This window comes from Cellvibrio sp. UBA7671 (assembly GCA_002483145.1).
GTDB lineage: Bacteria > Pseudomonadota > Gammaproteobacteria > Pseudomonadales > Cellvibrionaceae > Cellvibrio > Cellvibrio fibrivorans.
Genome location: DLHJ01000012.1, coordinates 1 through 57,671 on the forward strand (window position 1 = coordinate 1; position 57,671 = coordinate 57,671).

Genomic DNA, 57,671 nt, shown 5'->3' on the forward strand with positions numbered 1-57,671 from the left:
CTGAACAAACTTAACCGCTAGGTGGAATTGTTTATCTAAATAACCTATTGATGAGTCGTTAGTGATGAAAAATAATAGTGTCAAAAAAGTCGTAATAGCGGGTGGCGGCACCGCAGGTTGGGTTGCCGCGGCGGCCCTTTCCAAACAACTTGGAAAATTACTGGACGTCGTGTTGGTTGAGTCCGAGCAAATTGGAACTGTTGGTGTAGGCGAGGCCACTATCCCGCCGATGAGGACCTTCCACTCCCTGTTGGGAATTGATGAACAAGAGTTTATGCGTGCCACCAATGCCGTGTTCAAACTAGGCATTTCATTTAAAAACTGGGGCCAAATCGGTGACGAATACATTCACCCTTTTGGCTCTACCGGGCAAGGCAGTTACCTCGCCGATTTCCAACACTTTTGGCTGCACGGAAAAAGCAAAGGTATCCATGCGGCATTTGGTGAATACAGCCTGGAAGTGCAAGCCGCTAAAGCGAATAAATTCGCCATATCAAAAAAAGGCAATATTAATTATGCCTATCACCTTGATGCCACCCGTTACGCCCAATATCTGCGGCAGTTTAGCGAAAAATTAGGGACCACACGGATTGAGGGAAAAATCCAACAGGTCCAACAACATCCTGATGGCGATATCAAAGCACTGCTATTGGAATCAGGGGAAGTGGTTGATGGTGATTTATTTATCGATTGCACGGGCTTTACTGGCCTATTGATTGATAAAACATTAAAGACACCTTACGAAGATTGGTCGCACTGGCTGCCGTGTAATAGTGCTATCGCAATACAGACGGAATCCGTTGAACCGGCTAAACCCTATGTAACCTGCACTGCCCATCACGCCGGCTGGCAATGGCATATCCCCTTACAACATAGAGTCGGTAACGGCAATGTTTTTTGTAATGATTTCATGTCCGATGACCAGGCAAAGCAGCATCTGTTGAATAACGTTAAAGGCAAGGTGTTAACCGAGCCCAGAGTCATTAAATATAAAACGGGTCGGCGCAAAGCGTTTTGGAATAGAAATTGTGTTGCATTAGGATTGTCGAGCGGATTTGTTGAGCCGCTAGAGTCAACCAGTATTTATATGTTTATGATTGGGATCGTCCGGCTAATGAAGATGTTTCCATTTCACGGTGTCACTCAATCATCTATCGATGAATACAATCAGCAATCTATTGCAGAACTGGAAAATATCCGCGACTTTATCATCTTGCATTATCACGCTACGGCGCGTGAAGACAGCGAGTTCTGGCGTTACTGTAAGAATATGAGTGTCCCGGACTCCTTATCGCATCGCCTTGAGCTGTTCAAAGAAAACGGCTTTGCTTTTCCGCGTGAGCCGGAATTGTTCCGGCTTGATTCGTGGTTGCACGTTATGCTGGGGCAAGGCCTTATGCCCCGCAATCATCACTCGATATTCAAGACGATGTCGGATGAAGAGTTGGTGCGCCACCTGACCAATACCCGCAATACAATTGCGGATGCGGTGAGCAAGCTACCAAACCACCAGGAGTTTGTTAATCAGTATTGCAAAGCGGATATGTAATTATTTTCTGCCAGCAAATAAAAATCCCCGCCAGCTTACACTGGCGGGGATTTTTATTTTAACGTCACAGCAATTTTCTTATGGACAAGCAACATCTTTACCCGCACCTTTCACCACACTGACTTTGGCGAACGTAATATCCAAAGTGCCGCTGGTGATGAGCGAGAATGGTTGCAGGATTTGCGTCCAGTATTCTTCTGGTGGTTGGCCAATACCAAAATTAGCACCGGACGTTGGGTAGCATTTGAAAGGCACTGTGACAGTTTGCCAGCCTTGACCGGCGAAGCCTTTGAGTTTTTCACTCAGGTCGATATCTGATGCGCAGTAAGAGCCGCAACCCAAACGCAAGTAAGTGGTTGCACTGGGTGCTGCATCAACTTTGATATCAAATACCAATGCGGAATCGCTGCTGTAGTAATTGATAAAGTCCTGGCGGTTAGCGACTGACAATGCCACTTGACCACTGCCTGAACCATTCCATTGCACGCGGCGTGCATCTTCTTGCACATCGCGGTCAACCGCTTGGATCATCAGCGATGAAGCTTTAACTGTGTTGCTGTTCATTGGCACTACATCGTTTTGGTAACCAATAATTTCCAATTGCCAGGGTTCCATTGGACGGCGGTTGAAAATTTCCAACACATCCAAGGCTTCTGCTGCTTTTAATCCGTCTTCAGGCAGATTGTCTGCAAGTGTATCTTTGTCGGCATAACTTAAGCCGAAACCGTAAGCAAAGAGTGGATCGTAATTTTTATCGCCACGGTTAAGTGGAGTTTGGTCGGGGTGCTTGGGCCAGGAGAAACTCAAACGGCCTTTCATATCGTAATTAATTTCACCGGCTGCATTTTTGAAAATCACATCTGCCACACCAGCACCTTCCGTACCCGGTTGCCAAATGGCGACAAATGCATCTGATGCATTTAATTCGCGATTGACCCACAGTGGGCGCCCGGTGATAAACAAAGACACAACGGGGATATTTTGCGCGCGCAATTTTTTCAGCAATTCCAGATCGCTTGGGTTGCGTGGCTTATAAGCAAGCATGCCCACATCGCCCTGCATTTCTGCGTAGGGATCTTCACCAAACACAACAATCGCAACATCGGGTTTTTCGCTGAATGAACCATCGACACTGAGTGTGGCTTTGCCGCCTGCTGCGCTCACGACTTCATTGATACCTGCGTAGACAGAAGTTGCGCCGGGGAAATCAGAATTCACGTTGCCGGTACCTTGCCAGGTTACTGACCAGCCGCCCGCTTGTTTGCCGATATTATCTGCGCCATCACCTGCAACCAGAACTTTTTGGTTACGCGCGAGTGGCAACAGATTGTTTTTGTTTTTCAACAGCACCAGCGATTCGCGCACAGCTTGACGCGCAACGGCGCGATGTTCTGGCGCGCCCAACAATTCTTTTTTGCCGGCAAGTGGGCGAGTAGATGGAGCGCCTTTTTCAAATAATCCGGCGCGGATTTTTACGCGCAAAATTCTACGTACGGCATCATCCAAACGTTCAGCGGTCACTTCGCCGGATTTGGCCTGCGCCAACAAATTGTTATACAGGTCCTTCCAGTTGGGTTCGGGCACCATGTAAATATCCAAACCGGCCATAAGTGATTCAGGGCAATCTACGGCGGTGCAACCGGGAATAAAACTGTGGCCGCTCCAGTCGCCGACGACCAAACCATCAAAACCCATTTGGCCTTTGAGTACATCGGTGAGCAAATATTTGTGGCCGTGCATACGTGTGCCATCCCAGCTGGTGAACGAGGCCATTACCGCCTGCACACCGGATTCCAATGCGCTGAAATAACCGGCGCCGTGAATATCGCGCAGATGCTGTTCATCTCCCTGGGTCGGCCCGCGATCCACACCGTTTAAGGTGCCGCCATCGCCAATAAAATGTTTGGCGGTGGAGATCACGTGTTCATTGGATAAAAATTTCTCGGAACCACCTTCACCTTGCAGGCCTTCCACCATTTTTCCAGCGAAGGCGCCGACGATTTGTGGGTCTTCCGACCAGCTTTCATAGGCGCGGCCCCAGCGGTCATCGCGCGCTACGGCAACAGTGGGGGAGAAATCCCAATCCAGACCGGTGACAGCGATTTCACGAGCAGTCGCCCAACCGATTTGTTTTAGCAGTTCGGGGTTGTTGGTTGCACCCAGGGCGATATTGTGAGGAAAGAGGGTGGCGCCGACGACGTTACCCAAGCCATGCACCGCGTCAGTGCCCCACATAATCGGGATGCCAATACGGCCGTTGGATTTATCGATGGAGGCGTTGTAGAAGCTGTCGGCCAGTTTTACCCAGTCTTCCATGGTCGCGTATTTGTTGCTGCCAGGGGTGCTGCCGCCGCCGTTGAGCACGGAACCCACGTGATACTGCTTGATATCTTCAGGGGTCAGGAATTTGATTTCTGGTTGGATCAGCTGACCGATTTTCTCTTCCAACGTCATTTTTGCCAGCAGCTCCTCAATGCGAGTTTCCACTGCCGGGTCTTTTTTAACCGCGCTGGTAATCGCCGGCCACTCCACTTTGGCCGCCGTGGTTGTGCTCGCAGGAGGCGTAGTTGCTACTGGAGCCTCCGTTTTTTGGGCATCACACCCGGCAAGCAGCGAAAGTAGAACGGCGCCTGATACCAGTGACCGAAGCTGTACTTTATTGTTCATAGTGGATGACCTGTTATTCAAATAAAGAGTTGAAACAAAGAAATGCCAATTCGATTAATCGCAACAATTAATTCAACTGCATCAATGGGGCGCAGGATGATAATCAATATTGGTTATATGCAGTAGTCAAAACGACAGCTGCGCAAGTATTCGCATATAAAAGGTAGCAGTTGGTGACCATCCTGCGAATAAACTTTACCTTTTATGATGCAAATATCAGGTTTGGAGGGATGAACCATATAAGGAAATATGAATAATCGAGCCGTTTTTTTATCAATAAAAGATGTATGCATTTTTAAAGTGCATATCCGCATATGCTCATATGCGAAAAGATTGCAATGAACTCCTTGTGTTACAGATCACAAATTCTTGATCATCTTCTACACTAAAAAAGCTAACTCCCTCTCAGGTTAATTTCTGAACTATTCATTAAACGGCTCGAAAAATCATGCGGTTGTAGTTTTGGAGGCATCATGTTCAAAAAAAAAGAGCTCACGCGCTTAGGCGACATCCTAGTCAGTAAAGGACTTATAACACCCGCACAACTTGATCTTGCGATCAAAGAACAATCACGACGCAAACGTTTGTTAGACCCCGCTGATACTACTGCCGTAGTGACACCGATCGGTGAAATATTGATTGAACTGGGTTTTATTGACCAGTTGCAACTAAAACGCGGTTTGAATTGGCAGCAGCGTTTGCGCCATGCCTCCATCGCTATGGCACTCTGCGCTCCATTTATGATTTTTGCACCCAGTGCAGCCGCCAATGTGGTGCGAACAGCCCCCACCACGATTGAAGCGGAAAACTACACTGCGATGCAGGGTGTAATTGCTGAAAATACCACTGATATCGGTGCTGGAAAAAATATTGGCGGTATAAGCACCGGTGATTGGATGTCCTACAGTGTCGATCTACCGGCGGCAGGTACCTACAAAATTACCTACAGGGTCGCATCGCCTAACACGACGGGTAGTTTGATTTTGCGCTCTGCAAATGATGCTGATTTGGCAACACTCAAGGTGCCTAAAACTGGCGGGTGGCAAGTGTGGACCAGTGTGGACCAAATGGTCACTCTACCAAAAGGCGTGCAGACCTTAAAAATCTTCGCCAAAACGGGTGGCTTTAATCTCAATTGGTTTCAATTGGAAAAAATTACGTCAATTAACGCAGCGATAGAAGCAGAAAACTATTCTGCTATGAGCGGCGTTATTACTGAGGCCACAACAGATATCGGCGGTGGGCAGAATGTAGGCGGGATTAGTACTGGCGATTGGATGAATTATGCCGGGGTGGATATACCCGCAGATGGCACTTACAAAATTACCTATCGCGTCGCCAGCCCTTATAGCACAGCCAAAATCACCCTGAAATCCGGTGCGGACGTAGAAATAGGCACAGTATCGGTTCCCAAAACCGGAGGATTTCAAGTCTGGAGTGATGTTGTGCAAACAGTCACTCTGCAAAAAGGTGTGCAGGATTTAAAAGTATTCGCCAAAGCCGGTGGATTTAATATCAATTCATTCAAAATTGAGGCAGATACCGCAGCGGGGATTACACCACCTGTGGTCATCGCTACCGCCCCAGCACCTATTGCAGCTGCAGCAACACCCACCGCAGCAGTGCTGCCCGGCGCACCCTTGACCCTTCAGGCGGAAAGTTATTCGTCGATGAGTGGAATTATTTCTGAGACCACTACCGATGTTGGCGGCGGCAAAAGTGTAGGTGGAATTGGCACTAATGATTGGCTGCTCTACGACGGTATTAATATTCCCATCACTGGTGAATATAAAATCACATACCGTGTAGCCAGCCCTTACACCACCGCAAAAATGATGCTCAAGTCAGGCACCAACGTTGATTTGGGTTTATTGGCTATTCCCAAAACCGGTGGCTGGCAAATCTGGACTGATATCAGTCATACCTTGACCCTGCAACAGGGAGTACAAAGTTTAAAAGTGTTTGCGCAGACCGGTGGATTTAATTTCAATTGGCTGAAAATTGAAAGCCTGGTTCCGGTCAGCCAGACTATTGAAGCAGAAAGTTATTCATCCATGTTTGGTGTTTTTAACCAAACTACAACCGATGTTGGCGGCGGTCAAAATGTCGCCGGCATAGCGACAGGTGAATGGATGACTTACAGCGGCATCAACGTGCCAGCAGATGGTAATTACAAAATCACCTATCGCGTTGCCAGCACCGTCAGCACTGGCAAAATTGCACTGCACTCAGCGGCTAATGTTGAGTTAGGGCGTGTATCAGTGCCATCTACGGGCGGCTTCCAAATCTGGAAGGAGGTTGAGCATACAGTGGCACTGAAAAAAGGTGTGCAGGATTTAAAAATAGTTGCAGCAACCGGCGGTTTTAATCTCAACTGGTTCAAAATGGAGTTTGCCGGGGCAGCAAATGCTTCCAGTGCAGCCAGTTCGTCGGCACCAGCAGTATCTTCTTCCAGCTCATCCAGTTCCGCACCTGCAGTGAGTTCATCAAGCTCTTCAACATCGTCTACACCGGCGATGAGTTCGTCGAGCTGGTCAAGTTCATCAGTAGCAGCTCATGTGGCGGGGCCTGTTGCCATTACCTGGATGGCGCCGGATAAACGCGAAAACGGAGCGCAACTCTATATTGATGAACTGGGTGGTTATGAAATTCGTTATAAAAAAACGGCGGACACAAAATACACCTACGTCTCTATTAATGACCCCTGGACGCAGTCGTACAAATTTGATTGGCTCGAAGGCGATTATATTTTCCAAATCGCCGCGTTTGATAAAAACGGTGTCTACAGTCCCTTTGTAGATATCCAGCGGCAGTAAAATTTTTAAACTGTGCAATAAAAAAATGGCAGATTTTCTGCCATTTTTTTATTGGGAAATTGTTGTGTAAGGGATTATCGCCCACCACTTACATCCAGCAAACTGCCGGTGATGTAAGAAGCTTCATCAGACGCGAGCCATAAAATCGCGTTGGCAACCTCATCAGCCTCACCTGCGCGCTGCATAGGAATGGTTGGTGCGATACGATCAATCCGTCCTGGCTCGCCACCTTTTGCGTGCAATTCCGTATTGATAATGCCGGGACGCACAGCGTTAACTCGAATACCGTCGGCAACCAATTCTTTGGCAAGCCCCATCGTAAAGGTATCAATTGCGCCTTTGCTCGCGGCGTAGTCGATATATTCAAACGGCGAACCAAAACGCGCGGCAATAGATGAAACATTGACAATCGCACCGCCATTTCCTCCCTCAAGTTTACTCATGCGTTTAATCGCTTCACGCGCGCAGATAAAACTGCCAATCACATTTACCGCAAATAATTTTTCCAGCTCGGCAACCTGGGTATCGCGAAATAATTTTTGGCGCAAAATGGCGGCGTTGTTCACCAGTACATCCAAGCGGCCAAACGTATTATCGATTTGCGAAAAGAGATTTAACACATCGCTCTCAATTCCCACATCCGCTTGTACGCATAAAGCGTTGCGTCCGAGCGCAATAATTTTTTGTGCAACAGCTTCAGCTTGCGTGCGATTCGTTAAATAAGTGATGACGAGATCGTAACCGCGTTCGGCTGCGAGTAGTGCGGTGGCTGCGCCTATGCCACTGCTGGCGCCGGTGATTAGCATGACGGGGTTCGACATCTCAGCTCCTTGCACCAAGCCGGTTAATTTTTTTGCGCCACAGCCAAGCGTTTCAGCGCTTTATCCATTTCATCCAACAGCGCAACATAAAGTGCATCGGCACTCGCCACATAGCCTTCGGGGCTCATATGAACCAGATCCGGACGCATAAACGGCGTTTTTTGTTTGAGCCAGAATTGCGCGCCGCAATTGCCGCCCATCATCGCGCTCCAATCCCAATAGAGTGTGCCTTCCTGTCGGGCGATGCGCCGTTGGCTGTTCTGCACTTTGATCAAACTCGGCGGCAGCGGTACACGGCAGCCAACGTTGATGTGCGGTGGGCGGGATTTTGCGGAACTGGGTGCTCCTACTAACAAGATAGCTGCTTCCGGAGCGGCGCCGCGCAGAGATCTAATCGCCTGGCGCAATTCGGCCTCGTAGGTCTCCGGCACCAGATCTTTGCCAAAGGCTTCATTCGTCCCGTAAGCGAGGATGATCAACTGCGGGTTGCGCCATTGCAGTTGGTTGCGCAGAGTAGAGGAATCCCAGCGGTTGATAACGTTGGCGACCGAGCCGTTATTGCCCAGTGCATCCAGCGTAATTCCGGGCGCCATGCGATCCAAAATAACGCCGCCCAGTTTTCCACCCGAAGGCGCGAGTAGTTTCAGTCCGCTCACCTTGTTTGCATCCAGCTCTTGGGTACTCAACCGCCATGGTGCTTTGGCATCACCTTGCCCCGGTAACTTGTGCACTTTGCCGCCGGGCAGCGCGAGGCTCCAGGGCGTTTGGCGGGAGTTCTGCCAGATGTTCAAACGCCATTGCCCGGTAGCAGGCACTTCTTTGACTTTGATTTCGAGGATCGAGTTACCAGCCGAGGTATTGATAAATCCGCCGACCGGAAACACACCCGAATGTTTGTGCTGTTTAGCGTCGCTGAGTTTCCAGCTGCCGGTGCTGCGCAGCAATACCTGGCTGGAGCGCTGGTTGATGATGTAACCCGGTGTAAGCCAGCCGATACCGGCGTTGCCAAACTGATTTTGCAGGCGCTGGCGCAATTGGCCGGTAAAGTAGTCGCCTGCGGTATGGGAGTCCCCCAATTGGATAATCCGGATCGGCTCCTGCCGCTTTTTATCTTCCAGATCGCGCAAGCTTTGCCAGAGCGCCGGGGCTTTGCGGTCGCCATAATCGAGCAGCGGTGTGGTTTTGTTGGCCGCTACGGCTGGCATCGCCTTGGCTAAAACCAGCAGCCATAAGCAGAGGGTTAAATACTTCATCGTTGGGTGATCTTGTTGTTGGTGGCGGTATTGCCGGTATCGGTACCGTCAGTTGCGTTGGCAGCGTCTTCCACCGGTTTTTCTGCAGGTGGTGCAGCACCAAATTGGGTGAGCGTCAGGTTCGCCAGCAGGCGATGGCCTTGGGTAGTGAAGTGCACGCCATCGTCAGTGCGCACCATAACACTGCCGCGCTCGGGCAGTTCGAGAAATTTGGTAAAGCTACTGCCATCGGCGGTGAGGGTTGGGTCAGTGGCGACAAAACGGGCAAACAGCGGCATCTTGCTCGCTTCCTCGGCGTAGATGGCATTGAGTGTCGGCGCTTTGCCGAGCAAATCTTCGCGCCCTAAGGGCGGCACGCCCAACCAGACAAGACGGGCACGATGTGTAGCGGCGGTATTGATAATACGCGCTACCCGCTCGCGATAAACCGCCGCCCAAGGCTCCGAACCAAAACGGATATAGCGCCCCTGAATGGTCATATCCCATGGGTCATTAGCGCCGAGAAAGACGATAACGACAGTGTAATCCTCCAGCTCAAATGCATCTTCCACTGTGGCTGGCCAATCAAAAAATGCTGGATAGGTTAGCCCCGTGCTGTGCTTGCTCAAGTCCATGGATTCGACTTTGTATTTGCGCTTGAGATTGGTGATCAAATGCGGCGCCAGGCCCTGCATCAAAGAATCGCCCACCAGCAAAATGCGGTCATTGGCACCCAACAGGATTGGCCCTTGCGCGGCGGTAATAGCTTCAGGAGTTGCTTCGGGCAGTGGTTCACCCGGTTGCGATTCGTCCGGCGTATCGATTGATTCGGTAGTTGTGTTCGCGGCCACGGTATCGATTGCGATGCTGGTTTGCGCGCTGGCAACTGTAAGCGTCTCGGCCATCGCTGCTGCTGGTGTCTCGTAAGCGACCGGCTTTGGCGGAGCGACAGGTTCGGGGCAAGCCTGGGTAATCACTTCCTGTTTTGGGCACACAGGTGCAACGACGACCGGCAACTCTGGCTCGGGTAGTGCCTCATCTCCCAAAAGTAACAGTTGGCCAGCAAGCAGCATTCGGCTTTCACTTTGATCGATGATCCCGGACCAATACTGCTGGGTGTTATCCCACTGGCGTTTCCATTCTTTGATTAAGCGTGTATCGGGCAGATAACTACTGGCACTGGGCAGACTGCCGAATTCCAGCAAAATATGGTGCGTCTGCTGCCAATATTGCAACAAAGCGCTGCCCTTCAACGCCACTAGCAATAAGCTGGCGAAGGTGATGCCGAGTAAGGCTTTGGTGTGTTGGGATTCCATATCCTGTGTGCTACTCATAACGTCGTGGTCCTGAAAACGTTAAAAACCGAAATAGATAAAACCCGGCATACCCGCCGGTGCCAATTCCATAATCAACAAGGCGCTGGCGACTAATGCTAATGCCTGGCCCCACCAGGGCAACACGCGCAGGGCAGCGGCTGATTTTTCCATCATAGGTTCAGCACGGCGCGCGAGCATAAAGAACACTACCATGGCTGCCAGCAAGCCCATCCAATTCAAACTGGGCAAAGTATCCCAACGGCTAAAACCGGCGACGTAAGTGGTTACCGATTCCCAATCTTCCGCGCGAAATAGCAGCCAGCCAAAACACACAAATGCAAAGGTCAGCCACTGCGTGATCGCATCGGGCAAGGTGAATGAAGTAATTTTTTGCCAGCAATTTTGCGCGATCAAACCCAGCCCGTGCCATAAACCCCAAACTATAAAGGTAGCGCTCGCGCCGTGCCAAAAACCCGAGAGAACCATCGCGATCAATAAATTCATCTGCGTACGCCCCCAGCTCGCGCGGTTACCGCCGAGGCTGATGTACACATAATCGCGAATCCAGCGCGACAGAGTGATATGCCAGCGCCGCCAAAAATCGCTCAAGCTGGTAGCGAGGTAAGGCTGGCGGAAATTTACTGGCAGACTAAATCCGAGCAGCAGCGCGAGCGCAGTGACCACATCGGTGTAGCCGGAAAAATCAAAAAACAATTGCCAGGCATAGGCCATTAAACCGCACAGCAATTCCAAGGAGTGGTAAGCATCCGGGTTGGCAAACACCGGGTTAACCCACTCCTCTGCCAGCCAAGCTGAGAGCCAGACTTTTTTTATCAGCGCGGAGATGATCAATAAAATCGCCACCTCCGGCGCGGCGATTTTGCGTTCATCCGGCGATTGGATTTGCGTCAACAATTCGTTCGGCCGGCAAATCGGCCCCGCTAACAGGGTCGGAAAAAACGAGAGGTGCAACAAACCATCAAACAACTTCGCCGGTTTACATTCCCCGCGCCCGACACTGATCAAATAGGCCAAACCCTGGAAGGTGTAAAACGAAATCCCCACCGGCAAGACAAATTCCAGCACCGGCAAACTCGCGCCGTTAAACAAGGGTGTTAGCAGCGCTAAAGACTCTTCGCGGAAAAAATTGTAGTACTTGAAGATGCCAAGGTTAACCAGCGCGAGCACCACGCCCGCAATCACCGGCCAGCGCCGCCGGTTGCCATTGTGCCCCTGTACCGCCTGCGCCAAGGCCAAAATCACCAGCGAAAAATTCAGCAGCAGAAACGCAAAGCGCCAATCAAAGCTGCAATAAAAAAGGTAGCTCGCCACCAACAGCAACAAGTTCTGCGCCCGCACCCCACGCGCCGAACCCAACCACCAGTAGAGCCACAAAAAGCCAACAAAAACGAGTCCGAATTCCGGCGAGAGGTAATGCATGTACAACATCCATATAAACGTTTAACGGGAACACAGTTAAGCAGGTGGCCATCATAGCCAAACTGGCGCGTAAAATCTGTGAGGGGGATGACGGACGGATTATGTTTTGATAATTGCTTTGCGGGTAATGCGCGCATGCATGAATGCGCCGGCATACATCATGCAGAGTTCAGACGCGTGACTGAAGTGGCCAGCGCCCCAGAATTTCATAGCGACTCTGTCCGATCAGACTACGCACAAGCACGAACTCCCTTGCCGTCCAGCTGATGGGCACAACATGCTCCTCCACCACTGGGCCGTCGTCATATAACAAAGTGAGGTGCGCAGTGAAGCCCGAGGGACTCGCAGGTTTCAGCCCTTGATAACGCATGGCGGTAACCAAGCTGCGTTGAAACTCGTTCACCGCAGTGGCGACCTCTCCTCCCCGCAAGACGACGGCACGTTTGTCGTGACCAAACTTCTGCACACGATCAAACGTCACGTCGAACGGTGTGCCCTCGAAGCGCTCGCCCGCGACGACGGCATTCGAAACAACGGTCTTTGGCAGACCGGCAAAAGAGCCAATGAAAGCCAGCGTCACGTGCAGTCTCTCGCTGGGTATCACCGCGCCCTTAAGGCGGTGATCAGCGCGCAGCCGCCGCGCCAAATCGACAATCTGCCCTGCGCTCTCTACATCGGGCAGCAGCGCATAGAACAGACTATCCGTAAGTACGGGAGAGTCGAAACCGTCTAGAGAAAGCTGAGCGCTCATTTTTAATACTCACCATTTATACGCTGCACCACAAAATGCAAAATAACTTTCGAGCTCTCCAACGCAAACAACACATGGACATATAAACATTAGAGAGCTAAAACATTTTTACTTCGCCCCAACCTCCACCCAATACCCCTTACTCTTCGCATGCACTTTTTCATTGTACATAGCGCTGGTATGCCAGCCGGGTAAATAGAATTTACCTGCATAACTCGCGTTTAAAATAATGCGCAGACTAACGCTGGTTTGATTATTTTCTTGATACCGGTAGTACCAATAGTAGTCGCGCCACAAACTGAAGTAGGCGAGTACGCGGTCGTCGCGGATATCCATGTAGTCGATGCCTTTGGGCATTTGCGCGCCCTCAAGGCGTTCGTTGCGGATTTGCCAACCGCTCGGGACTACGGCAGTGAGTGCAATGTTTTCGATATTGCTGGTGAGCAATTTATCGAACTCACCGGAGATAGTAACTTCCGCAACAAAATCCTGACCCTGTGGTAATTGTTCAACACTGAGCGGTTTGTTATCCAGCGTTAAAAAATCCACCTTCATTGCCAAGCCATCGTTACTTGGTTCTTCAAGCAAGTTGGCAGGAATGCCGCGATTGCTTACTAATACACGGATGGGTTTGTCGTGATCGTTGCGTACACTCACTTGCGGATTATTAATGGCAGTGCGGAAAAATGCATTGTTGCTGGCCTGTGTAAGCCAACTGCTTTCGCCCGCTTGTTGATAGGCGAATTTCACGCCGTTGCTGCTAACATTGGCCGCTGAAAATTCGCTCATGGCCAATAATGCCCAAGCGATACTTTGCGTGGAATACCAGCCCTCGCCAGATAAATCTTTTGCAACTTGTTCGGCGACTTGCCAAGTGAGATCTTTATCCGCGTTCAAGCTAACTAAAGTTGCGAGCAACAAACCACGGTCGCGCATATCCGAGCCGTAGGTGTAACCTGCATCTTTATAAATGGGTACGTTGTTGGAGAGCGGGCCCATTACATCTTGCGCGGCATCTTTTAATCCCACATGTTGATACGCCATAGCAAGCAACCAGCGCGCGGGCATGCGGTAATCTTGTTGGTTGCTATTCACGTTGGTTTTAAATGTTTCGCGCAAACGGTTCATCGCTGGCAATTCGGCTTTGTCGGCTAACGCAAGTGTGTAGAGGCGATAAGACAACACCACCTCATCGTAATAATTGCCATTAATTTGCGGATTGCGCGCAGCGCTCGCTTGGTATTTCACCCAATTATCGAGCAAGGTTTTTGGAACAGAATAACCAGCGCGTTTCGCTTCTAATAAAAAATGCCCCGCATAGCTGGATGCCCATTCATTTACATAACCATCGCCCGGCCAGTAAGAGAAGCCGCCACTCGCATGTTGGAAACTGCTGAGGCGTTTGATGCCGGCGTTAATGTTGCTTTCTATTTCTGCTTTTTGCGCATCGGTTAAATTCACCAACTTTGCCAAACGCAATTGCGGAAATACTGCCGAGGTTGTTTGTTCAATGCAGCCGTGTGGATAGCCGATCAAATATTCCAAACGTTGTTCAAGGTTAAGCGGTGGCAGCGTGCTGACTTCAAGGCTGGCTTGGTTAGTGCCGATCATGCCATTTTCTTGCAGCGGCGATTTCCAGGTCTCGCCTGGTTGCAATAATTTGGATTCCCATACTGTGGTCGGTGGATTGGCAGCGCGTGAGTCGATATAAATTTCTTGCGTGGCCGATTCTTCGCCAGAGCGGGCAGTAATTTTGACATGACCTTTGCCGATGCGATCATTCACTTTGAGTTTTAAACTCGCAATCGCATCGCCCGGTTCGCTAAAGCTCAGTGTTGCTGACCCTTTTTCTACGGTGAAAATTTCATTGGCTTCAACTGAAATTTCGACATCGCGAATATTGGCTTCACTCACAAACACATTCACCGGCAAATTTACCGACTCACCCGGGCCAAGCACGCGTGGCAAGGTAGCAAAGAGCGTGACTGGTTGGGTAACCGTTACGGTTTTTTCAATGCTGCCGTAGGCCGTAATGGCTTCGGTTTTCTTTTTATCGTTGGCCGTGTCACCACTCACCAACATTACGCGCACTGCACCCATATAAGGTGGCAGGGTAATTTTATGTTCGCGGGTTTCACCGGCTTTCAATTCAAACGCACCGAGGAATTTTACGACGGGAGGGAAGCGGCGCTCGCGGCGTTTGCGTTCGGCTTCCAACGCGGCATCGGAACCACCGACGGCCAATACACGCTCCAGTGATGCACCGTACCCGCCGACCACTTGATCAAATAAATCCCAGGTGCGCACGCCCAATGCTTCGCGTTTGTAAAAATAATCGTGCGCATCGGGTGCGTGGAAATTGGTGAGGCCGAGCAAACCTTCATCCACCATCGCTAATGTGTAAGTCATCGCACGTTGATTTTGCTCGCTGACTTTTATGACAAATTCAGATTCCGGGCGCACTTTTTCCGGCACATCCAATTGCGGAATTAAACGCGTGGCAGGGTCTTCTACCAAGAGTGGCACTATGCCGTACAAACGCATAGGAGCTTCGGCAACGCGTTCCTGATGCGGCAATAACAAGGCGACGTTTGCATACACATTGGGTGCCATGGCCTGGGTGACAGGAATTTCAATTTCAGTTTGGCCCGGTTGCAAATCCAACCAACGCGATTCCAATACCTGGCTGCCATTTTCAATGCTGAGCAAGATGCGGCCTTCACGCGCTTTGGGTAAACGCACCTTGGCAACATCGCCAACGTTGTATTTTTCTTTATCGGTCGAGAGCATTAATTGCGTTGCTGAGTCGGCGCTTGCCGATGAATCGTAACTCCAGCCCAAATAAACAACCTCGCCAGAGCAGTGGCCATTGTCGCCGGCGTCGCTATCGCACACGCGAATAATATGGCGGCCCCAGTCGTATTTATTTTTTTCCAGTTTCCAATTAATGCGGCCATTGTCATCGCTCACCAATGTTTCAGTCGCCACTGCGCGATGGGAGGAATTATTAAAATACTCAGCGAGATTTTCGCTCTCTTCATCCCACCACCAGCGCCAGCCGATTTCATACACATTCACTTCAACGGTGCGTTGCGCTTCTGCTTTTCCTTCTGCATTTAATGTTTGGATCAGAATCGGGTGATCTTCATCGCGGCCAATCGCATCCATATAGCCGCTGCCTTTGGGGATATTAATACCGACCCAACTATCAAACGGCAGCAATTCGTAAGGGCGCAAAATAGTGCTGAAGTTGCCACTCTCTTCAAATACGCGGGTCATAAATGAGGCGGTGAGTTTGCCTGGTGGTGGCGACGACAGGCTGACATTGACGGGGAAGCTGGCGTTGCCCGTCTCATCCAATTTTCCATCAAATACTTTTTGCGCGCTGCCGGAAAAGGTTCGCACCGGATCATCAAAATTAAATTGCTCAAAACCGGCAAATACGGATTTGCGCGAACTGAGTTTTAATTCGGAATCGGCTTTTAGATTTTTCGCGGTTGCACCTTGCAACCATTGTGCAAACACGGTGACTTGTGTGGGCATATTGCCAATGCGCAGCGGGGTTTCTGCCGGTGTTAAATCCACTTTGATGCGATTAGGTACAACCATTTCGATTTTTAAAATCTGGTCAAAGTAGCGATTGCCTACATGCACTACCGCGCGATAATTTCCGGTCGGTGCGGTTTCTTCGGTTTTCAAATTAAAGGTATAAAAATCCTTAACCGGTTGGACATTAGTTTGACTCAACACTTTTTTTCCGCTGGGATCAAACAAATCCAAAGTGACCGGGTGATTCGCCGGTAGCTGTTGGGTTTTATCTTCAAGGATAAACGTCAGGAAAATATCGTCACCCGGACGCCAGACATCGCGCTCGCCGTAGAGGAAACCTTTTAAGCCACCTTTGATATGTTCACCGCTCACATCAAATTGGTTGGTGGGTAAAGCTTCACTGGTGCGCACGCGCAAATAACCAATTTGTTTGCCATTGCGCGCTTCAAGATAAAACGGCACACCATCAGTGGTCATCTGTAACATGCCGTAACTATCGGTAGTGCCTTGGCCTATTGGTTGGCGTTGATAGTTGTAAGCGGTGATGTCGGTACCGCTCATAGGTTTAGCGCTGCCGAGTTCAGTGCTGATCACATGCAATTGATTGCCATCGCCGCGCTTGGCCATTAAACCAATATTGGACACGATAAAATTGCGCGCTGATGCAATTTCATCGCCGTAGTAATAATAAGTATCGTCGCAGGGATTGTTGCGCTCGCTGTAATTGTAATAACCGCTCGATTGATAATATTGTTGATACCAGGCCGGTTCTTCAACGCGGTCATAATAATTTTCGCCCTCGGAATCTTCAGGCATTTTTGCGACGGGTTCGGTGGGGCGTGTTTGCTCGCAGCTATAAACCGAATTACTGCGGTCGATGCGCAATTCCAAACGAATCAATCCATCGGGATGCTGCGCCATTAATTCACTCAGATCCAGATTAAAACGCTCGACACCTGCGCGTGGAATTTCCGGTAGGCGATAGGTTTTACGCCAGAGATAGCGGCCAGTATCGGTAGCTGCTGTAGCGGCGGTGAGCTGGTAATCTTGCAAGTATTGACCAACATTATTGGCGAAAACTTTAAACGCAATGACTTGTACTGAATCGACACCTGCCGCTTCAAAGGGCACGGAAATTTGGCTGGCCGGTGGCAGGATGGATGTTTTGCCGACAAAACGCACCAGCGGCTTCACTAAATTTAATACGATTTTTTGTTGGTAGTCGCTGCCGAGACTTTTGGAGTTCTTGCTATTGACGCTGCCGCTCACCACTAAATCCAATTCGCCCGAATCCAGATTTTCCGGTGTGTAACGCAACACGCTGCCGTCGATCACGGCATTGACTGTTTTACCGGCGAGTGTCACTAAACCACTGAGATTTTGTGTGCTGTCGAGTTCTTCGGAAAATTGTATTTCAACGGCGGTATTGGGTTCGCGAATCACCTGTACGCCGGTAATTTGAAAGGTTTTTTGCGCGGGAATTTCCAGATCGCGCGAACCCTTGTCTTTCGAGCCGATGGCTGCACCATCCCACTCCAAATGGATGTTGCCGGTGGTTTCACCACGCATAATGCCGGTAATTAAAAACGAATGGGTTTTATTGTCCAGCTCCTGAGTCCAAATCGTATCGGTAATGAGTTGGTCATTAACTTGAACGCGCAGAATTTTTTTCACTTCATCCAACGCAACGGTATCAGCAGTGGTAATTACACCGCTAAGCCGCATCAGCTCATCATCGTCTTCATCCGCGCTTAGGCTGTTCACGCGCAGATCAAAATCCTGTTTGATGGTGCGCACTGTAAATTCAAAATCATCGAGCGACTGCTCAATACCTTCAAGGTCATTGGCACTCAAGCGGATGCGAATTTCGGTATCGTTGGGCAAACGCTCAACGGGTTGGATGCGCAATTCGGTGGTAGAGGTAAATGTGAGGTTCACTGGCGTTTTGGTGTCCAGTGACAATTGTTTGGGGTTGAACGCGGTGTTCACTTCCGCTTCGCTAATCACTGGGTGGGTGAAGCGAATGTACATGGGTGCTTCAGCGGCAATCCAGCGCTTGGGGTAATCCGCAATATGCGCTTCCCAACTCGGCGAAATCGCCTCAGCGGCCGCTGCCGCATCGGTTGCCGGTTTGTTTTGCTCGGGGGTGGATTTATCGCAAGCGCCGAGCACTAAACTCAACAAAGCAACAGCACACCATGAAGACCAATGAACACGCATAATATTTCCCTGTTTGGTTGTGATTTTTTTGGCTTTCTGAAAGCCTACAAAAAAGCCACCCCACTTGCGCGGGATGGCCTCTCTATTTATAGCATCGAGTTGATGAACCCGGGCTTTATTGTTTTACGCAGTCAACAAAATAATCGCGTTTGCCATCCACTTCACGTTTTACCAAGCCGTGGACATCTGTCTCAAAGCCGGGGAAGCGTTCGTTGAAATCGCGCGCGAATTTTAAATAATCGACGATGGTTTTGTTAAAGCGCTCGCCTGGAATCAACAGCGGGATTCCCGGTGGATAGGGCGTTAACAAAATCGAGGTGATGCGGCCTTCCAATTCATTGATAGGTACGCGCTCGATTTCGCGGTGCGCCATTTTTGCAAAGGCATCCGACGGTTTCATCGCCGGTTGCATATCGGACAAATACATTTCGGTCGTCAAGCGTGCAACGTCGTAGGCTTTGTAGAAATCATGGATTTGTTGGCAGAGATCGCGCAGGCCCATACGCTCGTAGCGTGGATTGGCTTGGGCAAATTCCGGCATGATTCGCCACATCGGCTGGTTCTTGTCGTAGTCATCTTTAAATTGTTGTAGCGCGGCTACCAATGTATTCCAACGGCCTTTGGTGATGCCGATGGTGAACATGATGAAGAAGGAATAGAGGCCGCACTTCTCGATGATTACACCGTTTTCTGCCAGATATTTAGTGACAATCGATGCAGGGATACCGGTATCGCTGAATTGGCCATTTACCGACAAGCCCGGGTTAACGATGGTGGCTTTGATCGGGTCGAGCATATTGAAATTCGGCGCGAGTTTGCCGAAGCCATGCCAGTTGTCATCGCTGCGCAGTACCCAATCTTCGCGGGTGCCAATGCCTTCTTCAGCAAACTCTTCCGGCCCCCACACCTGGAACCACCAATCCTGGCCCCATTCCTCGTCGACTTTTTTCATCGCGCGACGGAAATCCAGTGCTTCAAAAATCGATTCTTCTACCAGTGCGTGACCACCGGGTGCTTCCATCATTGCGGCGGCGATATCGCATGACGCGATGATCGAGTATTGCGGCGAGGTGGAGGTGTGCATCAAATAGGCTTCATTAAATGCATCTTGATCGAGTTTTACTTTCTCGGATTCACGCACTAACACTTGCGATGCTTGCGATAAACCGGCGAGCAATTTGTGCGTGGATTGGGTAGAGAAAATCATCGACTCTTTTGCGCGCGGGCGATCTTTGCCAATCGCGTGCATGTCTTTGTAGAACTCATGGAAAGTGGCGTGCGGCAACCAGGCTTCGTCGAAATGCAGCGTATCGATTTTACCGTCGAGCATATTTTTCAGCGTCTCTACGTTGTAGAGCACACCGTCGTAAGTCGATTGGGTAATAGTGAGGATGCGCGGTTTTTTGTTCACGGCTTCGCGCGCAAAGGGGTTTGCTTCGATCTTGCGGGCGATGCTTTCAGGCGTGAATTCTTCCAGCGGAATCGGGCCGATAATGCCGAGGTTGTTGCGCGTCGGCATCAGGAACACGGGGATCGCGCCGCACATAATGATGGAGTGCAGGATCGACTTGTGGCAGTTGCGGTCAACGACAACGATATCGCCCGGTGCAACGGTTGAGTGCCACACCATTTTGTTCGATGTGGAAGTACCGTTAGTCACAAAGTAGCAGTGGTCGGCATTAAAGATGCGTGCGGCATTGCGTTCGGACGCGGCGATTGGGCCGGTGTGGTCGAGCAATTGGCCGAGTTCTTCCACCGCGTTACACACGTCGGCGCGCAGCATATTTTCACCAAAGAACTGGTGGAACATTTGGCCGATAGGTGATTTCAAAAAGGCCACGCCGCCGGAGTGGCCGGGGCAGTGCCAGGAATAGGAACCGTCTTGCGCGTAGTGCACCAGTGCGCGGAAAAACGGCGGTGCCAAACCATCGAGGTAGGATTTGGCTTCGCGGATAATGTGGCGCGCCACAAATTCCGGCGTGTCTTCAAACATATGAATGAAGCCGTGCAGCTCACGCAAAATATCGTTGGGGATATGGCGTGAAGTGCGGGTTTCGCCGTACAGATAAATCGGGATGTCGGCGTTTTTGTAGCGAATCTCTTCCACAAACGCACGCAGGGATTTGAGCGCGTGGTCGGTTTCTTCGAGTGAGCCGCTGCCAAATTCTTCGTCGTCGATCGATAAAATAAACGCAGAGGCGCGCGATTGTTGCTGCGCGAATTGCGACAGGTCACCGTAGCTGGTAACACCAACTACCTCCCAGCTTTCTTTTTCAATGGCGTCCGCGAGAGCGCGTATGCCTAAACCCGAGGTATTCTCGGAGCGAAAGTCTTCGTCGATGATGACGATGGGAAAGCGAAATTTCATGGAGTCTCCATAAAAGTATAAGGCTGGAATTTCACTTGCTGGCGAGACGCCTCTGGGTGGTGCTTGTTAGGTACTGCAAAGACTGGTTGCGTGGCGCATCGTCCGGCCGGCGCACCTGAGGGGCAAACCGAGGAAAACCGGACGCGATTTGGAGCCATTTGGCCGCGCATTGCCCGGTAGTGAGTCTAGTCCCAAACCGGTGCAACTGCGGCGGCGATTGTAATCCACTTGGGCAAATTCAAACACCCATTTATTACAATCAAAAGTCGATCAGAGTAGATTAGTTATCCCCGGCGCCACCCTTTTCGGTTGCTACGTTAGCCGGATGTTTGATCGCATCATCTGCAATCACCTGCAAGGCAGCGGGCATGGCCTGGTCGATCTGTGCCTGCTCCTCCGCTGTAGGTACTTTATAGCCGCGCGGCCAAAGACCGTCGAAATAGTCCCAGCCGTAACCCCAGCGGTAATGGTTCATCCAATAAGGGCTGCCGCCCCAGCGCACATTGTTGTAAATGTAGTTGGCCATGCCCGGGCCTTGTGCTGCTTTGACGCAGGCCTGGATGCGCTCGTCGGATTCTTTGCGCGCCTCCTCACTACCGCCTTTCCAATAATCCAGGTCGTGGGCAACACAGCAGTGGCGCCAAAGGTTGGGCTTTTCCGGTGTACCGTCAATCCAGAGTGAGCAACCATCGGTAGTGAAGGGTTTGAGTTCGTTGGCCTGGCTGGTGCTGGCGATGAGCAGTGCGATGGGGAGTGAGATGATAAATCCGAGGGCGCACATAGGCTGTTCCTTCCTCCGCTGTCGTATAAGTGATGACCAGGGGATATGAATCGATAGTGGCGGGGATTTTACGCAATGAGCATTGAAAAACTATCAAAATTTTCCTTCTGACGCTTTAATCCGGCACTTGTTCCTGCCAAATCACAACCCAAGTGCCGCTGTGCAATGTCCACCCAATGCCAGTACAATGCCGCCACCCTGCCCGCTTGGGTTGCCTGCCTTTGGATTCCACTATGAACGATAAAAAAACCACCCACTTTGGCTTTCAGGAAGTGCCTGTTGAAGAGAAAGCCGAACGTGTCGCCGAGGTCTTTCACTCAGTCGCCGCCAAATACGATGTGATGAATGATTTGATGTCGGCAGGCATTCATCGCCTGTGGAAGCGTTTCACCATTGAAGCTTCGGGCGTGCGCGCCGGGCATAAAGTATTGGATATCGCGGGTGGCACGGGTGATTTAAGTTATCAATTCGCCAAGCTCGTCGGCAGCAATGGGCAAGTCGTGCTCGCCGATATCAACGCGTCCATGCTCGGCGTGGGGCGCGACCGCCTGACCGATCGCGGCATTGCCGGCAATATCAATTTCGCCCAGTGCGATGCACAATTTCTGCCCTTTCCCGATAACACCTTCGATTGCATTACCATCGCTTTCGGTTTGCGCAACGTGACCGATAAAGATATGGCGCTGCGTTCCATGTTGCGTGTGTTGAAACCGGGCGGCCGTTTGTTGGTGCTCGAGTTCTCCAAACCGCAAAGCGAAATACTCAGCAAAATTTACGATACCTATTCCTTCAAAGTGCTGCCGTTTATGGGCAAGCTGGTGACCAACGATGCCGAGAGCTATCGCTACCTCGCCGAATCGATCCGTATGCATCCGGATCAGCAAACCTTGAAAGAGATGATGGATAACGCCGGTTTTGTGCGCACTGAATTTCACAATATGACCGGCGGCATAGTCGCGCTGCACAAAGGCATCAAACCCTAATGGCCAACACCTTAACCATCGCTGCACTCGCCAGCGCCGAAAAAATGCTGAACGCCGCGCTGCGTTACGACCCGGCCACGCGCATCGGCCTTGCGCAATTGGAAGGAAAAATTCTCGCCGTGCAAATTACGGCACCCGCGCTGCAGTTTTTTATCATGCCGATGGATGACGAATTGCGCCTGATGGGCAATTGGGATGGCGATGTGGATACGCGCATCACTGGATCACTGCTCGCGCTGGCGCAATTGTCGCAAACCGAAATCCACAATTTAAAAGGCAGCGGCGTCACGGTGATGGGCGATTTGAGTTTGCTCGCCAACCTGCAACGCCTGGTGAAAAATCTCGATATCGACTGGGAGGAAATGCTCAGCCAATTCACGGGCGATATTGTTGGTCATCAAGCTGCACAACTGATTCGCGCAAAGTTAGGTTGGGCAAAAGATAGTGCTAAAAATGCACAGCGTCTCACCGGCGAATTCCTCACCGAGGAATTAAAAATTTTACCGGGCAAACACGAATTGGAAGATTTTTATCGCCAGGTCGATGACTTGCGTTTGGCGGTTGATCGCGCAGCGGCGCGTGTTGAAACGATCATTAATAAAAAAAACCATTAAAGAGAAATCAAATCCGTGATTGTTTTTTTCCGCTTATTAAAAATCCTGCGCGTATTTGCACGTTATCGCCTTGATCAATTGCTGCCCGCCAATTTACCGATGGCAGCGCGATTCCTGTTATTTTTCTTTGGACTCTTCCCCAAACCACTCTCTGCCAGTGGTGAAAAAATGTCGCGCGGTGAATGCCTGCGTCGCGCCTGTGAAGATTTAGGGCCAATCTTTGTAAAATTCGGCCAGCTGCTGTCTACCCGCCCGGATCTGGTTCCCGACGATATAGTGCGGGAACTCAATCACCTGCAAGACAATGTAGCGCCTTTCCCGAACGAAGAATTCCAACGCATAGTAGAAGCCTCACTGGGTGCAAACGTCAGTGATATTTTTGCCAGCTATGATCATGCGCCACTGGCATCTGCATCAGTCGCACAGGTACATACGGCGGTGCTGAAAGATGGGCGCGAGGTGGTCATCAAAGTTGTGCGTCCCGGCATTGAAAATATTATCGCGCAGGATGTTGAGCTGTTACTGCTGGTGGCGCGCTGGGTTGAAAAAAATACGCTCGATGGTAAGCGCTTGCATCCGGTGGAAATTGTGCAGGATTATCGCACCACGATTTTTGATGAGCTGGATCTACAGCGCGAAGCGGCTAACGCTTCACAACTGCGCCGCAACTTTTTAAATTCTCCGCTGCTGTATGTGCCGGAAATTTACTGGGATTACACGCGCGCTAATGTATTGGTGATGGAGCGCATCTACGGCATTCCGGTGACGGATGTAAATGCATTGGCCGCGCAGAATACCGATATGAAAAAACTCGCCGAGCGCGGCGTGGAAATTTTTTTCACCCAAGTGTTCGAGCACAATTTTTTCCATGCCGATATGCACCCCGGCAATATTTTTGTATCGCGAAAAAATCCGCAGCTGCCGCAGTACATCGCGGTGGATATGGCAATCGTCGGCTCGCTCACGCGTGAAGACCAATATTATTTAGCGCGTAATTTGTTGGCGATGTTTCGCCGCGATTACCGTCAGGTGGCCGAGCTGCACGTACAAAGCGGTTGGGTTCCCAAGACGGTACGGGTAGAAGAATTGGAAGCAGCAGTACGCACCGTTTGCGAGCCTATTTTTGCCAAGCCGCTCAAAGATATTTCCTTCGCCAATGTGCTGCTCAGTTTATTCCGCACCGCGCGCCGTTTTGAAATGGAAGTGCAGCCGCAACTCGTGTTGTTGCAAAAAACCTTGCTCAATATTGAAGGCCTTGGTCGCCAGCTCTACCCGGATCTGGATTTGTGGGCCACTGCCCATCCGTTTTTGGAGCGCTGGTTGAAAAACCGTTTCCATCCCAAATCCCTGTGGGGTGAACTCAAACGCTACGCGCCCGAGTGGATGGAAAAATTCCCGCAAGTGCCTGACCTTATCTTCAACAGCCTGCAGCAAGTGCCGCTCATCGCCCAAAAACTGGATGCGCTGGAAGCGGATGTTGCGCATCGCAACCTTCACCAACATCGCGGGCGGCGCAAGCTAATCGCATTACTGGCTTTTGGTGCCGCCGGTTATTTCTTGTATCAAGACTTGCAAGGTTCTGCCGTGCTGCGCGATTGGATTATCACCGACGTATCCCCCTCGACTATTGTGCTGGCCGCGCTCGGCATGGTGGCGCTCTGGTTTAGAAAATAGCTAAATGGCCGGGGGCTGGAAGTCATCCTCCGCAAGCGCAGTTCAACGTTAAAACAGTGCAGCAGTCGGGCACTGTTTTGGCTCTTAGATCATCAATATCCCTGGTGACGATTTGCCCTAACAAATCTTCATAACCGGCGCGTAGCTATTCCTTTCCCGTCTGCTATTATCCGATGACAACAATAGTTAAGGACTTTATTGTCATGTCGAGTGCGACGCGTATCCTGCTGGTCGATGATACCCCGGAAAATCTGGATGTCCTCAGTGGCATTTTGGAGGATCTGGATTGCCAACTGATTGTCGCCACCTCCGGCGAGCGAGCGCTGGAGCTTGCCGCGCGGCGTCTGCCGGATTTGATCCTGCTCGATGTGATGATGCCGGATATGAACGGCTTTGAAGTCTGTACCCGTCTCAAGGCCGAACTGGCCACCACCGAAATCCCGATTATTTTTGTCACCGCCCGCGCCGACGATATCAGTCAGGGCTTCCGTGTCGGCGGCGCCGACTACATCACCAAACCCATAAATGCCGACGAAGTGCGCTCGCGCGTGCGCCACCAGCTCGAACGGCAAATGATGTTGGCGGAACTCAAATCCTTTAACCGCGAACTGGAAGGCAAGGTGCGCGAACGCACCGCCGAACTTACCATCGCCAACCGCCAGCTGCGCGAGGAGATCAACGAGCGGCGCTATATGCAAGACCGCCTCAACTACCTCGCCACCCACGATTTTGTCACCCGCCTGCACAACCGCAATGCCCTTGAAGCCCATGTATCCGAACTGCTTGCCCGTATCCAGGTACAAGACATCAGCGCCTCTTTTTTATTGATCGATATTGACCGCTTCCGTTTGGTCAATGAGAGTTGTGGTTGTATTGCTGGCGATGAATTATTGCGGCAGTTTTCCGATAGCATCGCCGGGTTATTAACACGCAATGATTTTTTTGCCCGGCTCGGCGGCGATCGGTTTGCAGTAGTGACCTATTGCGATGAAGGTGATAAAGGCTTGGCGCTTGCACAAAGTATTTTAAAACATCTGGAGCAATTTAATTTCCAATGGGAGGACCGCCAATTCAAACTTGCGGCCTCAATCGCCACTGTGCCGCTCACGCGCATTATGGTGAGTTACGATCAAGTGATGCTCGCCGCTGACGAAGTCATTTTTGTCGCCAAGCGCGAAGCGCGCGGTGGCATTTTCAGTTACGAGGAAGCAGCCAAGCGCAGCAATTTGCATAAAGATAATATCAACTGGGCCTCGCGTTTGGTCGATGCGGTGCATAACCAGTTATTCCGCGCCTGGTTCCAGATGATCGAATTTTTACCCGCTAGTGCGGGTAGTGCCAAACCACAATACCGATTGGAAGTGTTAATGCGGTTATGGGATGCAGCTCACCAGCGCATGATTTCACCGGGTGAATTTATCGGCCCGGCTGAGCGTTTGCATTTAATTCCCGAGTTGGATAAATGGATTGTAGGATACACCTTGAATTTATTTGCCCAGCACCCGCAATTGCTGGAGCGGTTGGATATGGTGTCCATTAACCTGTCTGCCATTTCCATTCGCGAACCACAGTTTGCACAATTTATTATCAATAGTTTTACCACCTACAATTTGCCTGCACATAAATTCTGCTTTGAAATTACCGAAACCCAGGCAATCGTCAATCTCGATTCGGCGCGGCAGTTTATGCAAACCCTGCGCGAACTGGGTTGTCATTTTGCGCTGGATGATTTCGGCAGCGGTTTTGCCTCCTATGCCTATTTACATCAACTCGCGTTCGACAAAATAAAAATCGACGGTATTTTTGTGCGCGATATGGACACCGATCCCGCGCACTATGCGATGGTGAAATCCATTGCGGAAATGGCCACATCGCTCGGCAAAGAAGTGATTGCCGAGTTTGTCGAGACCGCAGAAGTCGCCGCGCAGTTGCATAAACTCGGAGTGAGCTGGGGGCAGGGCTATCATCACCATCGCCCGGAAGAAATGAATTATCAGGCGCTGGATAAATGCTTGTCGTAATTAACGACTGACCTTCACAAGGTGTGTGCCGGTGCTAAAGCTCTCCCGTAAATCGCTTTATCTATTCGCTAAATTGCCACTGCTGAACCTGGGTTTTGCGGTGGTTTATTTTTTATTGGTTCAATTCGGGATGGCCTGGAGTTCGCTGACCTCCCAGGTCTCGTTGGTTTGGCCAGCAGCAGGCTTGGCATTGTTTGGGTTTTTGTTATTTGGCCTGCGCGTGTTGCCAGGGCTTTTTTTAGGTGCCCTTTTCGCCACACAATTTTTACATTTTGATCCTCTTATCGGACGCAGTTATACAAACTGGGGGGCTGCAGCGCTTATTGCTGGTGGCGATATGTTGCAGGCCATCATTATCGCGCGCATTAACCGTGGTTTATTAAGCCGCAACCTGTTAGTTAATTTGCGTCGCACGCTGATTTTTATCGCCAGCATTTTTTTCTGTGCGCTTATCTCTTCCAGTATTGGTGCTTACACATTGAATGCGCTCGGCATTGTGCCTGCTGGTGAGCTGGGAAAAACCTGGGCATTTTGGTGGATGGGCGATAGCGTCGGCATGTTGATTGTGACTGCATTATTTGCGTGGTTATTAATTCCGCGCATTCGCCAGAATACCCATGCGCAGGCATTTTTATTATTGTGTGCCGGTGTGGGGCTGGTATTTTTTCTGGTCTCGGCACTCGGGTATATCGAACACAGCGAAGCGCAACGCCTTGCTGCCACCGCGCGAGAAATTACGCTCGCTGCACAACTCGATCCGCGCCCCTGGTATCAACCCAGTTGGTTACAATTTTCGGTACTCGCGATAGGTTTGACACTGATAGGTTTGTTAACCGCGTATATTCGCACGCGGCAGGAGCATGATGAACTCTTGCGCGAAAACCAGACACGTCTTGAAGCAGAAGTGTTATCGCACACCCAGGCGCTGCGCAAAGCCAATGACTGGTTACTTAATGAAGTAGTGCAGCGCCAGCAAACCCAGGAGCAATTGCAGGAGTCGCAAACGGCGTTGCGCGCGCGCGAACAACATCTGCGCAGCCTGCTCGATAATATTCCTGATCCGGTGTGGTTTAAAAATCTGGAGGGCGTTTACATCAGCTGCAATAAGGCCTTTGCCAAAATGTTGGGGCAGAGCGAAGACTATATTATCGGCAAAACGGAAGATGAGTTAGTCGGGCGCGACCTTGCGGATTTTTTTCGTCACAATGATCAGCAAGCCCTAAAAAGCAGCGAGTTGCATCGCTACGAACAATCGATAAAGGTCAGCGAACAAGATGAGTACCTGTTAGATACCTTAAAAGTCGCCGTGCGCGACGAGCAGGGCAATGCCGTAGGTATTCTCGGAATAGGGCGCGATATTTCCGCGCAAAAAGAAGCGGAAAAACAATTGTCGCTCGCCAAGGAAGTTGCGGAGGAGGCGACACGTGCAAAAAGCCGCTTCCTTGCCAATATGAGCCATGAAATCCGCACCCCGCTTAATGCGGTATTGGGTTACACCCAACTGCTGATGCGCGACGAAAAATTTACCGGCAACCAGCGCGAACGACTGCAATTAATTCTGGTGTCCAGCCAGCGGCTGCTGGGTTTGATCAACGATGTGTTGGATTTATCCAAAATCGAATCCGGCGTGCTTAACCTGCGTAAAGAATATTTTGATTTGCATCAGGAAGTTGCCGATATACAAACCATTATGGCCGAGCGAGCGCAAAATAAAGGTCTGAATTTAATTACCCAAGTTGATTTACCTGATCCCTACATCGTGAAAGGTGACCGCCAAAAAATCGGCCAGATATTGCTAAATTTATTAGGCAACGCGATTAAATTTACGCCCGAAGGCAGTGTAAGTTTATATGTCGCCCTCCTCGCCGGTGAAGTCGAGTTTGTCATTGGAGATACCGGCCCCGGAATTTCCGAGCAAGAATTAGCGGAATTATTTGCGGCATTTAAACAGGGGCAAGCAGGTGAGGATGCGGGTGGCACTGGCTTGGGCCTCACGCTATCGCGCCATCTCGCGGAAGGCATGGGCGGCAGTTTGCAGCTCTCCAGTATTCTCGGCCAGGGTACGCTCGCGCATTTGCGATTGCCGTTGGTGAGTGAAAATATTGTGTTGGATGAGCGCGATTCCCACCAACAAACACAGCACCTGCAACCCGGCACGCAATGTAAAGTATTGGTCGTGGAAGATGACCAGGCTAGCTGCGAAATTCTGGTCGATCTACTGCAACAAATCGGCTGCGAAACCTACGCTGCACACGATGGTCGCGAAGGCCTTGCAATGTGTCAGGCGCAGCAGTTCGATATTATTTTTACCGACATCCGCATGCCCCATTTAAATGGTTTGGAAATGTTGCGTCGCCTGCGTGTATTACCTGCTTATAGCAATACACCTATGGTGGCAGTATCAGCCTCCAGTTTGGAGCATGAACGTACTTATTATCTCGCGCAGGGATTTCAGGAATTTATCGGTAAACCCTACGCGTTTGAGGATGTGTTTAAAGCCTTGCAACACTATGCCCAGGTTGATTTTGATCATGCGACAGAATCAGAAAACGAAGATGATGTCATAGAAGATGCTAATGTCGATTTAACTATTTTCAAACCGAGATTGCAGGAATTAGCCACAGTCGCGGCAAGTGGTGATATGGCTGCCAGTAAAAAAATTATTGGTGAATTGAATGTAGGACAACTTGGCAAGCAGCGGCATCAACAATTGGTTAATGCGTTGCGCCAGTATGATTTGGAGAAGGTTGAAAAAGTGGTGCGCGGATGGTTGGGCGAGTGATGCTATAGAACATACTTATAAATCATTTCTTCCAGATCACATCACTACGCGTTTGGCAATCGTCTTTTATCATAATCAAAACGGACAATTACTTCGCCCGCATATTTTCTCCCCCGTCACCGGATGATCAAATTCAAGCGTTGTTGCGTGCAACATCAAACGTGGCGCCATCTGAAAAGCGTCTTCACTCGCATATAAATCACACCCCAAAATCGAATGGCCGAGTTCGCGGCTGTGAATCCGCAATTGGTGTGTTCGACCCGATACCGGCGTAAATAACACCCGCGTGGTCGCTGGCGAACTATTGCGTTCGATTACGGCGTAATGCGTTAACGCATTTTTCCCCGAATCAAAACAAATTTTTTGCAGCGGAAAATTGGGTGGATCTTTGGCGATAGGTAATTCAATGTGGCCGCTGTCTTGCTCGACATGGCCGTGCAGAAGCGCGGTATAGGTTTTGGTGATCGTCCCTGACTGAAATTGTTTGCCAATATGCGCGTTCACATATTTATTCAGTGCAACAACCATAATTCCCGAAGTGCCAAAATCAAGCCGATGCACAAGCGTCGCAGTGGGGAAATTTTTCACCAAACGAAAATGCACAGAATCTTTATTGAGCGGATTTTTCCCCGACAAACTCAACAAGCCGCCCGGTTTATTGATCAACAGTAAATGCTCGTCCTGAAATAAGATACTGATTTCATCAAGGCATGGCGGAGCAATGAAGGTGTCTAGTTTTACTTGCATGATCTATCCATACGCAACCTTACAACACCCGCTCATATAAATATGTCGCCACACCATCTTTATGATGTGCTTGCGCACGCTGTGCAGTAGGAAATAACTGTTTGAGTTTTTCGCTCGCATTATCCATCACTATCGGATGAGCAACTGTCTGGAACATCTCCACATCATTAAAACCATCACCGAACGCCATGCTGTTGGCAAGTGGCCGTTGTAGATGTTCCATTAATGTTCTCAGTGCGTGGCCTTTGGAAATAGCCTGCGGCATAGCTTCCAGATAATATTCATCGGAAAACGTCAAATGAATTGGCAGGGTTAGCGCAGCCAGTATTTGCGTCTTGAGTTGTTGCAGCATTGCATTTTCACCGTAAAACAAAATCTTTAATGCCGGTGTGGCGAGCATTTCTTGCAATGCAATTTGGCGATAAAAAAATTGCGATTGTGCGTGGGCATCCAACATGGATTCGCAGGGCGCATTCACCAGCCACTCGGAATCCGTATACATATTCAAATGCACACCACATTTTTCACCCAGCGGCAGCAAGATCTCATTCACCGCAAGCGGCAAACAGGCGCGCTGAATTAACTCACCCGCGCCGTTATGAATCATCGCACCGTTACAGGTAATCGTCGCAATTCCACCACCCAACTGTTTCAGGTAAGCGCGGATATCCATAAAGTGCCTGCCAGTCGCGATAACCAGATGATGACCGCGCTCGCGCAGTTCATTTAATGCGCGAATCGTCAGCGGCGAAAGTTCGTGGTGTTCATTTAGCAGGGTGCCATCCATATCAAACACAAAGGTGCTGGGCGTTTGTGGTTTTTCAAACATTAAAAATTCCAGGGTAAAATGAGTGATGTGTAGCCCAACCCCGCATTCCGCTGGGCTCTATGCGGGCTACACCATGTACCGTTTGAACAATTTATTCAACTGCTCAATATCGCCTTTGGTATCTACCTCAACGGGTTTATGCTCTTCATAGTAGGCTAATGTATCTTCAATAAACCGATTGAGTGCTGGAATCGGTGCGGCAATTTCTTTTTCTTGACTAGACGTTTTGCGCTCAAGCAGAGCGGCGATTTCGTTTTTCAAAGATGTGTCGTCGGCAATCAGTTCGCATACCTTATGAAATTCAATCGGTGCAGGCAGATTCTTTTGCTCGATCCATTTGCAGGATAGAAGCGCGCGCAAGATATAAAAATATTTTTTAATAACAACCGTTTCGCCTTTGAAATGCTCACGATAATTGTTCTTTGCCATATGACGATAGTGATAAATCCCCTTAGCAGGTGAATACACATCCGGCAACAAGGCGCGCGCCGCAGGCGCAAATATCCCATCATCCACATACACAATAGGCGATTGCAGCCACTCTACAATGCCGGGGTTTGATCGCCACAAAAGCTTTAACGCCTTACGAATATCCCAGCCATTAATATCAATCTCATCCACAATCGGATATTCAATGACATCGCGTTTATCCTCCACGTCAATCGTCAAATACCAATCGCTTGGATGCGCATAAATAAAACGCACGTCAAAATCGCTATTCGGCGATGCAAAACCCCAGGCGCGGCTGCCGGACTCAATCGCGTACAACACTTTTACGTTGTGCTCTTGTTCAGCGGCTTTAATACGTTTCAGGATTTCGGTGTGGATGTGAGCGGGGATCATAGAATCATTATTCACGTTTAAATGGGAAAGTGCAGCAGTGCAGATGACGTCAAGCATGATTTTACTTGAGGTCTAACGATTGGTTGTAAGCGTTATCTGCTGATCAATTGGAATAGAGAGCGCATACCGGCATCGCGCAGCGGAATCAATGCCTGATAATCCGGTGAATGATACCAGTCGGTTGCCTGTTCCCTGGTAGGAAATGCGAGGATGGCCTGCATCTCATAATCGGTGTTGCCGGACAGCGTTTCGAAAATGCCTCTAACCAGAAATTCACCACTGTACCTGGCCAGTGTGGCCGGTACTGCAGCGATGTATTGTTGCAGCTTCTCTTTATCGGTCGGGGTGAAATTGACGGTGATGTAAGCCGGCATTTTTGAAGCTCCTGCGGTTTGTATGCCGGGGAATCATAACAGTAGACGCAACTCAAACCGGCAATTTGCCGATAAGATAATAGGCAATTGGACGATGGTCTATGCGGTCAATTCAGGTCTCACCGCAATCTTCTGCAACTTACACGAGCGTACGCCAATCCCGCATTCCGTTAAACTCCATGCGGGCTACATGCTAAACCCTTATGTTTATGGGCGTGGCGGGCGATTGGCAGGTGGGTGGCGTCACCTAATTAACAACTCTTCAGGTAATTTGCTCCACATCAATTCACTTGGATGAATACACCTGGAGTAATGAAAGATGGATATGAAAGCAAAATCGTCACTGATTAGAAAATACCGCACCGAGCGTTTATGGTCGCAAGAACAACTTGCCGAAATGACGGGACTTGGGCTGCGCACCATCCAGCGATTGGAAGCGCGCGGCAGCGGCTCGCAAGAGTCGATCAAAGCCCTCGCCGCCGTTTTTAATGTAGAAGCCGATACATTGTTCTGGCGCGACGGTGCTTATCAGGCTTACAAACATAAGCAATGGGGCTTTGTTACCCTTGCCGGTATATCAATGGTTGCGGTATTGGTATTGGCGATTAATGATCTTGCCGTGGCGCTCCCTGCGGCAGGTATCGGCGTTCTGTTTGGTGTACTTACGCTGGTCGCGATTGCGTTCAGCTCCATGACCATCGAAGTCAACGAAAGCGAAATCAGTTGGTACTTTGGCCCCGGCCTATTCAAAAAGGGTTTGCCACTGGAAGAAGTTGGCCAATGCAAAAAAGTAAAAAATCCTATCTGGATGGGGTTCGGCATCCACGCCTACGGCACCGGCTGGATCTACAACGTCTCGGACTTGTTAGGAGTTGAAATCGAGTTGAAAGGCGGATCATTTATCCGCCTCGGCACCGACCAGCCCAATTAGCTGATCCAGGCGATAGAAGATGCAAAGGACAATGTCGAATAAAACCAATACGTAGCCTGTATGGAGCCTAGCGAAATAAGGGAGCTTTTGACGTTGATTTTACTTTTTTATTTCTTCCTCAAAAAAAGACAAACCCCGCTGCGGTTCATGATTTCGGTGTGGATTTGGGGTGGGATCACGTTAAGCTCCATATGGGTTATTCAAACTCAAACAAACTTTTCGCGGGTACGTTCAAGGCGGTAGTGATTTTTTCCAAATTATCAAAGCTCGGTCCATGAATGCCGCGCTCTATATTGCTGATGGATTCGATAGTCAAACCCACCTTCTCGGCTAACTCTTCCTGGGTTAACCCACGGCTGCTACGAACTTGCTGTAAACGCTTACCAAATTGCTTCTTTAATGATGTGGATTCAGGTGTCATGCGGGCAACCTTAAAGGATACGGAAGGTGCTTGCATCCTATTGAAGTTGAACTTCGGGTTTAACGAAGCTAAACTTCGGGTTGTAATGCGTGATTGGCTGTGGGAACGGGGAATGGAGTCAGATTATGAAAGAGCAGGCGAAAGGCGAACTAAACCTGAGCTTCCTTAGCAACTACTTGCTGGAGGATGAAATCTATTTGCAGCTGGATAAGCTGCAAGCACTGGTTTCCCTGCAAACCCTGCTCAATACCGCTGAAACAACACCCACGCGCGCTCAACATTTGTATTACGCCATGACGGTAGAAGAGCAATTGGGAAAGCTGCGGGAGTTGGTAGATGAATTATTTCGATGATATTCATTTTGATATTGTTGGGTGCAGGGTTTTTCCTTCAATTTCTGCAGACTGTGAATCATATAAAATCCAGTTCGCAGCAGTGTGAATTACCTCATTAAGATTGCGGCGGGTTTTGCCTTTTAACGCACATTCCCAAATCACCAAAACCCTCCAGCCCATCACAACACAAGCCTGAATATTTCGTTCATCGCGGATTTTATTTGCGCCTATCTTTTCTTTCCAAAACTCAACGCGGGTCGATGGCCATTTGAATATGTGGCAGCCGTGTGCGTGCCAGAAGCAGCCATTTACAAAAATTACGGCGTGATGCTTGGGGAAAACCAGATCAGGTTTTCCGGGAAGGTCTTTTCTGTGAAGCTGATAGCGAAATCCGAGCTTGTGCAGTCCCTTGCGAATGATAATTTCATTCCTGGTATTTTTGTGCTTGATACCGGACATCATCGCGGAGCGCGTTGTTCTATCCACTATATCCATTGCCGACAAACCATAATAATTGTATATTTATACAGTGCTTAATTAGGGAGGCTTTTATCATGCAAGTTGCTTTAAAAAGTTGCGGTAATCCTGATCATGGACAAGACCCAGATAGAAAATATTATTTATGCGAGCCGAATAAAATAGTTGATGTTTCATCATACGCTGAGGCATCAAAAATATGTCGTGAGTTTATCGTTAAAAATGATTTGGGTGGCGGCAACTGGTCCGGCGGCCAAATATATATTAATGGTGAATACATAGCCAAAGTGAATTATGCAGGGATGATTCGCTCGATTGATGGAAGTGAAGTACTGTTCTCGTAGTCTTTCGGCTAAAGTAAGTAAGGGCAGCCTGGATTTGCAGATTAATCCTGTTATTCTAGGCGCCTCATTTTTCTCTGTTTCCCTATATGTCCTCTCAAATCAAAATTATTGACCTCTTTGCCGGGCCTGGTGGTCTGGGCGAAGGCTTTTCTGCTTATAAAGATAAGAAAACGGGAAAACATCCATTTTCTATTGCTGTGTCTGTAGAGAAAGAAGCTAGTGCGCACCAAACATTGCAGTTGCGTTCATTCTTCAGAAAATTTCCTGATGGGCAGGTGCCTGACGAATACTATAAATATGTGAGTGGGCATCTTTCACGCAAAGCGCTTTTTGATGCTTTCCCGAAAGAGGCGAATGCAGCTAAAGAGGAAACACTTCATGAGCCACGCGCTTTAGGAGAGGACAACAAATATATTCATGAACAAATAGAGTTCGCTTTGGCCAATCACAAGGGAAAGACAATTGTGATTGGTGGCCCACCATGCCAAGCCTATTCTCTTGTGGGGCGCGCAAGGAATATGGGTATTGTCGGTTATGAGGCCAAAAATGATCCCCGCCATTTTTTATATAAAGAATATTTGAATATCTTGTCGCGGGTTAACCCGGAAATATTCGTAATGGAAAATGTGAAAGGGATTCTTTCATCTACTGTAGATGGAGAAAAAATATTTCCTAAAATCCTGGATGATTTGAAGTGCCCCGGTAAAGCGATAAGCAAAAAAACTGGAAGCAAATATAGAATCTATTCCCTTGTGAAATCCGCAACAGACCCTGAAGATCCCGAGTACGAAGATTTTTCTGATTTCATTATTCGTGCAGAAGACTATGGGATTCCACAAGCTCGCCATAGAGTAATTCTTTTAGGTGTCAGAGAAGATATCAAAAATATTCCAAGTCAGCTGAGTACCAGTGATAAGGTAAATATTGAAAAAGTGATTGATGATCTTCCACCACTTAGAAGCGGTCTTTCAAAAGGTGGAGATAGCTACGAGAAGTGGCACGAAACCGTTGCCGAGATTGTAAAGAAATTGCCGTCCAAACTTAGAAAAAGCGAGCTCAAAGAGTTGGCTGGCAAAATCGCGCACTATTCTCCTGCAAGCATAGAGGTAGATCATCGAGGCGGTCTGTCAATACCTGTAAGCCGTTCTGTTGTAAAAAGCATGCCCTCTGGCCTGAAGGATTGGTTTCACGATGCGCGATTAAAGTATGTTTTGAATCACGAAACTCGCGGGCACATTGTTGAAGATTTGGAGCGGTATTATTTTTGCGCAAGTTTTGCGCGCGCATATCCTAATCGTGATAATCCTAACCCGAAATCGCATGAGTTCCCGAAATTTCTGGCGCCCAACCATAAAAACTGGGAATCAGGAAAATTTTCTGATCGTTTTCGTGTGCAAGCGGAAGGGCGTTATGCCACAACTATAACCAGCCACATTTCAAAAGATGGTCATTATTTTATTCATTATGATCCTTTGCAGTGTCGCAGCCTCACTGTTCGTGAAGCTGCGAGAATCCAAACCTTCCCCGATAATTACTTCTTTGAAGGGAATCGGACACAGCAATACGTTCAGGTTGGTAATGCTGTTCCGCCCTATCTTGCAAATAAAATATCAGAAATTGTTTATCAGCTAGCTAGGCAATTAGGATGAATAATATTTTGTCCGAGAAGTGGGCTATTTATAACCCTCCGCAACTAGCTGGTTATGAATTTGCCAAATTAAAAGGCATTGCTTTTCCGATGGCAACTTCAATGGTATGTGTGAAGCAACCTTCAACAAATCGAGCTGTTTAGGGATGAGTAAATTATTTTCTATGGCCCAAGTTCGCATTCGAGCCCACTCGCTGCCAGGAATACCTACCACCGAAATTTGTGCAGCAATGCTATTGTCCTCTTTCTGAGTATCACTGGCTTTTTTTAACTCATCTGTTACTTCACGAATATCTTGCAGTGAATTAAACATTTCTTTGGAGAGAGGGATGTTAAAATCTCTTATGTGATCCCAGCAAAGCTGCATCTTTGCCCATTCAGTAACGTTATCTTTTGGGCGATCTTCATCTGTTAAAAGGACAAGCACATGCTTAGCAATAATTGCGATTTGATCCAGTACAAAACTAGAAACAGACTGTTTATCCCATATTGCACGCAAATCCATTTGCTTGCCAAGCGCTTGCTCTGAAATCATATTGTGTAGTTTGGCGAGTGTATAAGTTACTATGTTTGCTCGATAGCCGCCCTGATACCATGCTTGCTTGCTGATTAATGCCTCAGTTTTACGAAACAATATGGCTAAGGCCACAATGTTTTTAAAATATTCTTCATTAAACTGAGATTCATCAGCAGCCCAATTCTTAGTAATAAGTTCAGAAAAATACAAGAAACTTTTTTGAGCACCTAAGCTAACCTTGTGTGGAAGCTCTTTCCAGGTATTTTGAAATTTAGCGATGTCTGTTTTTGTTAACATTTGTGCGCGCGGATTCTGATTTAAAAACTGCCTCTTCTGAGCCGGAGTTAATTTGGCTTGCTCATTTATATATTGCCCGCGTGCTCGTTCATAAAACCAATGGGTGCCATATTGAGTACCAATCACAGGAGATGTAAATATTCTGCGCGAGAACTCTTCTAATCGAATATGGTAAGGATGGTTAGCAAAAAAATCAGCGTCACTTACTTTATTTTGACTATTAGCGTAACGCGCTATTTCTGGTATTAACTCACCCGCTTTTTCAGAGGGTAAAACGGAGAGTTTCATCTGAACCATTACTAGAGTTAAGTCCATGGCATCCTTTTTCCCTGCCGATCCTCTTGCTGCAATTGCTAAAGATGCAGTGGTTTGACCGCCATTGACGATTTGCAAGTTTTTAGCACTTACAATTTTCAACCCAGATTCGGTTTTTTCAATCTCAACATCCTCCGCTGTTGCAGCGATACCATTATTATAAGCAAAAAACATTTCTGGCTGATTGCGAATGGTGACCTGAATTTTGGCGTTAACCTTGCCCTTTGTACTTAGGAAAGTTCGAACATTTCCCTCTAGCAACCTACTACCATATTTTTCATAAACTTGAGCTAAGCTGATACCAGGAATCATACATAGGTATGCTTGATATTCACCCTTTGATTCGGCTGCTTTAAGGCAGGGTAGCCCTCCACCAAACTCATTAAAATCTACTATTAGTTCATCACGGCCCGTCGCTGATATATATGCGGTATGAAATCTCGAAATATCCCATATGTGAAATTCCGTTCCCACGCCATTTAAGTGTTCCTCAGGCCAGTCCTTTGCTCTGGTTTTTAATAGTCCATCACTCGCCAAATAGAAACGGTATTTCGTAATCTTTGAATGTAGATCCATTAGGTCACACGCGAAACCATACGCTGGCTGACTTTCTTCTATTGAACCATCAGACAACTTACCTTTTAACGCCTCCTCAACAAATGCGCGCAACATTCCAAATGCTTTTGTTACATCAGCTGTATTAAAAGTAGGCGCATCATCCTCGTTTGAATAATCTACAATCAAAAGCGCTAGACTGTTATCTGCTTCATCAAAAGAATAGCCGTCTAGTTTTAACTTTGTTCGGCCTATAACTCCTTCAAACCTGCAAATCTCAAAATCACTAAACTCTTCGGCATCTGAAAGACGCTGCCCTACATCTTCAACAAATTCAACACGATTAAAATCGAGGTTCGTTTCTGCCCGCACCCTGACATTTTCTAACAAATCTTTTCTGAATTCTTCAAGAGTCATTTTGGTCCCTCAATTATCATCGGTTGGTTTTATTTGATACTTTTCACAATCTGAAATATTAATCTCATATCTTACGTTAGAAATTCCGGTGGGTAACATTGCACTGGTTATACAAGGGAATCCTTCAGAGACCTCGTACTTAGCGACATTGTTGACTTTATACTTAAAGTCATCGTATTCACTTCTTGGCATATAGCCGGTACAACTTAATCTTTCCTCGAACAAATCGCATGCATCAATATCGTGTTGTAATGAAGATTTTATTTCTTCCACTAAACTATTAAGTGAAAATGAATTAGCTTCATCCAAACTATAGGTTTGGAAAAGCTCAATAATCACTAAGTAAATCGGCGATTTGCAAATTTGTAACTGAAGCTCAGAGGAAATGAAAACATTCTTGGCCGCAGGCCTAATTGTTTTTATTTCCCAAGAACATTCGTCAGTCTGAAAATCCTGAGGTGCGTCAAAAGGGCCAACCCATGACTTTAGTGCGGCATTTACTCCCAAATCCGTAAACAATTTTTTCAAAAAAATTAATTCTCCCCATAATCCTCTTACTTCATTCTCGCTTAATAAATTTAAACTATCACGTTTCAGTAATAGTCTCCAATAAGACAGCCGGCGTAAAATCGCCAATAAAGCGTCTTCTTCCGAACCGAAAAATTTTTTTGAAAAACCGATTAAATCAGCACAAAAAAGAGAAAACATTGGTTCTAGAGTGGGATTCTCCAGTGTCAATACGAACGCCCAAGTCTCATCTTCACGTGAATAGGATTTAATTTTAATTACCCTCATACTTTTAACAGTAGGTGGGCGAGATTTCACTACAAGCATTAGGACTCTATGGTTTTCAACACTCTTACCTATATAAAATCTTAAAGGATGAGTCTTATCAAATAATTGAAATACAGAATCCTCAATGCCCAAAGGAAATGAATCCCACCTATTAGATAAATCTTCATGCACAGGATTCATCCTCATCTAACTCCTCATCCTCTATAGGATCGTACTCAACTTCGTTTGGCAGTAAGTTACGCAATTCAACCAGATTAATTCTATAGGTGAAATTTTCACCTCCATTTTTCAGGGCTGGAAATATTAAACCTACAGCAACCATAAACTTACATCTTTCAGGAAGAGGCACGGCTTGGTCACTTCCCTTTTCATAGGGTTCTAATAGATACAATAGAAGCAGTGGTTTTTTCCGCTGTTTCCGATATGCTTTTCCTGAAATGGTTTTTTCTTTATTTTCTGGTTCTGATCTAAATTCCGTTTCAGCGATTCCAATATCAGTGACAGATAACCCTATTTTTTCATGAGAGCTGTCACCTAAACGTCGCTTGCTACCACCCACCAAATATGATCGTGATATAGAGTCCAGCGTTACTTGTCTTTGTAATGCGTTGATAGAAAAACCACCCAAAAACTCTTGAAAATCAACTTGACCGCGTGGAAATGCAATATCCCAATAGTCAAGAATGTCTTCTCCTGATTTTCTTATAAAATTAGCAATTACTTTGGAAGGAAATCTAGTATCAAGTGGATGAGATAAATATCGTTCCAAAAAATCGGCAACAATATTTTTTGGAATTTCCTTCCAAAAAGGAAATTTTTCATCATCACGATTATTTGAATGTACTTCAATCAATTGTTGAGTTAAGTTCTCTGTTACAACGTAATTCCTAAGAATTACATCTGCCTCAGATGACAAACGTGTAGTTTCTTTCAGTTCATTACTAATATTAATTGAACCAGTTATTTCTTCAGAATCACGCATTTTATTTCTTGCAGTAATTAATAACGCTTCTGGGTGAGCGCGAACTCTCAATCCCACGTCTACGGGCTTAAGTCTTGAGTTTTGCATTTGGCGAATTGCATCTCTAAGCTCATCCGCAGCTATAGCAATATACGAGTACCAATCACTTGATGTATCTGAAATCCATATTCTAAATAGATCTTCGTATCCGGTACGATATCCAAACCATCTTCCCATTTGTAATAAGGCATCATACATTTGTGTTCTTCGATAAAAGTAACTAACACAAAGCCCTTCTAGAGTTATTCCTCTCGCAAGACTATTACCACCCACTGCAATGACTCTAAGTCCACTTTCTCCGTAAATTGAATAGTCTAAACTTGCGGCTCCCGATTTTTGATTTACAGTGCGCATTTGAATTGACAAAGATGAAGCCGCTAAAGTCGATTTCACATCATCCCAAGAAACCCCGGCGCCAGCATATTCTTTTAAATAAATGCTATGTAATGCGAGCATCGTAGAATTTTTTTGTGAATCTGTATCACTAAGCATGGAGTAATGTCTAATGTCTTCTTGTATTCTTCGCAAAATTCCATCAAGAATGTCTGCTACTTGATTTTGAATATTCGTATAGTGCGTAATATTGACAAGCATAGATCTATGTTTCGGTGAGTTGCTTCGTAAATCCATAATCGCATTTACAACCACAAAACAATGCATAGCGATAATCAATGAATTCGGAACCTCAGTTATAACGCCATCGGCCCCTACCCCTTTACTGGTATTGTTGTCATTACTCACTTCGCCAAAAATGGCTTCGGCATCATCAATACTTTTCAAATGTTTCGGATTTGACTCTTCGCCGAAAATTTTGGTCGCGCCAAAATAATTTGTAGGAGCATCAAGTGTATAAATAAAATCACGAGGAAATAGGTCATCCCCTAACATGTCGTTTGTTGTGTCAGGATTAATAAATACATTAGCGAATGGTGTTGCAGTAAATCCAATATAACTTGAGCGAGGAAAGACATTTAATAAATTCCTTATGCTCGCATTAATTGCAGTAGCTTTTTTGGGATTGGTGTTGACAGAAGCATTGTCTGCTTCATCGTCAATTAGCAAAAGAGGGAGATTTATCTTGCCTGCATTATTGGCATTATATGTCGTTAGCCAATTTGTAAGGTTTTCCAATATTCGTTTGTTTTTCTTAACGACTAACAATACGGGATCACTATAGTTTTTTAATTTAAAGCCGAGCTGATTCGCTGTAACTTCTTTGAAATCAGACATGGTAGATGTGAAAACACCAGCATCTCTATCAGGATTAATCAGCCCCACCCCAACAAGCCTACGCTGACGTGTACGATTAACAATCCCCGCACTTTCTAACCCTACAAAACCAGAATCTAATCGTTCCTGTGTTTGACGACGCAAGCTTTCTAAAGTACCTGTAAGTAGAATGACGAGCTTATATCCTGCATCAGCAGCCTTACAAATTAGTCCAGTATAATTAGAAGTTTTACCGGATTGCACATCTCCCATAACCAATCCGCGCTTGGACCATCCTGATTCATTGAATGGATCACCAACTCGATCCAGAATCTGATCCGTTACTTTATCAAGGGAATCGACTACTGGATGCGGCCATCCCTGACGAAGCAAATCACTTTTATATCGTCCCCAATAAAAAGGATCTATTTCGGCTTTCCTCGCCAGAAGCCAAGGAGTCGAATTGTCCTCCACGCAACTCCCTAAACCCATGTAAATAGTTAGACTTTCATGCAAACGCATTATTATCTGATCGTACTCGTCATCCGTTATCCAATAATTAGGAATGACACGTAATGCACTAGCGAGTGTTACAATTTCACTTTCCATTGGAATTTTATTTTTGAAATATATACGAATGTTTTCTTCCAGCTTTACCCCATTTTCGGACAATTCGGTTATTTTTTTATTCTTCATTACTCTCTATCTCCTTTACGATTTTTCTAGTGATTTCGAGATTTTTATTAAACGGTTCTATTAAGTGGAGGCTAGCTAAAAAATTAGCTCTGAACTCTTTATCCATTCCAGATAATGAGAATAAACTTTTTGCCATGTCTCGCAATCGATTCTCTATATTTTCCTCATTTGGTGTTGCACGTACGTCTGACGCCATTCTTGAATATAGAGCTTCGGATGGAAAAGTACTTTCAATTGCATTTAGCACACTATCAAATGAATGCTGTTGATTTTTTATAAGCGTACGGTAAAAACTTTTTATTATTGGGTGATCTCTATTAATGTCAAATCTAACACCATCTCTATTAAGTACCTCGTGCCAGCCAGGCATTACATCGCCTTTTTCTATATTACGTCCACGAAAAACTATTGTTCGCCCACTTACATGTCTTATTCGCTCAATAGTTCTTCGTAAATTTGCGCGAACGATTTCTGGAGGAAAGGCTGCGGATTTTTTTACATCTAAAGTCCATAAATGATCCAGCGTATTGGGTATATCAACTCGAATACGAGCCAATTTGCTCAATTCATCTTTTCTAGCAAGTCGAAACCAGGTACCCCAAATTATTAGTCGACGATTACGATAGATATAAAAACCTTGCAAACTACGTAATCCTAAATTCCCTCCCGCCTGATCGACTTCTGACTGACTAAGCTTACTTGCATGCGGAAGGATAAATGGCTTAACTACAACTTTATGGCCTTCAACCTTAAAGCTATCTTCATCGAGATGCTGTGTAGCCGTATGATCAGAAAGAAAAGGATCTATAGATGGTAAAGCAAGATTATTTATTGAAATTGAAATGCGAGAGCGACCATGTTCAGAGCTAATAAACCTGTGGAAAACCAATGCCAAGTGGTTTCGAGCAATATCCATTTGCTCTCCCATTGCAGACTCCAGAGAACTTTCGCCTGCGGCCAACCTATCGAGCTGCTGCCAATGCACTATTGTTCCTGTTCCCCATGCTTGTAAGTCTGCTACGTGAGGCATTTTGAAAATCTCATTTTCCTCTAGTTCTAACATGACCCAAGCTTTCTTCGTCAATATGACATCCAAGTCCCAACAAAAAGCAGCTAGCGAACCGTTTTTCATCAAGGAAATAACAGTCATTCGTCGGCATTGTGAAAGGGATGATGTTTTCAGCCCTAACCCATAGCGACCAAGATCATCAATATCGCGAATTTGGAGTGGATTGGTGCTGCCGTGTCGCATAGCATTCGCTAAGGTTTCTCTGGACATTCCAATACCGTTATCGACAACCGCAATATATGGGTCATCGTCATATGGTCGAAATTCTATTTTTATCTGCTTTGCTTTAGCTGAAATACTATTATCAATTAGATCTGCTAATGCGGACTCTAAGGAATAACCTATTGATCGCATGGACTCGAGTAGAGACGAAGCGTGAGGTGGGTTTTCGATTTCTTTCATCTGTCATCCAACTGACTATAAATTTTTAATTAGGTAAGCGCGTCCGAATTAGTCACGTTCGCATTCCTCATGGAGGCTTTTTCATTTGGTTGAATATTCATTATTCTTATATTCCATCGCTCCTTTTAGGCAACGATTCTCTACTATAGCCGAAGATTTGTGAAATACATCGCATTACATGAGGGGAATTTGTAAGCCAAAAGCCATTGCTTTTTAAGTCATAACGGGAGGGATTGGTTTGAAAACTACTGGATTTGTATAGTCTGCCTATACAAATCCACCAAAACTTAAACCATCTAATAATTCCCTCCCCATCTAAAACCCCGACCCCGGCTCCTTCAAAAACTCAATCTCCTCCTGCGTTGATTCCCTGCCAAGAATCTCATTGCGATGCGGATAGCGGCCAAATCGGTTAATGATGGTTTGGTGTCGAAGCTCAAAATCCAGATTATTTTCCATCCCCGGTGCGCTAAATAACATCACGGCTACTTTATGGATTTCTGCGGATTCGCTGTGCATAAACGGCAGGTAGAGAAAACTGCGTTCCGTGGGAGACAAGGCTTTATCGGCGTCTACGGCCAGTGCTTCTTGCGCGAGTGCCAAGGCTAATGAGTCATTGGCGAAGGCTTGGGGAGTATCGCGGAAGATATTGCGGGAGAATTGGTCGAGGATAATGATTTCTGCCAGGCGCCCTTTTGCGGCCATGCGCCAATCAAATAATTCGCAGCGAGTTGCTTGGTTATGAATAGCGGAAAAGCGTTGTTTAATTTGCTCGTCCAACTTTTCATCTTTTGCCCACCATTGCGCCGGGGTGAGTTCGTTAAACCAGAAATTGAGAATGTCTTCGTACATATCTATTTCCCTCTAATGAAAACGGCAGATTACCTTGATTTTAGGGGGACTTCAGTGGGGTGAGCCCTATGTAGGGGAAATTAAGAATCTGAGCTCACTAAATACGGAGGTTGTTTGCCAATTATTGTGAATCTGGATGTGGTGCTTGCACAGCGAAAAATGCGTTTGAATAGATTAGCCGAGTTAGTAGAGATCACCCCGCAAAATTATTGGTGCTCACAACGGGTAAAGCGAATCCAAAGAGGCGGGTGAGATGAGCACACCCGCCTGATTGAATCCTGACGATTTATATGTCGCGTGCACACCCTGTGCGGATTAATGAGAGGCGTGATGCTTGCAGCAGCACTAGCATCAGCAAGCCAAGGCAATACCATAAACTTGCTGCACCCCCACCACCTGAACCTGATCCGTTTGAATTTGAAACACTGGTATTAGAACCACTGGTATTTGCAGTGCTGGATTTAGCACTACTTGATGAGGCGCTGGATGATTTTGGTTTGGGAGAAATAGTCAGCGTGACCGATTTTTCGGCTTGGTAGCCTTCGTTGTCCGTCACATGTAATTTAAAAATAGCCAATAGAGGAGCTGTGCCCGTCAGTGCGGGGGCTTTAAATGATGCAATGGCTTTATTGCTGTTTTCAATGACGATGTTGTTCGGCCCTGTCCATTGGTAGGTGGTGATACTACCTATGTTGTCTACCGAAGCAGACGCATCCAGCGTGACCGTATCGCCTTCCAGAATAGTTTGCGGCACTGCGATATTAATTTTAGGCACATTGGGATCAAATACGTTGAAAGCGATTTCTCCACTGGTAGGTGTGGCAGCAAGTGATTCGCAGTAATGGGTAAAACGCGCGTGGAATTGCGTGAGCAGATCCCCTTCATTTTGAATGCTTAATACATTAAATGAACCATACGAAGCATTGCAGCCAAAACCGTTCGCCGAAAAATCCAGCCCTGCCGTTGCACCTGCAAAACGCCGCGCATTTTCATAAAGACCCGGTTGCAGATTCTGATTTTCCGGTGGATTAATAGAGACACGATATTCAGGAGGTGCGGAAGTGCTCGTGCTTATGTCAGCCATTACACCCCAACTGCCGCCTACAGCGTTAATTAAATTGTTTTGGCCGATATACAGTTGCCAATTGGCGTCATTGGTTGGGAATTCGGTTCCCGTCACACTGCGAAAAAATGATTGTGGATCGCTTTTACTATCGACGTGAATACTGGTTTGAGCGGTTGCGCTATTGCCCGCTGTATTCGTCACCGTTAATTGCAGCAGAATATCGGCACCGCCCAAGGGCAGACTTTTTGGCAGGGTAATTAATGCAGTCTCCTGGGTTGAATCGATAAATGTCACCGCTGGGCCAGATACCTGACTCCATTCATAACGAATAATTTCACCTTGCTGCGCGCGGGAGTTTTCGCCGCTTACCCGATATTGTTTGCCTTCAATTGCTTTTGGTTCAGGTAAAGAAATAGCGGCAAGCGGTTTGGAATCCTGTTTTGGGAAGTTGGAATTGATGCGCAATATGCCGCGTATTTGTGCTTGATTGCCGAGCACACAATACTGGGTAAAGTTAATGGCATACCGGGGTGGTTTTGCTGTTGGCTCAAATTCATAAACAACGAATTCACCGGTATTCGATGAGCAGCCTCTGCCTGCGCCAATCAAATTGACATCCAATGCCGGTTCGATTTGACCTTGTAGCCAACCCGGACCCTTGGTATTTAAATAGGGGCCAACCTGGAATTTTTTATCTGTGCCCGAGAAAAAGGTTAATTGAATGTTGTATTTATCTGCAGCGGGTGTGCTCCAGGTAAATCCACCCGATAATTGATTGGGCGCTGAATAAAATAACGCAAAATCACCATCATCGTCGCTGACATTTACATCTTTACCCTGAAACAGAAACTCACCCTCATCGGTATCTATTTCCAAAAACGTTGCTGCTGTCGTGGTAAGGCTAAATTGCGTAAGCAAAACAAACAGGCAAGTGGTAAAAGGTTTATAAGAAGCATCTTTTAAAAGTGTCATGGGGAAATTTCCAAATAAGTACAACTGTCCAATAAAATGATTAACAGGGTAATGTTCTATAGTAAGACAACCAACATCACTATCACCTCCGTTATTGTTGCAGGAATGCTTGATTGCATCTGCGATATATTCATCATCGTTTTCTAACCGTTTTCATTTGCGTGGATCTTGGCCAAAAAAAACGGCCCCCGAAGGAGCCGTTTTTGGTAAATCTAAATCTGGTTTATTTGCGCGCTTGACGACGAGCAAAACCCAAACCGATCAAACCCAAAGCAAACATTGCCAAGGTAGCTGGCTCTGGAACATCCGCTTTGCTCAAGGAAATGTTGTCGAGCATGATGCCGATATTATCGCCACCAGCGTGGTTGAAAATGATGTTGTTTGCATTGTTACCCACTACGGTGAAGGTGCGGGTAATGGTTTGCCATGGTGCAGTAGGAACAAGACTGAATGATTCATTCAAAAATCCGCCTAATGCCAAGGTGAAGCTGTCAGCTCCGCCGCCGCGTTGGTTGCCGGAAATATCAAAGCTCAGGGTGTAAGTGCCCGCGCCGAGTGACAACAAAGAGCTGGTCAGTATGCCGGCATTACCGCTTGATCCGTCCAGATCCACACATTTGCCGCTACCACCGGCACAGGTGATACCCCAGCCGTTGCCATTTGCGACTACATCGACAGTACCGTTAGATACGGCCCAATTGCTGAAACCGGTGTAGTTGAGGCTGGAAACGCCTGCAGCTCCTGCTTCAGTATTAAAATCGTCTTCAAAAATAACGCCAGCATTAGCACCAAAGCTGATGAGGGTGGCGGCAAAAAAACTTACTACGTGCTTAGTGAACATGTGTTTTCCTAACAAGATGAATATGACGCCATTCACATAGCAATTTTGGCGCCAAATCACCAAGTTATTGAATTATAACAATTTCTCAAATCACAAAACGCTATACATGTTAAATTAATCGACACTTTCGATCGATTAATCGCGTTTTACGCAGGCAAACCATCAAAGATTAGCGAGCGATGTACTGCAAACCCTGCCAGCGCACCATCGCCAATCGCAAAGGTTACACTGCCCATCGCCCGGCCTAGATCACCACAGGCGTACACGCCGGGAATACTGGTTTGTTTGGATTCGTCAGTTTTTACATAAAAGCCGACCGGGCTTTCGGCCAGCTCGCAGCCCAGATCATAGGCGATGGGGCTGGCGGGTTTGGTGAGTGACGCTACGAATAACCCGGCTAGCTCGACCAATCGACCATTGGCGAGTTTCACAATGGCGGATTGCTCGCCAGCAATTTCGCTCACGGCTTCGGTTTCGATACGCACATTGCGCGCGGCCAATTGTTGTTGGTGCAACTCACTCGGCGTAAAACAATTATTGGTGAACAAGGTGGTTGGACCCCAATCGGGAATCAACAGCGCTTGGTGTACCGAGGCTTCACTAACGGCGAGCACGCCGAGCGAGCCCTGGTCCAGTTCGTAACCGTGGCAATAAGGACAGTGAAAAACGGTTTTGCCCCAGCGCTCTTGCAGGCCGGTAATGGCGGGCAAATGGTCGCTTACGCCGGTAGCGAGCAATAATCGTTTGGCGCTCAGGGTTTGATTATCGCCAGTGATAACCCTAAATAAATTGCCGGTTTTTTCTGCCGACTCAACCCTGCCTTCAATCCAGGTGAGGTTGGGATACAGCAGCAGCTGGGCTTTTGCTTCTGCAGCGATTTGCGCAGGCGGCTTTCCATCCTGCCCCAATACGCCATGCGAATGTTCGGCAAAACGGTTGCGGCGAATACCCGCATCAATCACCGCGACATTGCGCCGCCCGCGCGCCAATTGCAGTGCGCCCGCCATACCGGCATAACTGCCGCCAATCACAATCACGTCGAAAATTTGCATGTGTTATTCCCCCGAAAAAATGGAATGTTCGTGGTTGCCGGTGAACCCGTGGGCCTGTTTGCGCTGGTGGAAATCGGCGCTGAGTTGCGCGAGGGTCACGCTGCGGAAGCGTTCCAGCAGCAGGTTTTCAGCTTCGTGAAAGGCCTGGTTGAGCGCGTTGTTCACCGCTTCTTCCACCAGACAACCGGGTGCCTCGGTGCGGTTGCCCATGGCGAGCAAGGTGGGTTTATCCAGTGCGAGGTAAATATCATGCAGGGTGATGGTTTCCAGTTCGCGACAAATCTGCCAGCCGCCACCGTGGCCTTTGGCGGAACAGACGAGCTGGTGCTCACGCAAACCGGCGAGCACACGGCGAATCACCACCGGGTTGGTTTTCATCATGTTGGCCAAGGCTTCCGATGTCATGGGGACATTGGTTTCGGCCATATGCAGGAGGACGTGGAGCACGCCCGACAGTCGGGAATCGCGTTTCATAAGCAGCACCTTTTCACGTAATACTATTTGTTACGTGAAAAGATACTGCATGCTTTTAACTTATGCAACTTTTAATGTTACTTGATCGATTGTTGCGTGATTTCACCGGAGATTATTAGCCTGCCAAACGCTGCGCATATTCCTGTTCCAGACGTGTATGCACCTTCCAGAATCCTTCCGGAGTTTTGCCCTCCAGTCGATCGCGCAAGATATTGAGATGGGTATGCCAGCCACCGGCGACACTTAAGCGCTCGTCGGGATTATTCAAGCGGCGATGGGTGACGGTGAGTTTTACCTGATCCTTGATCTGTGCGAGTTCAAAACTCACTTCCGATTCACCCTCAGATCCGGCATTCCATAAATAGCTGAGTAAGCGCAACGGCTCGCAAGCGGTGACTTTACCGAGCATGGGTACATCACCCGCGCAGTTGGAATATTTGGGTGGTGGAATATCGTGTTCGGGTGACAACTCGGAATTGCGGAAAGTGTGCTCCACTTTGCCGCCGATCTTTTGTTCGACGCTCCCCTCAGCTAGCCAGGTGGAGCGTTTGTCGGAATCGGTCAGATATTGCCAGACCCGTTCAATCGGGCCGGGCAACATGCGTTCAATGCGCAGGGTATCCGGTGCAGTTAATACGCCGTAGTCATTCATCTCAAACTCCTTTGGCCAGTGGCCTGTTGTGGACGATCAAGGGTCTGACTCGGAGAGCGGTGACCCGGTTTAATCCTTGCTGTTGCGCGTTTGATCCTCTGCGATCAACACAGCGGTCAGTGCATCCAGCCGTTGGTTCCAGAACTGTTCATAGTGGCGCAGCCATTCAATGCCACCGTGCATGGGGCGGGTGTCGAGTTGGCAGGTATGGTTGCGCCCCTGAATATTGCGCACTACTAAACCCGCACCTTCCAATACTTTGATGTGTTTGGAAACCGCTGCGAGCGTCATATCAAACGGCGCAGCCAGTTCGCTAATGCCGCAGGGCGCCTGTGCCAGCCGCGCGACCATCGCCCGCCGCGTAGGGTCGGCAAGGGCATGGAATACGGCATCAAGTTGTTCGCTTTGATTGTTTACCATATGGTTAAGTATTCTCCTGAACAAAGCCATTGTCAACCATTTGGTTGAATAATTTTACGCAAGCTGATTTTAACACCGGCAGTTGGTATGAATCAGGGTGGTTAGATGAGGAAGGGGAGACTAGTGCCCGTAATCTGCAGCGGGAAGAATTGGATGCCTTGGCCGCCCGGATTTATAAAGTGGCGGCCAATGTTCAGGTTTGGAAAATGTTACTCGATGTTTTGCACCTGCTCCCGCATCTGCTCAATCAACACCTTCAATTCCACCGCCGCTTGCGTCGTCTCGCTTACAATCGATTTTGATGAAAGGGTATTGGCTTCGCGATTTAATTCCTGCATTAAAAAATCCAGGCGACGGCCGAGGGAGTCGGTTTGTTTTAGGCTACGTTTGACTTCAATGACGTGCGTGTCTAGGCGGTCGAGTTCTTCATCGACATCGGCTTTTTGCGCGAGCAATACAATTTCCTGCTCCAGGCGTTCGGGCTCCAAATCCACTTGCAGTGCGGCGAGCTTGGTGTGCAATTTTTCGCGCTGCGCCGCGAGGATTTCCGGCATGCGTGCACGCACATTAACAACCTGTGCCGAAACGCTATCCAAGCGGTTAATAATTAATTGTTGCAGCTCTGCGCCCTCGCGCGAGCGGTGTTCGATCAAACCTTCGAGTGCGAGATCAAACAATTCGAGCGCGGCTTTGTGCATTTGCTCGCGATCCAATTCCTGTTTTTGGATTACACCTGGCCAGCGCAAGATATCCAATGCATTCACGGGGGCAGCGACGGCGCCGAGTAGGCTATTAATTTGTTGTGCGGCTTTGGTTAATTGCGCGATCTTGTTGAGGTTGATGCCCAAATCAGACTCACCTTCCTGCTCCCACTGCACGCTCAGGCTAGCTTCAACTTTTCCGCGCTGCAGGGCTTTGCGCATGGCATCGCGCAGGTGGGGTTCAATTTCACGGAAATCTTCCGTCAGGCGGAAGCTGGGTTCAAGGTAGCGGTGATTCACACTGCGGATTTCCCATACCAGCGTACCCCAGGGGAGTTTGGCTTCACGGCGGGCAAATCCAGTCATACTACGTGGCATAAGGGCTCCTGGAACTAAGTCGTTCTATGCAAGGTGGATACTGCGCGGGGCGGTTACTTCTACGGGCGAGAGCTGGTAGAGTTCACCGGCAACTTAACAATCATCAACAGATGGGGGATGGTATCACACCTTCCCATAGATCCATTTCAAGTAGTAAGGATTCCTTTTATGCAACGTCCTAGTGGCCGCACACCCGACCAATTACGCCCCATTCGCATCACCCGCCGCTATACCAAACACGCCGAAGGCTCGGTTCTAGTGGAGTTTGGCGACACCAAAGTGATCTGCACCGCGAGCGTGGTCAATTCAGTTCCACCTTTCTTACGTGGTCAAGGGCAAGGTTGGCTCACCGCCGAGTACGGCATGTTGCCACGCTCTACTGGTACGCGTATGGATCGCGAAGCAGCGCGCGGTAAACAACAGGGCCGCACGGTAGAAATCCAGCGCTTGATTGGTCGCTCGTTACGCGCCGCCATCGATTTAACCGCACTCGGTGAAAACACCATACATATCGATTGTGACGTTATTCAGGCCGACGGTGGCACCCGCACGGCCTCCATCACCGGTGCATGGGTTGCACTTGCCGATGCTGTCGCCCATTTGAAATCCACTGGCAAAGTCGCCGGTGAACCAATCAAACGTGCTATTGCTTCTATTTCAGTCGGTATCTATCAAGGCGTTCCTGTGTTGGACTTGGATTATCCTGAGGACTCCGCAGCAGACACTGATATGAACGTAGTCCTGGGTGATGACGGTGGCATTATCGAAATTCAAGGTACAGCGGAAGCCGAGCCGTTCAGCGAAGCGGAATTTGCGGCCATGTTGAGTCTGGCTAAAAAAGGGATTGCGCAATTGCATGAGTTACAGCAGAAAGCATTAGCCAGCAATGAGAAATAAGTTTCTCAATACCGGGCAGCCAGGTTTTCATCCACTGAGAAAGATTGGTGTAGTTCTGCGTGGGCTCAAATTCGCAGTAGTTACTGATTTCTCTGTCGCCTATAAGCTGGTGCTGTCCTTGTTTATGTTGATAGCCTGTATTGCGTTTCGTGATTGGATTGATGTGGCGGCGGTGTTAATTGCTACCGCATTGATGTTGGTCGCGGAGATATTTAATACCGCAATCGAAGCCCTCTGTGATTTTGTCGAGGCTAGCAATAATCATCGGATAGGAATCATTAAGGATATTGCGGCGGCGGGCGTCGGCATAAGCATTTTTCTGTGGATATTGATTATGGTTGGTGAGGCTTACGCGCTGCTGCACCACTTTTAAAAACCCGTCAGTCTTAGAGAATGAGTGCTGTTGGAGGATCACAGATATGAAAGAGCAGAATGAACAAAAGCTGTTAAACGTGATGGATCGCATCATTCATAACTGCGCACTGGTCATAGCTTTCATCATGGTGCTGGTCATCATTTGGGGTGTGGCAGATATTCTTTATGTGCTTTATCACCGTTTGATCGCACCGCCAGTAATGCTGCTTGAGATAAAAGATATCTTTGCAACCTTTGGTGCGTTTATGGCCGTATTGATTGCAATCGAGATTTACCACAACTTGATTCTCTATACCAAGGGTGATCACAATCCACGTTTAGCTGTTGAAATTGTTCTTGCCACTGCACTCATGGCAGCAGCGCGAAAAGTGATTATTTTTGATTTTAACGAAATGGAAGCTGCCTATATTTATGCGACTGCGGCGGTCATTCTTGCTCTGGGGCTTGCGTATTATTTGATAGTAATATTGCCAAACAGGGCCAGCAGGATTATAGCGGAAGAGTCGAACCGACCTGAGTGAGGTCAATATCGTATTGGTATTTATCCAGGGCGCATGGATGTGAAAACATGCGCCCTTGCGTATACCCACTCGGATCGGCATGCTCATCCGAAACGGGTGTGCTAGCATTTGCACCCGGCAGCCACCGCGGTTAATCACCATTCTGCCTCTTGTATCCCGAATAAATTCTTTGTTTTCTCAGCTTGTTGATTCCTTATGGAAGGGGTTTTGTATGTCTGGAAGTTTCTCGCGCATTTTCCTGAGTAGCTTATTAAGTCTTGCACTGGTCGCCTGTGGCGGTGGTGGCGGCGGCGGGGGATCTAAACCCACTCCACCGGTAGACACTGACGGCGACGGCTATGCCGATACCCGCGATGCGTTCCCCAGTGACCCTAAAGAGTGGCTGGACACCGATAAAGACGGTGTAGGCGACAATGGCGATGCCTTTCCTAATGACGCGACTGAAACCAAAGACACTGACAAGGACGGCGTTGGCGACAACAAAGATGCGTTCCCGAGTGACGCCAGCGAAACCGTGGATACCGATAAAGACGGAAAGGGCGACAATGCCGATCCCGATCCTCTGGGGCAGGCTATCCCAGCCTGGCCGACGCATCAGGGTAACAGTCACCACAACGGGTATGTGGATGTGACCCTTGCCCCAGCCAACTTCAAAACGCGCTGGGAAAAGCCAATAGAATTGGCGAGCCTCAACCAGGGCGCTGCTGGCGATGGTTATATCTTCTTCAATAATGCCGGCCAACTCTATGCTGTGGATGCACGCACAGGGACTACCCTGTGGACGCAATCCATTGCGGGCACACACAATTTTAGTGTGTACAACCCGCCCGCTTACGCCGACGGGATTGTCTATGTGCAAACCGGCGGCCATGCCGATGCGTTTCTATGGGCATTTAATAGTGCTGATGGCCGCTTGTTATTCAAGACCCAGTTGGAAGACCAGTGGAGCAATCACTATGCGCCGACCGTTGTGGACAATATTGTCTATATCGGCGGTGGTTACTATGGTGGTATGTACGCTATAGACGCTAAAACCGGCGCGCAAAAATGGTGGCAAACCCTTAACCAAACCGATCAGTTTACACCCGCTGTCAGCGGTGACTATGCCATCGCCTACACCAGCGGTTATTCACCCCGATTGACCGTCGCCAACAAAACCTCAGGCAATGTGGCGTTTGAAATTGACGACCCGGATGCCCAACACTGGGGCGGAGGCATGAACTTGGCGCCGGTAGTCGCGGGCGACCTGGTACTTGCCAACCATGCCGGCCGGGTAGTGGCGTTTAATCTGGCCAGTAAAACCCGTGTCTGGCAGATGAAAGCGGAATTTAGCGGCGATCCTGTCATCAGGGGCGAGCATTTTTATATCGTCAATAATACCGCCATTGAAGTGCGCAAACTGAGCGACGGCAGTCTGGTATCCAGCATCCCGGGCGCGGCTACCTTTACCAGTAACCTGGTACTCACCAACAACCTGTTGTTTGTCAGCGATAACCAGAATACCTACGCTTATCAAGTGGATAGCGGCGCTCTGGCCTGGACCCTCAACGGTGTCAAAGGCAAGCTGCTGGCAGCAGAAGGTGCACTGGTTGTATTTGGCAGCACGGGCATTGTCACGCTCGATCTGGAGGGTGACATAGATATCGACGGCCTGCCCGACTGGTGGGAAAAGCGCCTTAAAAAGAACGTCAATGCCACCGGCGATAGTGACAATGACGGCTTGACCGGCCTGCAGGAATTCGCGCTCATGACTAATCCCAATCTAGCGGATACCGATAGCGACGGCCTGACCGATGGCGAAGAAGTCACCGCCAAGAGCGCCCCATTAATTGCCGATAGCGACGCTGACGGCCTACTCGATGGCGCGGAAGTAAAAACCCACAATAGCGCCCCCGATAAGGCCGATTCGGATGAGGATGGCCTCACCGATGGCGAAGAGGTAGCGGCCGGACTCAACCCGACCAACAGTGCTGACGCCCTGCAAGACAGCGATGGCGATGGCTACTCTAACCTCCATGAAGTGCACGCCAACACCAGTATCAGCGATGCCAACCAACGGCCCGAGATAGCTAACTGGTCCATGCCCGGCGGCACCAGCATGGGCAACAATTACATTCCCCTGCTGTTAGACGAGAGTAAATTCAGCGAGCGCTGGAGTAAAACCAGCCCGGTTTCACTGGCCACTGCGCCTGTCGCCACCAGCCAGCGTTTGGTGGCGCGCATCAACAACCAGTATCAATTGTGGGATACCGGCACAGGGCAAGAAACCGGGACCACCGCCATCACCAATAATGGCCTCTCGCTACCCGCTAGCAGCGGCGACAAGCTGGTTTTCTTATCCCAGAGCACCAATAGCGGTACCAACCTCCAGGTATTTAATGCCAACTCGGGCGCCAGCCTGCTTAACAAAGAACTTAGCTCGGCCGGGTATCTCTCAGTCAACCAACCACTGGTGCGTGGCAATACACTCTATTTGGCCAATTCCAGCCGCAGCTTTAAGGCCTACAACCTGGATACTGGCGATCTGCTCTGGACCAGCGGTTTAAGCAACGGCTTTTTCGCTACCGACTGGCGCCCTCTGGTATCGGCTAAACATCTGGTGGGGCTGAGCAGCAATACCCTGGTGGTTTACTCCGCACAGGACGGCACCCTGCTCAGAAACATCAGCCTGCCCGCTAATAGCTATTTGCAGACCACAGTGCTCGGCAGCCGCGACAATATCCTGATGCAACTGGGCGGCACCCAGTTGGCCAGCGTCAGCCTCACCGATGGTAGCAATCAGTGGAGCAACAGCAGCTGCAACAGCGCCAAACTCGCGCTGGGCAATGGCAAAGTCTATGCCCTGACCGAGCAAAAACTCTGTGTGCTCGACGAGCAAACCGGCCGCTTGCTGTGGGAAATGCCCGTCAGCAACAGCTGGCAGGGGTCCAACCCGGTACTGACCGCCAACCATCTCTTTTACTCGGATAGCGCCACTACCTATGCCATCGACCTGCGCACCCGGCAGGTAATCTGGTCGATTAACAAACCCGCCCGTTATCTGGCGATGGACGACCATGGCACCCTGTTTATTCAGGATACTTTTGCGCTTACCGCCATCGACACGCTGGGCGATACCGATGCCGATGGCATTTTGCAGTGGTGGGAGCGCCGCTACGGTGGCAACCTGCAAGCCAATGCTGATGAAGATGCCGACGGCCTGACCAATCTGGATGAATTTACGGCCAAAACCAGCCCGCTGCTGGCCGATACCGACGGCGACGGTCTCAACGACGGACTGGAGGTTAACACCCATCAAACCAGCCCCATAAATAGCGACACGGATAACGACGGGCTGAGCGACAGCATCGAGGTAAACACCCATGCAACCAACCCGCGTCTGGGCGATAGCGACAGCGATGGTATGGACGATAGCCTGGAACTGGACTTTGGCTTGAACCCGAATGCCAACGACGCTGCTGCCGATGCCGATAGCGATGGCTTCAACAACCGCGATGAAATCTACGCCGGCACGCTGCCCAATAGCGCCGCCAGCAAACCAACACCGACGGATTGGGTGCCACGCCAGGGTAACGCAGCCCACAACGCCTTCCAGCCCTATAGTGTCAACGCCGCCAACTTCAACCTGCGCTGGAGCAAAAGCTTCAACCAATACCTGAAACCCATGGCCACGGGTAGCAAAAGCGCATTCCTGATTTATGGCGATAAAAACCTGGTATCGCTCAACGCTATCGACGGCAGCAGCCAGTGGCAACAAAACCTGGGGGATAACAACCGCGCCCCGGGGGTAGCCTATATGGATGAGAAGGTGATCCTCAGCACTAATGCGCCTAACGCCCTGCAAGCATTCGCGGCGGATACAGGAGCTTCCCTGTTCAGCGCCAGCTTCAGCAGTTACAACTCGGCGGATTACACCCCCAGCCTGTTCGGCAATCGCGCATACACCAGTCTGGGCTATAGCAGCGGCATAGTCGCCAAAGACCTGGCTAGCGGCGCCACCCTCTGGAGCACCGCCAATCTGCAAAGTACGCGCGATATTGCGGTCAACAACGCCTATGTGTTTGCGGTGAGCAACCGCAGCCTGGTGGCCCTGGATCGCGCCACTGGCAGTGAGGAGTTCAGGATCGATATCCAAGGCACCAGCGCTGAACACCCGGTATTGGGCACCCGCAACAACTTGTTGTTGGAGGAGCCGGCTGCATCCGGCCAATTATTGGTCAACTACAGTATTGCCAAGCGCAGCCAGACCTGGAGTAAGTTCACCGGGCAGATTGCCGGGCATCCAGTCGCGGGCAATGGGCGCGTCTATTTCATCAACAACGGCCAGTTGCAAAGCCTCAGCGAACTAAACGGCGAGCTGCTCTGGAGCTGGCAGCCCACCAACCAATACCTGAATAGCAATATTCTGGTCACGTACAGCCATGTCTTTGTCAGCAGCGAGTCAAAAACCTATGCGCTCTCTGCCACTAATGGCGAATTGCTCTGGACTTACGATGCCGGCGGACAACTCGCATTAGGCGCCGACGGTGCCCTTTATATCCAGGGCAGCATCACGCTGACGGCAATTAACCTGGAAGGGGATTCTGACGGGGATGCTATGCCCGACTGGTGGGAGCGCCATTACAACCTCAATCCTGCCAGCAG

Annotated in this window: 42 protein-coding genes (1 of these 42 running past the window's edge); 15 read left to right on the forward strand and 27 right to left on the reverse strand. The window is 48.6% G+C overall.

The window, feature by feature from the left end:
• Positions 1 to 64: 64 nt before the first annotated feature.
• The gene (locus tag B4E62_RS08470) at positions 65 to 1,549 is read left to right on the forward strand and encodes a tryptophan 7-halogenase (RefSeq protein ID WP_310069394.1); all 1,485 of its coding nucleotides are present in this window, start codon (positions 65 to 67) and stop codon (positions 1,547 to 1,549) included.
• A 78-nt stretch (positions 1,550 to 1,627) separates the two neighbouring features.
• On the opposite strand, the gene B4E62_RS08475 is transcribed toward B4E62_RS08470, so the two are convergent.
• Entirely contained in the window at positions 1,628 to 4,216 is a 2,589-nt protein-coding gene (locus B4E62_RS08475) for a glycoside hydrolase family 3 protein (RefSeq protein ID WP_331351755.1), read from the reverse strand.
• 473 nt (positions 4,217 to 4,689) lie between these two features.
• Between B4E62_RS08475 and B4E62_RS08480 the strand changes: the two genes are divergently transcribed.
• A complete protein-coding gene (locus B4E62_RS08480; RefSeq protein ID WP_331351756.1) occupies positions 4,690 to 7,032 on the forward strand; it encodes a carbohydrate-binding protein in 2,343 nt (780 codons plus the stop codon).
• Between the two features lie 74 nt (positions 7,033 to 7,106).
• Here B4E62_RS08480 and B4E62_RS08485 read toward each other — a convergent pair whose 3' ends face one another.
• The 8 genes from B4E62_RS08485 to B4E62_RS08520 form a co-directional block, all read right to left on the reverse strand.
• Positions 7,107 to 7,853: a glucose 1-dehydrogenase gene (locus tag B4E62_RS08485; RefSeq protein WP_331351757.1), complete on the reverse strand. Its 747-nt coding sequence runs from the start codon at positions 7,851 to 7,853 to the stop codon at positions 7,107 to 7,109.
• A 23-nt stretch (positions 7,854 to 7,876) separates the two neighbouring features.
• The gene (locus tag B4E62_RS08490; RefSeq protein ID WP_331351758.1) at positions 7,877 to 9,106 is read right to left on the reverse strand and encodes a GDSL-type esterase/lipase family protein; all 1,230 of its coding nucleotides are present in this window, start codon (positions 9,104 to 9,106) and stop codon (positions 7,877 to 7,879) included.
• A complete protein-coding gene (locus B4E62_RS08495; RefSeq protein ID WP_331351759.1) occupies positions 9,103 to 10,419 on the reverse strand; it encodes a DUF459 domain-containing protein in 1,317 nt (438 codons plus the stop codon). Before B4E62_RS08495 ends, B4E62_RS08490 begins: the two co-directional genes overlap by 4 nt.
• Positions 10,420 to 10,440: 21 nt before the next feature.
• The gene (locus tag B4E62_RS08500; RefSeq protein ID WP_331351760.1) at positions 10,441 to 11,841 is read right to left on the reverse strand and encodes an MBOAT family O-acyltransferase; all 1,401 of its coding nucleotides are present in this window, start codon (positions 11,839 to 11,841) and stop codon (positions 10,441 to 10,443) included.
• Between the two features lie 169 nt (positions 11,842 to 12,010).
• Complete coding sequence (locus B4E62_RS08505) at positions 12,011 to 12,592, reverse strand: 2'-5' RNA ligase family protein (RefSeq protein WP_310069373.1); 582 nt, start codon at positions 12,590 to 12,592, stop codon at positions 12,011 to 12,013.
• Positions 12,593 to 12,700: 108 nt separating this feature from the next.
• The gene (locus tag B4E62_RS08510; RefSeq protein ID WP_331351761.1) at positions 12,701 to 18,361 is read right to left on the reverse strand and encodes an alpha-2-macroglobulin family protein; all 5,661 of its coding nucleotides are present in this window, start codon (positions 18,359 to 18,361) and stop codon (positions 12,701 to 12,703) included.
• Between the two features lie 115 nt (positions 18,362 to 18,476).
• Complete coding sequence (locus B4E62_RS08515) at positions 18,477 to 20,729, reverse strand: arginine/lysine/ornithine decarboxylase (protein ID WP_310069364.1); 2,253 nt, start codon at positions 20,727 to 20,729, stop codon at positions 18,477 to 18,479.
• Positions 20,730 to 21,009: 280 nt separating this feature from the next.
• Positions 21,010 to 21,510, reverse strand: coding sequence for a helicase (locus B4E62_RS08520; RefSeq protein WP_331351762.1), 501 nt, complete (start codon positions 21,508 to 21,510; stop codon positions 21,010 to 21,012).
• A 233-nt stretch (positions 21,511 to 21,743) separates the two neighbouring features.
• On the opposite strand from B4E62_RS08520, the gene ubiE reads away from it, so the two are divergent.
• From ubiE to B4E62_RS08545, 5 genes are all read left to right on the forward strand, one after another.
• Positions 21,744 to 22,493 (forward strand): bifunctional demethylmenaquinone methyltransferase/2-methoxy-6-polyprenyl-1,4-benzoquinol methylase UbiE, encoded by a 750-nt coding sequence (gene ubiE, locus B4E62_RS08525; RefSeq protein WP_310069360.1) that lies wholly within the window; start codon positions 21,744 to 21,746, stop codon positions 22,491 to 22,493.
• Entirely contained in the window at positions 22,493 to 23,107 is a 615-nt protein-coding gene (locus B4E62_RS08530) for a ubiquinone biosynthesis accessory factor UbiJ (protein WP_331351763.1), read from the forward strand. The genes ubiE and B4E62_RS08530 overlap by 1 nt, the downstream gene beginning before the upstream one ends.
• Positions 23,108 to 23,122: 15 nt before the next feature.
• Entirely contained in the window at positions 23,123 to 24,781 is a 1,659-nt protein-coding gene (gene ubiB / locus B4E62_RS08535; protein ID WP_331351764.1) for a ubiquinone biosynthesis regulatory protein kinase UbiB, read from the forward strand.
• A 203-nt stretch (positions 24,782 to 24,984) separates the two neighbouring features.
• Entirely contained in the window at positions 24,985 to 26,802 is a 1,818-nt protein-coding gene (locus B4E62_RS08540) for a putative bifunctional diguanylate cyclase/phosphodiesterase (protein ID WP_331351765.1), read from the forward strand.
• Between the two features lie 31 nt (positions 26,803 to 26,833).
• Positions 26,834 to 29,584, forward strand: a complete 2,751-nt coding sequence (locus B4E62_RS08545; protein WP_331351766.1) for an ATP-binding protein — start codon at positions 26,834 to 26,836, stop codon at positions 29,582 to 29,584.
• A 75-nt stretch (positions 29,585 to 29,659) separates the two neighbouring features.
• On the opposite strand, the gene B4E62_RS08550 is transcribed toward B4E62_RS08545, so the two are convergent.
• From B4E62_RS08550 to B4E62_RS08565, 4 genes are all read right to left on the reverse strand, one after another.
• The gene (locus tag B4E62_RS08550) at positions 29,660 to 30,331 is read right to left on the reverse strand and encodes a pseudouridine synthase (RefSeq protein ID WP_310069348.1); all 672 of its coding nucleotides are present in this window, start codon (positions 30,329 to 30,331) and stop codon (positions 29,660 to 29,662) included.
• 19 nt (positions 30,332 to 30,350) lie between these two features.
• A complete protein-coding gene (locus B4E62_RS08555) occupies positions 30,351 to 31,160 on the reverse strand; it encodes a Cof-type HAD-IIB family hydrolase (protein WP_331351767.1) in 810 nt (269 codons plus the stop codon).
• A gap of 66 nt (positions 31,161 to 31,226) precedes the next feature.
• Entirely contained in the window at positions 31,227 to 32,060 is an 834-nt protein-coding gene (locus B4E62_RS08560) for a nucleotidyltransferase domain-containing protein (RefSeq protein ID WP_331351768.1), read from the reverse strand.
• 35 nt (positions 32,061 to 32,095) lie between these two features.
• Positions 32,096 to 32,377, reverse strand: a complete 282-nt coding sequence (locus B4E62_RS08565) for a DUF1330 domain-containing protein (protein WP_331351769.1) — start codon at positions 32,375 to 32,377, stop codon at positions 32,096 to 32,098.
• A 319-nt stretch (positions 32,378 to 32,696) separates the two neighbouring features.
• On the opposite strand from B4E62_RS08565, the gene B4E62_RS08570 reads away from it, so the two are divergent.
• Positions 32,697 to 33,308 carry a helix-turn-helix transcriptional regulator gene (locus B4E62_RS08570; RefSeq protein WP_331351770.1) on the forward strand — a complete coding sequence of 204 codons (612 nt, stop codon included), beginning with the start codon at positions 32,697 to 32,699 and terminating at the stop codon, positions 33,306 to 33,308.
• Between the two features lie 196 nt (positions 33,309 to 33,504).
• On the opposite strand, the gene B4E62_RS08575 is transcribed toward B4E62_RS08570, so the two are convergent.
• On the reverse strand, positions 33,505 to 33,729 hold the full coding sequence (locus B4E62_RS08575) for a helix-turn-helix transcriptional regulator (RefSeq protein ID WP_331351771.1): 225 nt from the start codon (positions 33,727 to 33,729) through the stop codon (positions 33,505 to 33,507).
• A 125-nt stretch (positions 33,730 to 33,854) separates the two neighbouring features.
• On the opposite strand from B4E62_RS08575, the gene B4E62_RS08580 reads away from it, so the two are divergent.
• Positions 33,855 to 34,082 carry a hypothetical protein gene (locus B4E62_RS08580; protein ID WP_331351772.1) on the forward strand — a complete coding sequence of 76 codons (228 nt, stop codon included), beginning with the start codon at positions 33,855 to 33,857 and terminating at the stop codon, positions 34,080 to 34,082.
• Positions 34,083 to 34,085: 3 nt separating this feature from the next.
• On the opposite strand, the gene B4E62_RS08585 is transcribed toward B4E62_RS08580, so the two are convergent.
• Positions 34,086 to 34,559, reverse strand: coding sequence for a very short patch repair endonuclease (locus B4E62_RS08585; protein WP_331351773.1), 474 nt, complete (start codon positions 34,557 to 34,559; stop codon positions 34,086 to 34,088).
• A gap of 59 nt (positions 34,560 to 34,618) precedes the next feature.
• On the opposite strand from B4E62_RS08585, the gene B4E62_RS08590 reads away from it, so the two are divergent.
• Together B4E62_RS08590 and B4E62_RS08595 are read left to right on the forward strand one after the other, a co-directional pair.
• Positions 34,619 to 34,885 carry a hypothetical protein gene (locus B4E62_RS08590; RefSeq protein WP_331351774.1) on the forward strand — a complete coding sequence of 89 codons (267 nt, stop codon included), beginning with the start codon at positions 34,619 to 34,621 and terminating at the stop codon, positions 34,883 to 34,885.
• An 86-nt stretch (positions 34,886 to 34,971) separates the two neighbouring features.
• Complete coding sequence (locus tag B4E62_RS08595; protein ID WP_331351775.1) at positions 34,972 to 36,534, forward strand: DNA cytosine methyltransferase; 1,563 nt, start codon at positions 34,972 to 34,974, stop codon at positions 36,532 to 36,534.
• 24 nt (positions 36,535 to 36,558) lie between these two features.
• Here the strand turns inward: B4E62_RS08595 and B4E62_RS08600 are convergent, their stop codons facing one another.
• From B4E62_RS08600 to B4E62_RS08655, 12 genes are all read right to left on the reverse strand, one after another.
• Positions 36,559 to 38,634 (reverse strand): AIPR family protein, encoded by a 2,076-nt coding sequence (locus B4E62_RS08600; protein WP_331351776.1) that lies wholly within the window; start codon positions 38,632 to 38,634, stop codon positions 36,559 to 36,561.
• A gap of 9 nt (positions 38,635 to 38,643) precedes the next feature.
• Complete coding sequence (locus tag B4E62_RS08605) at positions 38,644 to 39,609, reverse strand: PD-(D/E)XK motif protein (protein ID WP_331351777.1); 966 nt, start codon at positions 39,607 to 39,609, stop codon at positions 38,644 to 38,646.
• On the reverse strand, positions 39,593 to 42,355 hold the full coding sequence (locus tag B4E62_RS08610; RefSeq protein ID WP_331351778.1) for a Z1 domain-containing protein: 2,763 nt from the start codon (positions 42,353 to 42,355) through the stop codon (positions 39,593 to 39,595). The genes B4E62_RS08605 and B4E62_RS08610 overlap by 17 nt, the downstream gene beginning before the upstream one ends.
• Positions 42,345 to 43,826 (reverse strand): ATP-binding protein, encoded by a 1,482-nt coding sequence (locus tag B4E62_RS08615; protein ID WP_331351779.1) that lies wholly within the window; start codon positions 43,824 to 43,826, stop codon positions 42,345 to 42,347. Before B4E62_RS08615 ends, B4E62_RS08610 begins: the two co-directional genes overlap by 11 nt.
• Positions 43,827 to 44,141: 315 nt before the next feature.
• Positions 44,142 to 44,678: a DUF924 family protein gene (locus B4E62_RS08620; RefSeq protein WP_331351780.1), complete on the reverse strand. Its 537-nt coding sequence runs from the start codon at positions 44,676 to 44,678 to the stop codon at positions 44,142 to 44,144.
• Between the two features lie 286 nt (positions 44,679 to 44,964).
• Complete coding sequence (locus tag B4E62_RS08625) at positions 44,965 to 46,716, reverse strand: PKD domain-containing protein (protein ID WP_331351781.1); 1,752 nt, start codon at positions 46,714 to 46,716, stop codon at positions 44,965 to 44,967.
• 223 nt (positions 46,717 to 46,939) lie between these two features.
• Positions 46,940 to 47,557 carry a PEP-CTERM sorting domain-containing protein gene (locus tag B4E62_RS08630; RefSeq protein ID WP_331351782.1) on the reverse strand — a complete coding sequence of 206 codons (618 nt, stop codon included), beginning with the start codon at positions 47,555 to 47,557 and terminating at the stop codon, positions 46,940 to 46,942.
• Between the two features lie 146 nt (positions 47,558 to 47,703).
• On the reverse strand, positions 47,704 to 48,609 hold the full coding sequence (locus B4E62_RS08635) for an NAD(P)/FAD-dependent oxidoreductase (protein WP_331351783.1): 906 nt from the start codon (positions 48,607 to 48,609) through the stop codon (positions 47,704 to 47,706).
• Between the two features lie 3 nt (positions 48,610 to 48,612).
• Positions 48,613 to 49,083 (reverse strand): Rrf2 family transcriptional regulator, encoded by a 471-nt coding sequence (locus B4E62_RS08640; protein WP_310069319.1) that lies wholly within the window; start codon positions 49,081 to 49,083, stop codon positions 48,613 to 48,615.
• A 115-nt stretch (positions 49,084 to 49,198) separates the two neighbouring features.
• Positions 49,199 to 49,735: an SRPBCC family protein gene (locus tag B4E62_RS08645; RefSeq protein ID WP_331351784.1), complete on the reverse strand. Its 537-nt coding sequence runs from the start codon at positions 49,733 to 49,735 to the stop codon at positions 49,199 to 49,201.
• 69 nt (positions 49,736 to 49,804) lie between these two features.
• Positions 49,805 to 50,155, reverse strand: a complete 351-nt coding sequence (locus B4E62_RS08650) for a metalloregulator ArsR/SmtB family transcription factor (RefSeq protein ID WP_310069313.1) — start codon at positions 50,153 to 50,155, stop codon at positions 49,805 to 49,807.
• 209 nt (positions 50,156 to 50,364) lie between these two features.
• Positions 50,365 to 51,234: a YicC/YloC family endoribonuclease gene (locus B4E62_RS08655; protein ID WP_310069310.1), complete on the reverse strand. Its 870-nt coding sequence runs from the start codon at positions 51,232 to 51,234 to the stop codon at positions 50,365 to 50,367.
• A gap of 168 nt (positions 51,235 to 51,402) precedes the next feature.
• Here B4E62_RS08655 and rph point away from each other — a divergent pair, with 168 nt between their 5' ends.
• The 4 genes from rph to B4E62_RS08675 all read left to right on the forward strand — a co-directional run.
• Positions 51,403 to 52,131, forward strand: a complete 729-nt coding sequence (gene rph / locus B4E62_RS08660) for a ribonuclease PH (protein WP_331351785.1) — start codon at positions 51,403 to 51,405, stop codon at positions 52,129 to 52,131.
• Positions 52,121 to 52,504, forward strand: a complete 384-nt coding sequence (locus B4E62_RS08665) for a diacylglycerol kinase (protein ID WP_331351786.1) — start codon at positions 52,121 to 52,123, stop codon at positions 52,502 to 52,504. The genes rph and B4E62_RS08665 overlap by 11 nt, the downstream gene beginning before the upstream one ends.
• A 46-nt stretch (positions 52,505 to 52,550) precedes the next feature.
• A complete protein-coding gene (locus B4E62_RS08670; protein ID WP_331351787.1) occupies positions 52,551 to 53,027 on the forward strand; it encodes a phosphate-starvation-inducible PsiE family protein in 477 nt (158 codons plus the stop codon).
• A 211-nt stretch (positions 53,028 to 53,238) separates the two neighbouring features.
• On the forward strand, positions 53,239 to 57,671 hold the 5' portion of the coding sequence (locus B4E62_RS08675; RefSeq protein ID WP_331351788.1) for a PQQ-binding-like beta-propeller repeat protein. It continues 2,251 nt past the right edge of the window; 4,433 of the gene's 6,684 nt are visible here — the first part of the coding sequence; its start codon is at positions 53,239 to 53,241; the stop codon falls past the right edge of the window.

Bases quoted from the DNA above. Each gene is read 5' to 3' on its own strand.
- B4E62_RS08470 (WP_310069394.1), top strand. From the start codon at position 65: ATGAAAAATAATAGTGTCAAAAAAGTCGTAATAGCGGGTGGCGGCACC.
- B4E62_RS08475 (WP_331351755.1), bottom strand. From the start codon at position 4,216: ATGAACAATAAAGTACAGCTTCGGTCACTGGTATCAGGCGCCGTTCTA.
- B4E62_RS08480 (WP_331351756.1), top strand. From the start codon at position 4,690: ATGTTCAAAAAAAAAGAGCTCACGCGCTTAGGCGACATCCTAGTCAGT.
- B4E62_RS08485 (WP_331351757.1), bottom strand. From the start codon at position 7,853: ATGTCGAACCCCGTCATGCTAATCACCGGCGCCAGCAGTGGCATAGGC.
- B4E62_RS08490 (WP_331351758.1), bottom strand. From the start codon at position 9,106: ATGAAGTATTTAACCCTCTGCTTATGGCTGCTGGTTTTAGCCAAGGCG.
- B4E62_RS08495 (WP_331351759.1), bottom strand. From the start codon at position 10,419: ATGAGTAGCACACAGGATATGGAATCCCAACACACCAAAGCCTTACTC.
- B4E62_RS08500 (WP_331351760.1), bottom strand. From the start codon at position 11,841: ATGCATTACCTCTCGCCGGAATTCGGACTCGTTTTTGTTGGCTTTTTG.
- B4E62_RS08505 (WP_310069373.1), bottom strand. From the start codon at position 12,592: ATGAGCGCTCAGCTTTCTCTAGACGGTTTCGACTCTCCCGTACTTACG.
- B4E62_RS08510 (WP_331351761.1), bottom strand. From the start codon at position 18,361: ATGCGTGTTCATTGGTCTTCATGGTGTGCTGTTGCTTTGTTGAGTTTA.
- B4E62_RS08515 (WP_310069364.1), bottom strand. From the start codon at position 20,729: ATGAAATTTCGCTTTCCCATCGTCATCATCGACGAAGACTTTCGCTCC.
- B4E62_RS08520 (WP_331351762.1), bottom strand. From the start codon at position 21,510: ATGTGCGCCCTCGGATTTATCATCTCACTCCCCATCGCACTGCTCATC.
- ubiE (WP_310069360.1), top strand. From the start codon at position 21,744: ATGAACGATAAAAAAACCACCCACTTTGGCTTTCAGGAAGTGCCTGTT.
- B4E62_RS08530 (WP_331351763.1), top strand. From the start codon at position 22,493: ATGGCCAACACCTTAACCATCGCTGCACTCGCCAGCGCCGAAAAAATG.
- B4E62_RS08540 (WP_331351765.1), top strand. From the start codon at position 24,985: ATGTCGAGTGCGACGCGTATCCTGCTGGTCGATGATACCCCGGAAAAT.
- B4E62_RS08550 (WP_310069348.1), bottom strand. From the start codon at position 30,331: ATGCAAGTAAAACTAGACACCTTCATTGCTCCGCCATGCCTTGATGAA.
- B4E62_RS08555 (WP_331351767.1), bottom strand. From the start codon at position 31,160: ATGTTTGAAAAACCACAAACGCCCAGCACCTTTGTGTTTGATATGGAT.
- B4E62_RS08560 (WP_331351768.1), bottom strand. From the start codon at position 32,060: ATGCTTGACGTCATCTGCACTGCTGCACTTTCCCATTTAAACGTGAAT.
- B4E62_RS08565 (WP_331351769.1), bottom strand. From the start codon at position 32,377: ATGCCGGCTTACATCACCGTCAATTTCACCCCGACCGATAAAGAGAAG.
- B4E62_RS08570 (WP_331351770.1), top strand. From the start codon at position 32,697: ATGGATATGAAAGCAAAATCGTCACTGATTAGAAAATACCGCACCGAG.
- B4E62_RS08575 (WP_331351771.1), bottom strand. From the start codon at position 33,729: ATGACACCTGAATCCACATCATTAAAGAAGCAATTTGGTAAGCGTTTA.
- B4E62_RS08580 (WP_331351772.1), top strand. From the start codon at position 33,855: ATGAAAGAGCAGGCGAAAGGCGAACTAAACCTGAGCTTCCTTAGCAAC.
- B4E62_RS08585 (WP_331351773.1), bottom strand. From the start codon at position 34,559: ATGGATATAGTGGATAGAACAACGCGCTCCGCGATGATGTCCGGTATC.
- B4E62_RS08590 (WP_331351774.1), top strand. From the start codon at position 34,619: ATGCAAGTTGCTTTAAAAAGTTGCGGTAATCCTGATCATGGACAAGAC.
- B4E62_RS08595 (WP_331351775.1), top strand. From the start codon at position 34,972: ATGTCCTCTCAAATCAAAATTATTGACCTCTTTGCCGGGCCTGGTGGT.
- B4E62_RS08600 (WP_331351776.1), bottom strand. From the start codon at position 38,634: ATGACTCTTGAAGAATTCAGAAAAGATTTGTTAGAAAATGTCAGGGTG.
- B4E62_RS08605 (WP_331351777.1), bottom strand. From the start codon at position 39,609: ATGAATCCTGTGCATGAAGATTTATCTAATAGGTGGGATTCATTTCCT.
- B4E62_RS08610 (WP_331351778.1), bottom strand. From the start codon at position 42,355: ATGAAGAATAAAAAAATAACCGAATTGTCCGAAAATGGGGTAAAGCTG.
- B4E62_RS08615 (WP_331351779.1), bottom strand. From the start codon at position 43,826: ATGAAAGAAATCGAAAACCCACCTCACGCTTCGTCTCTACTCGAGTCC.
- B4E62_RS08620 (WP_331351780.1), bottom strand. From the start codon at position 44,678: ATGTACGAAGACATTCTCAATTTCTGGTTTAACGAACTCACCCCGGCG.
- B4E62_RS08625 (WP_331351781.1), bottom strand. From the start codon at position 46,716: ATGACACTTTTAAAAGATGCTTCTTATAAACCTTTTACCACTTGCCTG.
- B4E62_RS08630 (WP_331351782.1), bottom strand. From the start codon at position 47,557: ATGTTCACTAAGCACGTAGTAAGTTTTTTTGCCGCCACCCTCATCAGC.
- B4E62_RS08635 (WP_331351783.1), bottom strand. From the start codon at position 48,609: ATGCAAATTTTCGACGTGATTGTGATTGGCGGCAGTTATGCCGGTATG.
- B4E62_RS08640 (WP_310069319.1), bottom strand. From the start codon at position 49,083: ATGAAACGCGATTCCCGACTGTCGGGCGTGCTCCACGTCCTCCTGCAT.
- B4E62_RS08645 (WP_331351784.1), bottom strand. From the start codon at position 49,735: ATGAATGACTACGGCGTATTAACTGCACCGGATACCCTGCGCATTGAA.
- B4E62_RS08650 (WP_310069313.1), bottom strand. From the start codon at position 50,155: ATGGTAAACAATCAAAGCGAACAACTTGATGCCGTATTCCATGCCCTT.
- B4E62_RS08655 (WP_310069310.1), bottom strand. From the start codon at position 51,234: ATGCCACGTAGTATGACTGGATTTGCCCGCCGTGAAGCCAAACTCCCC.
- rph (WP_331351785.1), top strand. From the start codon at position 51,403: ATGCAACGTCCTAGTGGCCGCACACCCGACCAATTACGCCCCATTCGC.
- B4E62_RS08665 (WP_331351786.1), top strand. From the start codon at position 52,121: ATGAGAAATAAGTTTCTCAATACCGGGCAGCCAGGTTTTCATCCACTG.
- B4E62_RS08670 (WP_331351787.1), top strand. From the start codon at position 52,551: ATGAAAGAGCAGAATGAACAAAAGCTGTTAAACGTGATGGATCGCATC.